We start from the raw sequence: 57306 nt of genomic DNA, 5'->3' as shown, positions 1-57306 counted from the left end.
TACACCTACACCCTCACGTCGCCGGCCAGTTCGTCGCCACAGGCGAACGACGGCCCGAACACCGTGACCGAAACTTTCACCTACCAGGTGCAGGATTCGCTCGGCAATACCACCACCAGCACCCTCGTCATCTCCATCGTCGACGATGTGCCGCAGGCTGGCGCGGACTACACCGGGGTGGCCAAGGGCGACGTGGTGCGCGGCAACGTGATGTACAACGATGTGGTCGGCGCCGACGTGCGCAGCGACGGCAACTACGTGGTCGGCGTGCGCGCCGGCAGTGATACTTCGAGCTCGGCCATCGGCCAGCTGAACACCCAGGTGCAGGGCCAGTACGGCTACCTGACCATAGACGCCCAGGGCAATGCCGAGTACCACTCCAGCCCCAGCATCACGGCACCGCAGGACGCCGTGGACAGTTTCGTCTACACCATCCGCGACGCCGATGGTGACGAAAGCACAACCACCATCAACATCACCGTGCACAACTCGCTGATGGCCTGCCAGGACCGTGACGTCACCGTCTACGAGAAGGCGCTGGACACCCACAAGGACGGCAACGACCTGGCCGCTGGCAGCGCCACCGGCAGCGACCCGGCCTCCACTGCGGAAACGGCGACAGGCACCCTGGCCGATTCGGCCCGGGGCGGTGTCGGCACATTGACCTTCACTCTGGTGAGCGACCCTGTAGGCCAGTTCGGCCAGCTGCACCTGAACGCCGACGGTTCCTACACCTATACGCTTACGTCCCCGGCCACTACCACGCCACACGCCAACGATGGCGCGAACACGGTCACCGAATCCTTTACCTATCAGGTGCAGGACTCCACCGGCAACACCGTTACCAGCACCATTATCGTCAGCATCGTCGACGACGTGCCCCAGGCCAACGCCGACTATGTCAGCGTCGGCAAAGGTGACGTGGTGCGTGGCAACGTGATGTACAACGACGTGGTGGGTGCCGACACCGTCAGCGACGGCCATTACGTGGTTGGCGTGCGCGCCGGCAGCGACACCACCAGCTCGGCCGTCGGCCAGTTGAACACTCAGGTGCAGGGCCAGTACGGCTACCTGACCATCGATGCCCAGGGCAATGCCGAGTACCACGCCAGCCCTGACGTGGTGGCGCCTCGCGATGCGCTCGACAGCTTCGTCTACACCATTCGCGACGGTGATGGAGACGAAAGCACCACGACCATCACCATCAACGTGCACGACCCACGCCTGGAAGCCTGCGAGAGCCGCGAGCTCACCGTGTTCGAGAAGGCCCTGGACCTGCACAGGGATGGCAACGACCTGGCTGCCGGCACCACCACCGGCAGTGACCCCAGCTCGCCTGGCGAGACAGCGTCCGGCACGCTGGTCGGCTCCGTCGTCGGTGGCGTCGGGGCATTGACCTACAGCCTGGTGGGCGATGCCGTCGGGCATTATGGCCAGATCAGCATCAACCCCGATGGCAGCTACACCTATACCTTGACCTCGCCGGCCAACACCCCGGGCGCAGACTCGACCATCGAGTACTTCACCTACCAGGCCACCGACACCCGCGGCAACAGCATCACCAACAGCATCGCCATCACCATCGTCGACGATGCGCCGCAGGCCGTCTGCGCCGAGCGCAGCATCACCCCGGGCCAGGTCGACTCGAACATCCTGCTGGTGATCGATGTCTCCAGCAGCATGGCCTCTGCCTCCGGCGTACCGGGGTTGAGCCGTCTCGAGCTGGCCAAGCAGGCGATCAGCGCGCTGCTCGACAAGTACGACGACATGGGCGACATCCGGGTGCAGATCGTCACCTTCGGCACTGGCGCACAGGTCCAGGCGGCCCAATGGCTGACCATCGACCAGGCCAAAGCCATCGTCAGTGGCCTGCATGCAGGTGGCGTGACCCATTACGACGCCGCGACCACTGCTGCGCAGACGGCCTTCGCCGAGGATGGCAAGCTGGGGGGCGCGCAGAATGTCAGCTACTTCTTCTCCGATGGCGCGCCCACCAATGGCCATGCGATCAGCGGCGCCCGCGAAACCAGCTGGGAATCCTTCCTCGACAGCAACGGGATCAAGTCCTACGCCATCGGCATGGGCAAGGACGTCAACGAGAGCAACCTGAACCCGCTGGCCTACGATGGCACCAGCCACACCGACACCGACTCGGTGGTGGTCACCGACCTCAGCCAACTCAATGGCGTGCTGTCGGGCACCGTGCTCGGCGCTTCGATCACCGGCAGCCTCATGAGTGGCGGCACCTTCGGCGCCGACGGTGGCTTCATCAAGGCCTTGCTGGTGGACGGCACCACCTACACCTTCGACCCGAAAGCCAATGCCGGCCAGGGCGGCTACCTGGCCAGTGGCGGTGCCGACAAGGCCAGCTTCGACACCACTGGCAATACCCTCACCATCAAGACCGGCCTGGGCGGCAGCTTGGTGGTCGACATGGACACCGGCGAGTTCACCTACACCTCGCCCAAGGGCGGCGATGGCACCCAGGTCGAGCGCTTCGGCTTCACCGTCAGCGACAACGACGGTGACACCAGCAGCGCCAGCCTGCTGGTGCGGGTCGGCAGCAACCATGCGCCGGTGGCCGCGGCCGACCACATCATCACCAACATCAGCGGCCCTGCCAGCATCAAGGTGTCGGCCGAAGTGCTGCTGGCCAACGACAGCGACGCCGACCACGATCGCCTGAGCGCCGCGCCGATCACCTTCAACACCAATTTTGCCGACAAGGGCGCCGGCTTCAGCAGTGGCGGCGCGATCCAGAGCATCGCCTTCGATGGCAAGGGCAACTCGTCCGACAACCAGTTCAAGGCGCTGGACCGCAGCGCCTTCACCACCTCGGCCGGCACCATGACCGCCGCGCTGATGGTGCTGGGCTACCTTGGCAATGTCGCCAGCGGCAATGCCAACGCCGAGGACGTGATCACCGTCAGCCTGCGCAAGGGCGAGACGCTGCAGCTGGACCATGATCGCCCCACCGGCAACCTCGGCCTGGAATGGAAGGATGCCAGCGGCAGCTACCAGCCCATCGCCGATGGCGGCAGCTTCACCGCCAGTCATGACGGGGTCTACAGCATCCATGTGATCAACCAGGCCGACCCGATCGGCAACAGCAAGGCTGCCGAGAGCTACAAGCTGAGCCTGGTGGTCGACTACAGCAATGCCGTCAACGAGGTGCACCAGGCCAGTTACTCGCTCAGCGACGGCCATGGCGGCAGCGCGATCGGCGCGGCGGACATCAGTTACCAGTCCGGCTCGACCCTCAACGGCACGACCGGCGACGATGTGCTGATGGCGAACAATGCCGACACCGTCCTCAACGGTGGGGACGGCCATGACGTGCTGGTGGGGGGCGCAGGCAACGACCAGTTGTACGGCGGCAATGGCGATGACCTGTTGATCGGCGGGCCTGGCAACGATCTGCTCGACGGCGGAGCCGGCAATGACACCGCCAGCTATGCCTCGGCCACCGCCGCGGTCAACGTCGACCTCAGCCTTGGCGGGCCGCAGAACACTGGTGGTGCCGGGGTCGACACGCTGACCCGCATCGAGAACCTGATCGGCTCCGACTACAACGACAGCCTGATCGGCAATGCCGGCGACAACCTGCTCGATGGCGGCCTGGGCAACGATGTGCTCAAGGGCGGTGACGGCAACGACATCCTCATCGGCGGCCCGGGCAATGACCTGATGACGGGCGGCAACGGCAACGACACCTTCGTCTGGCACAAAGGCGATGCCGGGCATGACACGGTCACCGACTTCACCCCGGGCAGCGACCACCTCGACCTGTCGCAGCTGTTGCAGGGCGAGAATGCCACGGCGGCCTCGCTGGACGACTACCTGCACTTCAAGGTCAGCGGGGCGGGCAGCAACGTGGTCTCGACCATCGAGGTCAGCAGCGTGGCCGGCGCGGCGCCGACCCAGACCATCGACCTGGCCGGCGTCGACCTGGCCCAGCATTACGGGGTCACGGCGGGGGCGGGTGGGGTGATCGCGGCGGGGCAGGATACCGCCACCATCATCAACGGGATGATCAATGACCATTCGTTGAAGGTGGATACGGTGTAAAGGATTCGCCTTGGGGCGCCTGTGCGGGCCCCTTCGCGGGTAAACCCGCTCCCACAGGGAAAGCGCCAGTCTTGAGACCTGTGCAATCCCTGTGGGAGCGGGTTTACCCGCGAAGAGGCCCGCACAGGCAACAGGTGTCAGCCAGGTCGGCGCAAGGTCTTCTGCTTGAGGATGTAGGCACTCACCAGCACCGCGCTGGTGAGCATGAAGGCCCTGGCCCAGAACAACGGCACCAGGTAGCACGACAGCCCGATGCTCGCCCACATCAGGCCGATGGCGTAGACCTTGCCCTTGAGCGGGATGCCCTCGCCACTGAGGTAGTCACGGATCCACGGCCCCAGCCTGGGGTGGTTGACCAGCCAATGGTGAAAGCGCGGCGAGCTGCGGGCGAAGCAGGCCGCCGCCAGCAGCAGGAACGGGGTGGTGGGCAACACCGGCAGGAAGATCCCCAGCACCCCCAGCGCGACACTGAGCCAGCCGATGGCCAGCAGCAGGTAGCGCACGGCCGACTCAGTGGTGGCGTGGCTTGAGCAGCGCCGGCTTCTCGTCGGGTGCGTGCAGCAGCAGGAACAGCGCGCTCAGTGCTTCCGGGATCTGCACGATCATGTCGTCCTGCAGGTTGGCGTTGCTGGCGATGTCGGCGAACTCGGGCTGCTCGTCGAACAGGCCGGAACCGACCATGATCGGCAGCAGCATCTCGCTGACTTCCTCTTCGGCGTTTTCGAACCAGGCTTCCTCACGCAGGAACACACCCTCCATGAAGCCGATGCACCAGCCGCGCAGGTCGGAATCGTCCGGCTCGTCGGTCAGGTCCAGCTCGCAGGGCAGGTCGAATTCCTCGTCGCTGGCCAGCTGGCGAGCGATGTGGCCCTTGAGTGCCACCAGGGTCGCCTCGATCTCGGTGCGCTGGGCATCGCTGGCGTAATGGGGTTCTTCGGCGAACAGCGCGTCGATCCATTCGCGCTCGGGGACGTCCTCCGAGCAGATCGACAGCGCGGTCAGGTAGCCGTGGGCGGCGACGTAGTCCAGCGCTTCTTCGTGCAGCTCGTCGGCGTCGAGGAAGGCTTGCAGGCGGGTCAGTTGCTCGGCGAAGGACATTACAGGGCTACCTTGGGGGAATAAACGATAGTGAATTCTAGCACCTTGAGGCGCTGGCGGGGGAAGGAGACGTCTGTCACCGGGCATCCTGCCGAGGGCGGCACTGCGGTATACTCCGGCGTTTTTCATCCAGGGGCGGCGATTGCCCGCCTGCTGGCAAAAGCCGCTTACGCTTTAGGCGTGTGCGGAGCGGGTTTTTCGTCCAGCCTGTGTCCAGGATGGTACGGCGATTTTGGAGTTGCACATGCTCGAACAGGCTCAGCGCGTTCTCAAGGATATCTTCGGCTACGACAGTTTCCGTGGGCGCCAGGCTGCGATCATCGAATGCGTGGCCAACGGCGGCGATGCGCTGGTCTTGATGCCCACCGGTGGCGGCAAGTCGCTGTGCTTCCAGGTGCCGGGGTTGCTGCGCCCGGGCCTGACCGTGGTGGTCTCGCCGCTGATCGCGCTGATGGACGACCAGGTCGCCACCCTTGACGAGCTGGGCGTGGCCGCCGCAGCGCTGAACTCCACCCTGACCGCCGAGCAGCAGCGTGACCTGGCCGGGCGCCTGCGCCGGGGCGAGGTGAAGATGCTCTACCTGGCGCCGGAGCGCCTGGTGCAGCCGCGCATGCTGGATTTCCTGCGTGACCTCGACATTTCCCTGTTCGCCATCGACGAAGCCCACTGCGTGTCGCAATGGGGCCACGACTTCCGCCCGGAATACCTGCAGCTGGGCCAGCTCGCCGAGCTGTTCCCCCATGTACCGCGCATCGCCCTGACCGCCACCGCCGACATGCGCACCCGCGAGGAGATCGTCCAGCGCCTGCACCTGCAGGGCGCCGAGCGCTTTCTGTCGAGTTTCGACCGGCCGAACATCTTCTACCGCATCGTGCCCAAGGAGTCGCCGCGCAAGCAACTGATGGCGTTCCTCGGCGAGCGCCGCGGCAACGCCGGCATCGTCTACTGCCTGTCGCGCAAGAAGGTCGACGAAACCGCCGCGTTCCTCTGCGAGCAGGGTTTCCCGGCGCTGCCGTACCACGCCGGCCTGGCCGCCGAGACCCGCGCCGCCAACCAGCACCGCTTCCTCAACGAGGAAGGGCTGATCATGGTCGCCACCATTGCCTTCGGCATGGGCATCGACAAGCCCAACGTGCGCTTCGTCGCCCACCTCGACCTGCCCAAGTCGCTCGAGGCCTATTACCAGGAAACCGGCCGGGCCGGCCGTGATGGCCTGCCCTCGGACGCCTGGATGGCCTACGGCCTGCAGGACATGGTGATGCTCAAGCAGATGCTGCAGAACTCCGAAGGTGACGAGCGTCACAAGCGCATCGAGCAGCACAAGCTCGACGCCATGCTTGCCCTCTGTGAAGAAACCCGCTGCCGCCGCCAGTCGCTGCTGGCCTATTTCGATGAAACCCTCGAACAGCCGTGCGGGCATTGCGACAACTGCGTCGACCAGATCCAGACCTGGGACGCCACCGAGCCGGCCCGTCAGGCCCTGTCGGCGGTGTTCCGCACCGGCCAGCGCTATGGCGTCGGCCACCTGGTCGACGTGCTGCTGGGCAAGGACACCGAGAAGGTGCGCAACTTCGGCCACGAGAAACTCTCGGTGTTCGGCGTCGGCAAGAGCCTGGCCGAGGCCGAGTGGCGCTCGCTGTTCCGCCAGCTGGTCGCGCGCGGCCTGGTCGACATCGACCTCGAAGGCTACGGTGGCCTGCGCCTCTCCGACAGCTGCCGGCCGCTGCTGCGCGGCGAGGTGAACCTGCAGTTGCGCCGTGACCTCAAGCCGCAGACCGTGGCCAAGTCGTCCTCCAGCGGCGGCAGCCCGGCCAGCCAGCTGGTGCGTGCCGAGGAGCGCGAGCTGTGGGAGGCGCTGCGCACCCTGCGGCGCAAGCTGGCCGAAGAGCACAGCGTGCCGCCCTACGTCATCTTCCCCGACTCGACCCTGCTGGAAATGCTGCGCAGCCAGCCGACCAGCCTCAGCGACATGGCCCAGGTCAGCGGTGTCGGCGCACGCAAGCTGGAGCGCTACGGCCAGGCGTTCCTCGAAGTGCTCAACGGCGCGGGTGGCACCGAGGAGGCGCCGAAGGTGGTGCTCGACCTGCGTCACGAGCTGGTCAGCCTGGCCCGCGCCGGCATGACCCCGGCGCAGATCGCCGGCCAGCTGAACTGCAGTGAGAAGAATGTCTACAGCCTGCTGGCCGAGGCCCTTGGGCGTCAGGAGCTGAGCCTGGAGCAGGCGCTGGACCTGCCCGAAGACCTGATGATGGAGGTGCAGGACGCCTTCCTCGATGGCGAGGGCGAGCTACCACCGGTAGCGGCGATCGCCCCGCTGTTCAGCGGGCGAGTGGCGGAGGGCGTGCTGTACTGCGTGCGTGCGGCGCTGGCGGCGGAGTTCGAGCTTTGATGACGGGCCGCGCCCTGATTGGAGACATTTCGGACATCCGCTGAGTGTTGTCATCCTTTTTGACGATTATCAGACGTTTCCGCCCGCCGCAGCCTTGCCTGATGGCCCGGGGCATGGTTAGCTGGCTAATAATTAGTTCTAGTCAATGAGTTGCCTATGCCCCTGACCGACAACCAACACCGCTTTGGCATGCAGCTGGCCCAGATGTCCCGGGGCTGGCGTGCCGAACTGGACCGCCGCCTGGCCGGGCTCAACCTGTCCCAGGCGCGCTGGCTGGTGTTGCTGCACCTGGCCCGTTTCGAGGAGGCGCCGACCCAGCGTGAGCTGGCGCAGAGCGTCGGGGTCGAGGGCCCGACCCTGGCACGCCTGCTCGACAGCCTGGAAAGCCAGGGGCTGGTGCGGCGCCAGGCGGTGCTGGAGGATCGGCGGGCGAAGAAGATTCTGCTGTGCCCGCCGGCCAAGCCGCTGATCGAGCAGATCGAAACCATCGCCAATGCCTTGCGCCTGGAGTTGTTCACCGGGGTGGACGAGGCGGACCTGGAAGTGTGCATGCGCGTGCATGCCAAGATCCTCGCCAACCTCGAAAAATCCTGAGGCGTCGGGGGCTGCTTTGCAGCCCTTTCGCGACGCAAGGCCGCTCCTACAGGGGGCGCGTTCTCTCGGTAGGAGCGGCCTTGCGTCGCGAAAGGGCCGCAAAGCGGCCCCGGCGATCTAGAAGGTATGCCCCAGGTTCAGATACAGCGCATGCTCATGGGCACTGTTGGCGCCATAGCTCAGGTTCAGCGGCCCCAGCGGCGTCTCCAGCCCCAGGAACACGCTGGCCGCATTGATGTAGCCACTGTCGAATTCATTGTCGTTGTTCCACGCCCGCCCACGTTCCAGCGAGCCGCCGATATACAGCGGGAAGTCCAGCGGCAGGTACGCCCGTGGCGTCAGCCTGCGGTAATACACCATCCGCAGCAGGCTGATGTTCTGCCCTGACACCGAGTCCTGGCGGAACCCCGACAGCTCCCGCGCGCCGCCGATGACGAAACTCGAGGTCACCACTTCCGTGGCGTCCAGCGTGCGGCCGTAGCGCCCGCCGAGCACGAAGGTGTTCGGCCCGCTGCTGAGGGCCTTGTCCAGGTTGAGCAGCCACTGGCGGTATGCCTGGTCCGAGTCCAGCGACTTGTCGTACTTGCGCAAGGTCAGGCCGATGTCCTCGCCACGGTGCGGGAAGTACACATTGTCGAAGGTATCGAACGAGTACTTCAGCTCATAGAAGCCCTCGTTGAAACTCACGCCGGGCAAGTCCTGGTCGCCAATGCGCACCTCGGCCTCGCCCCACGCCTTGCCCACCCCCAGGCGCACTTCGCCGGAGGTGCCGATCTGTCGGCCGAGGTTGAGGCCGAAGCCATAGCGTTCCAGGCGGTACTCGGCGACCGGGTCGTTGTCCAGGGTGGCCTCGATGTTCTGCGAGCCGAAGTCCAGGTAGGGCGCGACGAAATAGCGCGAGCCCACGTCCAGCGGCTGATAGAACTCGCTGTACAGCGCCTGCTGGTCGCCGATCTGGGCGCGCGTCAGCCATTCCGCGCCCAGCCGGTTGATGCCGTTGACCCGGTAGCTGGCACCGAGGTTGAAGGCGCTGTCGCCGCGCAGGTCGTCCGACAGGTTCAGGCCCAGGCGCAGGTAGTCGGTGCCGCCGCGCTTGCCGCGGGCGTTGATCACCAGGGTGTTGTCGTCGCCCTTGTGCACCACGCGGTACTGCACCCGGTCGAAGTAGTCCAGGCCATAGAGGGTGCCCATGTCGGTCTGCAGGCGGTCGAGCCGCAACGGCTCGCCGATCGGCTGGCGGATGTAGTAGCGGATCACGTCGTCGCTGACCTTGGAGTCGTTCTCGATCCTGATCGCGGTGATGACCGGGGTGCGCTGGCGCGGCGAACGGGCCACCGCCAGGCTGGCATCGCCCTCGGGCTGGCGCAGCGCCGTCAGGCGCGGGTCGAGCAGCCGGGTGGCGCGGTAGCCGGCGTCGATCATGTCCTGGGCGCGGCCGAAGTCGGTGACGCCAAAGGCAGCCAACTGCGGCTGGACGAGGATATCGTCGCGCCGCAGGCTGGCCAGCTGTTCCTCGGAGTTGCGCCGGGTCATCAGGGTGATCGACTGGTTGAGCACATCCACCACCGTGGCCAGTTGCTTGCGGTCGCGCAGCGGCGTGCCGATGTCGGCCACGATGACCAGGTCGACGCCCATGTCGCGGGCCACGTCGACCGGGATGTTGTCGGTCATGCCGCCGTCCACCAGCAGCCGGCCATCGAGCTCGACCGGGGCGAACACCGCCGGGATCGACATGCTGGCGCGGATCACCTGGGGCAGGTGGCCGCGGCGAAACACCACCTTTTCCCCGCTGGCGATGTCGGTGGCGACGGCGCGGAAGGGGATCGGCAGCTTGTCGAAGTCGCGGGTGTCGGCGGTGTGGGCCAGCTTGCTTTCCAGCAGCAGCGCCAGGTTCTGGCCCTGGATCACGCCCAGCGGCAGGCCGAGGCTGCCGTCGTCGCGAAAGCTCAGCTTCTGCTTGACCAGGAAGTCGCGGTCATCCTGCTTGCGGCGGAACGGCACGTCAGCGCGTGGCGGAGCATCGGACAGCGCCTGCTGCCAATCGAGGGTGGTGGCGAGCGTTTCCAGTTCCTCGATGCTGTAGCCGGAGGCGTACAGCCCGCCGATCACTGCGCCCATGCTGGTGCCGGCGATGGCATCGATGCGCACGCCCTGCTGCTCCAGGGCCTTGAGCACGCCGATGTGGGCCAGGCCACGGGCCGCGCCGCCGGACAGCACCAGGCCGACCTTGGGGCGCGCGGCCTCGGTGGCGGATACGCAGAGGGAAGTGAGCGTCAGCAGGAGGCAGAACAGCAGGCGGCGCATCGTGAGTCTCAAACCAGGGGCTAAAGACCGCTAGTATAAGCGGCCCCTCACCCGGAGATGCCCCGACCATGGCAGACAGCAAACCCGAAATTGTCATCACCTATTGCACCCAGTGCCAATGGCTGCTGCGCGCCGCCTGGCTGGCCCAGGAACTGCTCAGCACCTTCGCCGACGACCTCGGCCGGGTGGCGCTGGAGCCCGGCACCGGCGGCAACTTCCGCATCACCTGCGATGGCGTGCAGATCTGGGAGCGCAAGGCCGACGGCGGCTTCCCCGAGGCCAAGGTGCTCAAGCAGCGGGTGCGCGACCGGATCGACCCGCAACGTGACCTCGGCCACAACGATCGCTGATCAGGCGCCCTCGGCCACGGTCTTGGGCCGGGGCGGCTGTTCGGCGGCCATGCGGCTGGACAGCACGATGGCGAAGATGATCAGCACGCCGCCCAGCAACATGCGCAGGCTTGGCGTTTCGGCGAACACCGCCCAGGCCACGGCGATGCCGTAGATCGGCTCCATGGCGAACACCACGGCGGCGGTGCGGGCCTTGATCACCGCCAGGCTGGCGACGAACAGGCTGTGGGCGACGCCGGTGCAGAAGATGCCGAGCAGGGCGATCCACAGCCAGTCCATGGCGGCCACCTGGCCCAGGCCCGGGGCGGCGAACGGCAACAGGCACAGGCCGACCACCAGGTTCTGCCACAGCGCCGCCTGCACCGCAGGCAGGCGCCCGGAGCCGGCGCGGTTGGTCAGCGACAGCAGCGAGAACAGCAGGCCCGAGAGCAGGGCCCAGAGCAGGCCGCCGGTGGCCTGGCTGGCCAGGTCGAATGCGGGGGTGACCAGGATCAGGCCGATGCTGACCAGCACCACCAGCACGGTTTCGTTGCGGCGGATGCGCTCGCGGAACAGCAGGCCTTCGAGGATCACGGTGAAGGCCGGGAAGCTGGCGAAACCCAGGGTGGCGATGGCCACGCCACCGACCTTCACGGCGATGAAGAAGCTGACCCAGTGGCCGGCCAGGAGCACGCCGCCGAGCAACAGGCGACGCGCGTCCTGGCCGCTCAGGCGGCGCCAGCCGGGGCCGGTGAGGCTGGCGAACAGGGCCAGGGCGATGACCGCGAAGGCGGCGCGGCCGAAGACGATGATGGCCGGGCTGGCGCTGGCGGCGAGTTTGCCGAAGACGCCGGTCAGGCCGAAGAACAGCGCGCCGATGTGCAGGGCGCCGAGGGCGGTGCGGTGGTTCATGGTGGGTCCTTGCTCAAGATCTCTACTGGCTGTGCCGGCCCTTTCGCGGGTAAACCCGCTCCCACAGGTACTGTGCAGCCCCTGAATGCGATGCGATACCTGTGGGAGCGGGTTTACCCGCGAAAGGGCCGGCACAGGCGCAGTGTAAGGCGTCAGGCCAACATGTTCTGTCGCCATCCTGCCGTCAGTTGTCGCCAGACGCGCGCCGCAAGGCCAAGGGCGAGCACCCGAACGCCCGCAGCATCGCCGCCGAAAACGCACTCTGCGAGCCATACCCCACCTGCGCCGCGATCTCCCCCATCGGCAGCAACGTCTGCACCACCAGCCGCCGCGCCTTGAGCAACCGCCGCTGACGAATGTAGTCCATCGGTGTCATCGCGCATTCAGCGCTGAACCGCGCATGCAGCCGTGCCGTGGACAGCCCGGCAATCCGCGCCAGGTCGGCGACTTGCAGCGGATAGGCCGCCTGCCGCTCGATATGTGCATCGAACGCGGCATAGGGCAACCGCTGGCTGGGCGTGACCACGGCCGAGGCCATGGGGTTGAGGCTGGCCAGCAGCAACACCGCGCCTTGCCGGGCAATCAGCGGGTCGCCCATGGGGCTGCTCGCCAGCCAGTCCACCAGTTGCTGCTGGCGCTCATCCAGCGCCCGTGCCCCCGGCTGATCGAGCAGGCGTCGGCTGGCCTCGGCGTGGGCACCCAGTTGCTCGTGAAGCCAAGGCTCACCCGGCACGTCCAGCACCAGGCAGTCGCTGCCGCCATCGCTGCCGCAGGTGTGATGGGCACCGGCGGGCACCACGACCAGGCCTTGGCGGGCAACCCTGGCACCCTGGCCCTGCACCTCGAACTCCAGGCGGCCGCGCAGGCCGAACACCAGTTGCGGGTGTTCGTGGCTGTGGGCGATCAGCTCGTCGCGGTAGTGGCGCAAGGAAAGTATCTGGCCGGCCATGGGGTGTCCTCGTGGGCTGTGCTCCATTGTGCCCCATCGCGCGCACGCCATCACTCGTCACGGCATTGCCACCAACCTGTCATCTGTGCCTGCCAGTCTCCAGCAAACAGCGCCGGAGCCCGCCCATGAGCCATGCCGAACTCTCACGCCCGTCGCGCAAGCAGCGCGTGCGCACCCTGTGGATCTCCGACGTGCACCTGGGCACCCGGGACTGCCAGGCCGAACACCTGTCACAGTTCCTCAAGGGCTACCAGGCCGACCGCATCTACCTGGTCGGCGACATCATCGACGGCTGGAAACTGCGCGGCGGCATCTACTGGCCGCAGGCGCACACCAACGTCATTCGCCGCCTGCTGACCATGAGCAAGCGCGGCACCGAGGTGATCTACGTCACCGGCAACCACGACGAATTCCTGCGCCGCTATTCCAAGCTGATGCTCGGCAACATCCATCTGGTGGACGAGGCCGAACACCTGACCGCCGACGGCCGCCGCTTGCTGGTGATCCATGGCGACCAGTTCGACGTGATCACCCGCTACCACCGCTGGCTGGCTTTCCTCGGTGACCGCGCCTATGAGTTCACCCTGGTGCTCAACCGTTGGCTCAACCACTGGCGGGCCCGTTACGGGTACGGTTACTGGTCGTTGTCGGCGTACCTGAAGCACAAGGTCAAGGGCGCAGTGAACTTCATCAGCGACTTCGAGGACGCCATCGCCCACGAATGCACCCGCCGGGGGTTCCACGGGGTGGTGTGCGGGCATATCCACCATGCCGAAATTCGCCAGGTGGGGGAGGTGGAGTACCTCAACTGCGGCGATTGGGTGGAGTCGTGCACGGCGCTGATCGAGCACTGGGATGGCAGCATCGAGCTGTATCGGCTGGCCGATGCCCAGGCGCGTCAGGCCGAACAGGCGTCTGCCTTGCGCGAGCCGGCCTGAGCCGGCGGTTGCCGCCGGCTACAGGCTGATCCTGCCGAGCAGGATGTCGCGGAACATGGCGAAATCACCGACCAGGCTGTACCAGGGATGGCTGAAGGTGGCCGGTCGGTTCTTCTCGAAGAAGAAATGCCCGACCCAGGCGAAGCCGTACCCGCAGAGCGGCACTGCCAGCAGCAACAGCCACTTGCCACTGCCGATGGTGTAGGCCAGCAAGGCGATCACCAGGCTGGTGCCGACAAAGTGCAAGCGCCGGCAGGTAGGGTTGTTGTGCTCCCCCAGATAATACGGATAGAACTCGGCGAAACTGCGGAACGGGCTAGTGCTGGTCATGGGCAGTGCTCCGGGATTATCACTTTTGGACAGGATACACGGCGTGGAGCCTGAATCGAGTCTAGAGTCATTGGCGGGCCCGGCCAGTGACAATGGGCGCCAATTGAGTATCCTTGGGATTCACCGCACGAAGCGGTCAGTACAAGAAGCCTGTCATGAGTGAAAGAACCACGTCAGCCAGCTGGGCATCAGGGATCGTCAAGGCGCTGGAGCTGGAAGGGCTCGATTGCCCGGCCATGTTCAAGCAGCTCGGCCTGGATTTCGCGGCACTCGACGACCCGGATGCCCGCTTCCCGCAAGACGCCATGACCCGCCTCTGGCAGCTCGCGGTCGAGCTGTCGGGCAATGAGGCGATCGGCCTGAACATGGCGCGGGTGGTGCGCCCGGCGTCGTTCCATGTGGTCGGCTACGCGTTGATGTCCAGCCGCACCCTGGCCGAAGGCTTCGAGCGGCTGGTGCGTTACCAGCGCATCATCGCCGAAAGCTCCGACCTGAGTTTCACCCTCGGCGCCGAGGGTTACTCACTGATCCTTACCGTGCATGGCGATCACCTGCCGCCGACCCGGCACAGTGCCGAAGCGTCGCTGGCCTGCGCCCTGGCGTTGTGCAAGTGGCTCAGCGGCCGCCCGGTGCAGCCACGCCGGGTGCTGGTGCAGGGGCCGCAGCCGAAGGATATCGAACCCTACAAGGTCGCGTTCCATTCACCGTTGGTGTTCGGCGCGCCGCACGATGCGCTGGTGTTCGAGCGGGCCGACATGGAGGCGCCGCTGCCCACCGCCAACGAAGCCATGGCGATCCTGCATGACCGCTTTGCCGGCGAGTACCTGGCGCGCTTCTCGGAAAGCCGCGTGACCCACCGGGTCCGCCAGGTGCTGTGCCGCATCCTGCCGCAAGGCGAGCCCAAGCGCGAAACCCTGGCCCAGGCCCTGCACCTGTCCCAGCGCACCCTGCAGCGTCGCCTGCAGGAAGAGGGCACCAGCTTCCAGACCCTGCTCGACGACACCCGCCGGGAGCTGGCCGAGCAATACCTGGCCCAGCCGGGCATGACCTTGCTGGAAACCGCCTATCTGCTGGGCTTTGCCGACCCGAGCAACTTCTACCGGGCGTTTCGCCGCTGGTTCGACGAGACCCCGAGCGAATACCGCGCCCGCCGCCTGGGCGCCGAGCCGGTCGAGGTCAGTGGCGCCAGAACGCCGGCATGCACAACACCAGCACCGTGATGATTTCCAGGCGGCCGAGCAGCATGCCGGCGGCCAGCACCCACTTGGCGGCATCCGGCAGCGTCGAGTAGTTGCCCGATGGCCCGACCACCTCGCCCAGCCCCGGGCCGACGCCGGAGACGGTGCCGGCGGCACCGGTCAGCGCGGTCATCCAGTCCACGCCGAGCAACGACAGCAGCAGCGCCATGACGCAGATGGTGATGGCGAAGAAGAACGAAAAGGTCAGGATCGAGCGCACGATCTCTTCATCGAGGCGGTGGCCGTTGTATTTCTGCTTGATCACCGCGCGGGGGTGGATCAGCTGGTTGAGGCTGGCCTTGAGCAGGATGTAGGCGACCTGGAAGCGGAAGATCTTGATACCGCCGGCGGTTGAGCCGGAGCAGCCACCGACGAAGCCCAGGTAGAAGAACAGCATCAGCGAGAAGTTGCCCCACAGGCTGTAGTCGCCCAGGGCGAAACCGGTGGTGGTGACCACCGAGGTCACGTTCAGCGCCACGTGGCGCAGGGCGTCGAGCCAGTGCAGGTTGGTGGTGTACCAGTACCAGGTGCCCAGCACGATCCAGGTCACCACCAGCATGCCCAGCAGGCCCTGCACCTGCTGGTCGCGGATCAGCGCCTTGCGGTTGCCGCGCAAGGTCGCCACGTACAGGGTGAACGGCAGGCTGCCGAGGATCATCACCACCACCGCGACCCAGTGCACGGCCGGGATGTCCCACTTGGCCAGGGACTGGTCGGAGGTCGAGAAGCCCCCGGTGGAGATCGCCGACATGGCGTGGTTGATGGCGTCGAACGGGCTCATGCCGGCCCACCAGAAGGCCAGCGCGCCGAAGATCGAGAAGCCCACGTACACACCGACGATCGACTTGGCGACCATGTGCGAGCGCGGCATGACCTTTTCCGAGCGGTCCGACGACTCGGTCTGGAACAGGCGCATGCCACCGATGCGCAGCAGCGGCAGGATCGCCACCGCCATGGCGATGAAGCCGATGCCGCCAAGCCAGTGCAGCATCGAACGCCACATCAGGATGCCCGGCGACATGTTGTCCAGCCCGCTGAGCACCGTGGCGCCGGTGGCGGTGATGCCGGACATGCTCTCGAAGAAGGCGTCGGTGTAGCTGATGTGCTGGGTCAGCAGGAACGGCAGGGCGGCGAAGATGCACACCACCACCCAGCTGCTGACCGTTAGCAGGTACATGTCGCGCGGGCGCAGGTGCACGTGTTCGGGGCGGCCCTGGAGGACCATGGCCAGGCCGGCGACGAAGGTGATCAGGCTGGACCAGAGGAACGAGGGCATGTCGCCGGTGCGCTCGAAGATCACCAGGGTCGCCATGGGCACGGCCATGCCGACGGCGAGGGTGATCAGGAAGATGCCGATGATGAAACCAATGATCCTTAAGGTCGGCAACGCCATGTGATCTGCTCTGACTCGAAACGGAAGGGCGCCATTCTACCTATGGGTCTGGTGATGTAAACGCTAGAATGGCCGCACATTCACCTGCCAGGAGGGTAGCCGATGGAGGCTCTCGACGCATTGCTCAACCGTGTTTCCGTGCCACGCCTGACCGACCCAGCACCCAACGAGGCCCAGCGCGAGGCGCTGTTCCAGGCCGCCTTGCGCGCACCGGACCACGGCCAGCTGCGGCCGTGGCGCTTCCTGACCATCGAGGGTCAGGGCCGCGAGAAGCTGGGTGAGCTGTTCGCCGACGCGCTGCAGCACAAGGGTGACGCCAGCCAGGCCGCGCTGGACAAGGCGCGTGCCATGCCGTTGCGGGCACCGCTGCTGATCGTGGTGGTTGCCAGGTTGCAGGATCACTTCAAGGTGCCCAAGTCCGAGCAGCGCCTGGCGGCGGGCTGCGCGGCCCACGGCATCCTCATCGCGGCGCATGCCCAGGGTATCGGCGCGGTGTGGCGGACCGGGGACATGGCCTTCGATGCCCATGTGCACAAGGGGTTGGGGCTGGCCGAGAACGAGGAGCTGATTGGCTACCTGTATGTCGGTACGCCGCTGAACGAGCCGCGTACGGCGCCGATTCTGGAGACGGCCGAGTACGTCAGCGTCTGGGGCGAATAACGCGCTGGATTCTTCGCGGGTGAACCCGCTCCCACAGGTACCGTGCAGGCGTCAAGCCTAAGTGATCCCTGTAGGAGCGGGTTTACCCGCGAAAGGGCCGGCGAACCCAACATCACTTCAACTGCCGGTCACCACCGTCAATGGCAACTCCAGTCGGGCGACGAACCCGCCCTGTGGGTGATTCTCCAGCACCAGCGAGCCGCCATGGCGCTCCGCCGCCTTGCGCGCAATCGCCAGCCCCAGCCCATGCCCCGCCGCGTCCTGCCCCGGCGCCCGGAAGAACGGCTCGCCCAACTGCGCCAAGTGCTCCGCCGCCGCGCCCGGCCCATGGTCGCGTACACTCAGCACGATGTTCTCCTGCTCACGCGTCGCGCTGATTTCGATCGGCTGCCCCACCGGGTTGAAGCGCAGGGCATTGCGCAGCAGGTTGTCCACGGCCCGCTCGATCAGCGTCGGCCAACCCTGCAGCGTCAGGCCCGGCTGCGCCTCCAGCTTCACTTCCTGGTCCGGCGCGCTGAGCTGGGCATCCTTGCGCACGCTGCCGAGCAGCGCGTTGAGGTCGACCGGCTCGGCATGGGCCTGCTCGGCATCGACCCGGGCCAGGGTCAGGATCTCGCTGATCAGGTCTTCGAGGCGGTCGCATTCGCGGGTCAGGCGCGGCCACAGGGCCTGGCGCTGCTCGGTCTCGGCGCGTTCGGCCAGGGCCAGGGCGATGCGCAGCCGGGCCAGCGGCGAACGCAGCTCGTGTGAGACGTCGCGCAACAACTGGCGCTGGCTGCCGATCAGGCTCTGCAGGCGTGCGCCCATCTTGTTGAAGTCCTTGGCCAGCACGCCGAACTCGTCGCGCCGGGCCGCCAGGCGGGCCAGGCTGTTCTGCTGGTAGCTGGCCTGCCCCAGGTCGTGCACCGCACCGCGCAAGCGGCTCAGCGGGCGGGTGATGGACAGGGTCACCAGCAGGCTGAACAAGGTCAGCACCACCAGCGCGATACCCAGCGCGCTCAGCGGCCAGAGCAGGCTGCCACGGTGCCAGGCGTCCAGTTCAGGGTGCGGGATGCGGTAGATCAGCAGGTAGGTTTCGCCGCTGTCGGGGCTGGTGTACTCCTCGGTCAGGCGGCGCCAGGGCAGACGGCGTTCGTCGTTGTGCTGGCGCGCCTCGAAGGCGGCGGCGCGGCGCGGGAAGGTGCCCGGGACCAGGGCTTCGCCGCTGTCGTCGAGCACCTGCACGTCGATCTTGAAGCGCTCTTTGCGCCGCTCCAGGAACGCCTGGGACGCTTCCAGGCCTTCCTGTTCGTAGTGTTTTGCCCAATGGCTGGCCAGGGTCTTGAGACCGGGATGGCGGCTGAGGATCCAGGCGTCCTGGTTGAGCATGTGGCCCAGCAGGATCGACAGGCCGGCGACCAGGGTGATGGCCAGCCAGAAGCTCGCCAGGATGCGCCAGAACAGAGAACGCAAGAGCACCTCCTGTAAACGGGAAAAGCCCGGCCCGCTGGAGGGCGGGCCGGGCATTGGGCAGGCAGCTTACTGGGCCTTGGCGGCTTTTGCAGCTTTCCAGGCCTGGAACTCTTTCCATTCAGCCTTGCGGGCTTCGCGTTGCTTCTGCATTTCGTCGAACTTCTTCTGCTGCTCAGGCTTGAGCAGCGCGCGGACCTGGGCGTCGGTCTTGTCGTGGCTGGCCTTGAGCTCGTCCTTCATGGCCTTCTGGTCGGCTGCCGGCAGCTTGTCCAGGTAATGCTCGGTGATGTCGCGGCGCTGCTTCATCTGCTCGCCCATCAGGTGGCCGATCTGCTGGCGCTGGTCGCGGCTCAGGTCGAGCTGGGCGAAAGGCGCGTCACCGCGGTGATGCGGGCCGTCATGACGCGGGCCGCCTTCAGGCATGGCCATGGCCACGGTCGGCAGGGCGGCGGCGAACATCAGGGCGATAAGGGTCTTGCGCATGGTGTCTCTCCTGTCATGGGCCGGTGTTTACCGGATGAGCTCAGTCTAGGGAGATGGAGGTCAAGCGCAGTCAGCGGAGGGTAAAGGCAGGGTAAAGATGATCGGTGGGAGCCTGTAGGAGCGGCCTCGTGTCGCGAAAGGGCTGCTGTAGGAGCGGCCTTGTGTCGCGAAAGGGCTGCAAAGCAGCCCCAGCATTCCCAACCCAGTCACAGGCTGTAGTAATACCCGCGGCTGCGCAGCGCGACGATCCGTGCCCGGCCATCGGCGTGCGGGCCGATCTTCTTGCGCAGGTTGCTGACGTGCATGTCCAGGCTGCGGTCGTAAAGGGTCAGCTTGCGGCCCAGGCCGATCTGCGCCAGTTCCTGCTTGTCCAGCGGCTCGCCCGGCTGGCGCAGCAGCGCTTCGAGGATGCGGCTTTCCGAAAGGGTCAGGCTCATTTCGCGGCCATCGATGCTGACCACGCCGCGCACCGGGCTGAAGGCGAGGTCGCCGATCTCCAGCTGGGTGGCGGTGGCGGTGGGGTGGCTGCGGCGCAGCACGGCGCGCAGGCGCGCGGTGAGCTCGCGGGGGTCGCAGGGCTTGGCCAGGTAGTCGTCGGCACCCAGCTCCAGGCCGAGGATACGGTCCAGCGGCTCGCCGCGGGCCGACAGCATCAGCACCGGCAGCTCGGCATGTTCGCTGCGCAGCTGCTTCAGCAGCTCCAGGCCGCTGCCGTCGGGCAGCATCACATCCAGCACCACGGCCGCCGGCGCCTGTTCGGCCAGGGCCTGGCGCGCGCTCTGGCCATCGTGGCAGGCGCGCACCACAAAACCTTCCTGGGTCAGCCAGCTGCCGAGCAGCTCGCAGAGTTCCTGGTCATCATCAATCAGTAACAGCTCGCTCATGACTCACTCAATTCAACCATTGACGGCGTCTTCTGTGTCCGCCGCTGGCAAAGATACCGCAGTCTGAGGGAGTCCGTGCAATTTGAGCAGGGGCACCGCGTCGCGCCCTTCGCGGGCAACCCGGTTGCGGGTCAGGGCAGGACTTGCTTGAAGGGCTTGACGATGACCTTGTCGTACACGCCGGCGGCGATGTACGGGTCGGCGTCGGCCCAGGCCTGGGCGGCGGCCAGGGAGTCGAACTCGGCGACGATCAGGCTGCCGCTGAAGCCGGCTTCACCCGGGTCGTTGCTGTCGATGGCCGGGTGCGGCCCGGCCAGTACCACGCGGCCTTCGGCCTTGAGCTGCTGCAGGCGCTCGATGTGCGCCGGGCGCGCGGCCAGGCGTTTTTCCAGGGAATTCGCGACGTCGCTGGCGATGATGGCGTAAAGCATGTCAATCCTTGGTCTTGGTGGTGGAAGGGTCGTCGTGCAGGTGGCGCGACAGGTACACACCCTGCGCCACCAGGAAGATCACGGTCATGCCCAGGCTGCCGAACACCTTGAAGTCGACCCAGAAGCTCTGGAAGGTGAAGGCGACGAACAGGTTGGCCGCGCCGCAGAAGATGAAGAAGGCGATCCAGGCCAGGTTCAGGCGGGTCCACACGGCATCGGGCAGGCTCAGGGCGTGGCCCATGATGCGCTTGATCAGCACCCGGTCACCGATGAAGTGGCTGCCGGCGAAGCCCAGGGCGAACAGCCAGTTGACCACCGGCGCCTTCCACTTGAGGAAGGTCTCGCTGTGGAAGGTCAGGGTCAGCCCGCCGAACACCAGGCAGGCGACCAGGGTCAGCCACTGGCCCTTCTCCAGCTTGCGCTGGCGCAGGAACAGCGCGCCGTAGACCACCAGCGAGCTGACGATGAGCATGGCCGTGGCGCTGTAGATGCCGCCGAATTCGAAGCTGTGGCCGGCGACTTCCATGGGGCGCGGGTCGAGCTTGTAGACGATGAAGAACAGCAGCAGCGGGATGAAATCGATGAATTGTTTCACAATGGCAGCCAGAATCGGGATGTGACGGCATAATAACAAACATCGAATCCAGCGAAAGCGCTCCTCCATGAATGTTGATCTGCACTGTCACAGCACGGCCTCCGACGGCGCCCTGGCGCCCACGGACCTGGTCGCCCGGGCCCACGAGCACGGGGTGCAAACGCTGGCCCTGACCGACCACGACACCCTCGAAGGCCTGCCCGAGGCGCGCCAGGCCTGCCTTGAGCGCGGCATGCGCTGGGTCAGCGGGGTGGAGCTGTCGTGCACCTGGGGCGGCGCCACCATCCACGTGCTGGGCTACGACTTCCCGCTCGACGCGCCGCCGCTGCTCGCCGCCGTCGAGGCCCTGCACCGCGGTCGCTGGCTGCGCGCCGAGGAAATCGACAAACGGTTGGCGGCCAAGGGCATGCCCGGCGCCCTCGATGGCGCCCGCGCCGTGCAGCAGGCGCTGGGCGACAGCGGCAACGCCCCGGCACGGCCGCATTTCGCCGAGTTCATGGTGCAGGCCGGCTACGTCAAGGACCGCGGCGAAGCCTTCCGCAAGTGGCTGGGGGCCGGCAAGCTTGGCGACGTCAAGCTGCACTGGCCGACCCTTGACGAAACTGTCGCCACCCTGCGCCAGTCCAACGCCTGGGTGAGCCTGGCGCATCCGATGCACTACGACCTGACCCGCAGCAAGCGCAGACGGCTGATTGCCGACTATATTCAGGCAGGCGGGCAGGCACTTGAAGTGGTCAACGGGATGATGCCGGCCGAGCAGGTGGGCACGATGTCCATCCTTACCCGTGAGTTCGGCCTGCTGGCAAGCGCTGGCAGCGATTTCCACGGCCCCGGCACCTGGGGCGAGATCGGTGCCTACCGGCCATTGCCCGAGGACTTGCCACCTCTGTGGCGTCGATTCCGACATGAACAGCCTATGGCGCTATGAACAGGACGACTTCGTGAGCCAATTTTTCCAGATTCATCCGGAGAACCCACAGCCGCGCCTGATACGCCAGGCCGTGGAGATCATCCGCAAGGGTGGCGTGGTGGTCTATCCGACCGATTCGTCCTACGCATTGGGTTGCCAGATCGGCGACAAGGCGGCGATCGAACGGGTGCGCCGCCTGCGCGGGCTGGACAAGACCCACAACTTCACCCTGATGTGCTGCGACATGTCGCAACTGGGGCTGTACGCCAAGGTCGACACCGGCACCTTCCGCCTGCTCAAGGCCCATGTGCCCGGCCCCTACACCTTCATCCTCAACGGCACCCGCGAAGTGCCGCGCCTGCTGCTGCACGAGAAGCGCCGCACCATCGGCCTGCGCGTGCCGGACCATGCCATCACCCTGGCGCTGCTGGCCGAACTGGGCGAGCCGCTGATGAGCGTGAGCCTGATCCTGCCGGGCGACGACGAGCCGATGACCGACCCCTATGAAATCCGCGAGCGCCTGGAGCACCATGTCGACCTGGTGATCGACGGCGGCTTCGGCGACCTCAAGGCCTCGACCATCATCGACCTGTCCGGCGACGAGCCTGAACTGATCCGCGAAGGCTGCGGCGACCCCACGCCATTCATGGCCAGCGCGTGAGCCAGGTGGAAATGCTCGAGGCGCCGGCCGACGAGGTCGTTTCGCCGCAGCAGTTGCAGCTTGCGCTGGTCTACGGCGAAGCCCTGACCGAGATGCCGGTGGACCTGTACATCCCGCCGGACGCCCTGGAAGTCATCCTCGAAGCCTTCGAGGGCCCGCTGGACCTGCTGCTGTACCTGATCCGCAAGCAGAACATCGACATCCTCGACATCCCGGTGGCGGAAATCACCCGCCAGTACATGGGTTATGTCGAACTGATGAAGAGCGTGCGCCTGGAGCTGGCCGCCGAGTACCTGGTGATGGCCGCCATGCTCGCCGAAATCAAGTCGCGCATGCTGCTGCCGCGTTCGGCCGAGGTCGAGGAAGAGGAGGGCGACCCGCGCGCCGAACTGATCCGTCGGCTGCAGGAGTACGAACGCTTCAAGGCCGCCGCCGAGGGCATCGACGCCCTGCCGCGGGTTGGCCGCGAGACTGTCGTGCCGCGCCTGGAGGCGCCACAGGCCAAGGTGCGCAAGCTGCTGCCCGAGGTCAGCCTGGAAGAACTGCTGGTGTCCATGGCCGAGGTCATGCGTCGCAACGACCTGTTCGAGAGCCACCAGATCACCCGCGAGACGTTGTCGACCCGCGAGCGCATGGGCGATGTGCTGGAGCGCCTCAAGGGCGGCGCCTTCGTGCCGTTCGTCGAATTGTTCACGGCCGAGGAGGGCAAGCTCGGCGTGGTGGTGACCTTCATGGCGATTCTCGAGCTGGTGAAGGAATCGCTGGTCGAACTGGTGCAGAATGAGCCCTTTGCGCCGATCCACGTGCGGCTGCGCCCCGAGTCTGCTGAAGAACCCGATGAATCTGAATGAACCCCGCGACCTGGCGTCGCTGATCGAAGCCTTTCTGCTCGCTTCGGGCAAGCCGCAGTCCCTCGAGCGCCTGTACGAGCTGTTCGAGGAGGCCGAGCGCCCGGAGCCGAAGGTGTTCAAGAAGGCCCTGGAGGTGCTCGGCAAGTCCTGCGCAGGCCGCGCCTTCGAGCTCAAGGAGGTCGCCAGCGGCTACCGCCTGCAGATCCGCGAAACCTACGCGCCCTGGGTCGGCCGGCTGTGGGAGGAACGCCCCCAGCGCTATTCCCGTGCGTTGCTGGAAACCATGGCGCTGATCGCCTACCGCCAGCCGATCACCCGCGGTGAGATCGAGGACGTGCGGGGCGTGGCGGTCAACAGCAACATCATCAAGACCTTGATGGAGCGCGAGTGGATCCGTGTGGTCGGCTACCGCGAAGTACCTGGGCGGCCGGCGATGTTCGCCACCACCAAGGCGTTTCTCGACCACTTCAACCTCAAGAGCCTGGACGAGCTGCCGGCCTTGGCCGAATTGCGCGAGATGGAGCCGGAGCCAGTGCTCGACCCTGATGACGCGCCGGTGCCGGCGCACCTGCAGGCGCTGGCCGATGCCAGCCTGGGGGAAGAAGAGGCAGTGGCCGAGCCGAAGGAAGAGACCAGCTTCCGCAGCCTGCTGGTGGAACTGGACCAGATGGAAGAAGGCTTGAAGACGGATTTCGATGACCTTCGCGAGGAAGAGCCTGAGGTTTCGCTGGAGGAAGAGGGCAAGTTGGAGCCCTGAATCTTCTGCTGTCTGTTCCGGCCCTTTCGCGGGTAAACACGCTCCCACAGGGTTATCACCTGTCCCTGTGGGAGCGGGTTTACCCGCGAAAGGGCCGGCACTGCCCACACATCACCATTAGGCAGAATTCATCCCAAAAGCCCACAAAACCCTCTACCCTCCAGTGCGTTCCCCCACCGAACCGCGTATGATGCGCGGCCTTTTGGCGCGCTCGTCGCCAGAAACCTGTTTTCATTCCTACACCGGGAGGTGCCCAGATGAGTGAGCAAGACCTGCAAGAAACCGAATACACCCCTCCATCCGGCGAAAAGCTGCAGAAAGTGCTGGCACGCATCGGCGTGGGCTCGCGCCGTGACGTCGAGGCCTGGATCAGCCAGGGCCGCATCAAGGTCAACGGCGTCGCCGCCACCCTCGGCGTGCGCGTCGACCTGCACGACGCCATCACCGTCGACGGCAAGCTGATCAAGCGCGAGGAGGCCGCCGAGGCCACCCGCCGGGTGATCATGTACAACAAGCCCGACGGCGAAATCTGCACCCGTGACGACCCGGAAGGCCGCCCGACCGTGTTCGACCGCCTGCCGCGGCCGAAGGAAGGCCGCTGGATCAACATCGGCCGCCTGGACATCAACACCACCGGCCTGCTGCTGTTCACCACCGACGGCGAACTGGCCAACCGCCTGATGCACCCCTCCTACGAGATGGACCGCGAGTACGCCGTGCGTGTGCGCGGTGAAGTCGACGACGAGATGATCGACCGCCTCAAGCAGGGCGTGATGCTCGAAGACGGCCCGGCGAAGTTCACCGACATCCAGAAGGCCCCGGGCGGCGAAGGCTTCAACCACTGGTACCACTGCGTGGTGATGGAGGGCCGCAACCGCGAAGTGCGTCGCCTGTGGGAGTCCCAGGGCATGGTGGTCAGCCGCCTGAAGCGCGTGCGCTTCGGCCCGGTGTTCCTCAACTCCGACCTGCCGATGGGCCGCTGGCGTGAAATGACCCAGGGCGAGATCGACATCCTGGCCGCGGAAGTGGGCCTGCAGCCGGTGGCGCTGCCGACCCTGAACCTCAAGGCCAAGGACAAGATGGAGCGCCTGCAGCGCAAGTCGAGCCGGCCGATGGGCCGCAACGAGCGCGTACGCAGCCTGCGCCCGGCCCACGACGGCGCGGCTGCCGCTGCCCCTGCCGAGCGCCCGGCACGCCAGCCGCGTCAGCCGCGCGAAGAAGCCCCGCGCAAGGGCGGCCGCGGCAGCGCCGTGGCCGAGCGTCCGAGCGAGATGCGCAAGCGCACCGGCAAGCCTGATGGCGACAAGCCGGCAGGCCGTGGTCGCGGCAAGCCACGCGGCTGATCGAGTCTGCGCGGTGAGTGAGAGCCAGCCTTCGGGCTGGCTTTTTTTTGGCCAAGATATTGAAGGCAAAGAAATTTTCGGACGACTGGCAAGTTCTCGAACCGCTCTGTAAAGAAATTTGTACAAATCCGCCAGCAATGGGCCCGTGTTTGGGATTTTTCCTACCGCTGTAAACAGAACTTGCCGCACCCGGCGCCCCCGCATCCTCGCTCCCAGCCCGCCCACCCTTGCCCAAAGCCCCGTACCACGGTGATATAGCGCTCATTGCCCTGTGCAACAGCCGTCCGCAGAGTCGCGCTGACAAAACAACAAATGGAGGCGCCATGTACGCCGATCACTCCGCCTTTTCAGGCTCCTACCACAGGATCGCTGCGTTTTTTCCCGAGGAAACGACGCAACGCGTTGACGCCTGCGCGTTTGCAGGGGTATACAGTGCGCCGCGTTTTACCTGTGACCCCCTTGCGTACCGCGCACTCTTGCCACTCCCCGGTTGATTCGCCCTGGCGGCACCCGTCGGCAAGAACCCAAGGTAACCACCTTGCCCATTCCGCTGCGCCACGAGCGCGGTGGGTCCGATTCCGTCACAGATAAAAACAATGCAGGTGACTTCGTTCATGAGTGGACAAAACATGCCTACAGGCGAACTCCAGCGCGGTCTGAAGAACCGCCATATCCAGTTGATCGCCCTGGGTGGCGCGATTGGTACCGGCCTGTTCCTCGGCTCGGCAGGGGTGATGAAATCCGCCGGCCCGTCGATGATCCTCGGCTACGCCATCTGCGGCTTCATCGCCTTCCTGATCATGCGCCAGCTCGGCGAGATGATCGTCGAAGAGCCGGTGGCCGGCTCGTTCAGCCACTTCGCGCACAAGTACTGGGGTGGTTTCGCCGGCTTCCTGTCGGGCTGGAACTGCTGGGTGCTGTACATCCTGGTGGGCATGTCGGAACTGTCGGCGGTGGGCAAGTACGTGCACTACTGGTGGCCTGAGATCCCGACCTGGGTCACGGCGGCGGCGTTCTTCCTGCTGATCAATGCCATCAACCTGATGAACGTGAAGTTCTTCGGCGAGGCCGAGTTCTGGTTCGCCATCATCAAGGTCGCGGCGGTGGTGGGCATGATCGGCCTGGGCGCCTACCTGCTGACCAGCGGCAACGGTGGCCCTGATGCGTCGATCAGCAACCTGTGGAGCCATGGCGGTTTCTTCCCGCATGGTGTCAGCGGGCTGGTGATGGCCCTGGCGTTCATCATGTTCTCCTTCGGCGGCCTGGAAATGCTCGGCTTTACCGCTGCCGAGGCCGACAAGCCGAAGACCGTGATCCCCAAGGCGATCAACCAGGTCATCTACCGCATCCTGATCTTCTATGTCGGCGCCCTGGTGGTGCTGCTGTCGCTGACCCCATGGGACAGCCTGGTGGCCAGCATCGATGCCTCCGGCGGCAGCTACGGCAGCAGCCCGTTCGTCCAGGTGTTCTCGCTGCTGGGCAGCGACGTGGCGGCCAACCTGCTGAACTTCGTGGTCCTGACCGCGGCGCTGTCGGTGTACAACAGCGGCACCTACTGCAACGCCCGCATGCTGCTGGGCATGGCCGAGCAGGGTGATGCCCCGGCGGCGCTGGCCAAGGTCGATCGCCGCGGTGTGCCGGTGCGTTCGATCCTGGTGTCGGCGGCGGTGACCCTGATCGCGGTGCTGCTCAACTACCTGATGCCGGCCAACGCCCTGGAGCTGCTGATGTCGCTGGTGGTCGCGACCCTGGTGATCAACTGGGCGATGATCAGCTACTCGCACCTGAAGTTCCGCCAGCACCTCGACCGCAGCGGGCAGAAGCCGCTGTTCCGGGCGCTGCTGTACCCGTACGGCAACTACCTGGTGCTGGCTTTCGTGGTGCTGATCCTCGGCATCATGCTGATGATTCCGGGCATCCAGGTGTCGGTGTATGCGATGCCGGTGTGGCTGGTGGTGATGCTGCTGGCGTACATGCTCAAGGGGCGTAGCCGTCCGCAGGCCAATGGGGCTGCCGGTAGCGTTGCCAAGTAAGTCTTGAGTGGATTGAAGAAACCCGATGGCAGGTGACTGGCATCGGGTTTTTCTTTGTCTGTTCGGGCCTCTTCGCGGGCAAGCCCGCTCCCACAGGTACTGCGTATCTCTCAAGAATGATGAGCCCCCTGTGGGAGCGGGTTTACCCGCGAAGAGGCCGGGTCAGGTTTCAGATCTGTTCCAGCAACCAGCTGCGAAAGGCCCGCAACGAAGGCAATGCCTCATTGCGCGGTGGGTAGATCAGGTAGTAACTGCGTTGGCTGGCAAAGGCTGCCCCCGGGCTGAACAGCTCACCCTTGGCCAGTTCCTCCTCCACCAGGATCCGCGGCACCAGCCCGATGCCGATCCCGGCCCGTACCGCCTGGATCAGGTGCGACGTCAGCTCGAAGCTCGGCCCCAGGCGCATCGCCCGGTGCGGCAGGCCATGGTGCGAGAACCACTCGCCCCAGGCATGCGGGTTGTTGGCCACGTTCAGCAACACCTCTTCGCTGATGCGCGCCGGTGCCCAGCCCTGGGCATCGCCACCGGCCTGCGGCGGCAGGATCACCACCAGTTCCTCGGCATGCAGGCGATGGCAGATCAGCCCCGGCAGGTCGTGGCTGGCGACGCCGATGGCGGCGTCGATCTCGCTGGTATCGAAGTTGATCGCTTCGATCCGCGAATGGATGTGCACCAGCATCCCCGGGTGGGCGCTGTAGAACGCATGCAGGCGCGGCAGCAGCCATTTCGAGCCGAAGGTGGGCAGGGTGGCCAGGCGCAGGGTGCCGACCCCGGACTGGTAGGACAGGGCCTGCAAGGTGGCGCTGCGAATGCGCCCCAGGGCCTCGCTGAGCTCGCGCTGGTACAGCCGGCCGACATCGGTCAGCTGCACCTGACGGCCCTCGCGGCGGAACAGGGTCAGGCCCAGTTGCTGCTCCAGCGCCTGCACCTGGCGGCTGACCGCGCTCTGGGTCAGCGACAGTTCGACGGCGGCGCGGGTGTAGCTTTCATGCCGGGCAGCAGCCTCGAAGGCCAGCAGCAGCGACATCGATGGGGTCAGGTGGCGGTAATTCATTCATAAAAGTCATTGATAGCGGCAGGATTATCCGTTTGCCCCTGGCGTGAAACTACAGGAACATTGGCCCATACGTCATCCCCGCATGGGCCCATGCATGCCGGGGTGACAGGATTTCCGTGAATTAGCCCATATCAAGAGGCCATCCTTCGATGATCGCCCAGCTGTCGACCGTTGCGCCGAGCGCCAACTATCCCGAATTCCTCGAAGCCCTGCGCGCCAGTGGCTTCCGCGGCCAGGTCAGCGCCGACTACGGCACCCGCACGGTGCTGGCCACCGACAACTCGATCTACCAGCGCCTGCCCCAGGCGGCGGTGTTCCCGCTGGACGCCGACGACGTGGCGCGGGTCGCCACGCTGATGGGCGAGCCGCGCTTCAAGGAGGTCAAGCTGACCCCGCGCGGCGGCGGCACCGGCACCAACGGCCAGTCGCTGACCGACGGCATCGTCGTCGACCTGTCGCGGCACATGAACCAGATCCTCGAGATCAACGTCGAGGAGCGCTGGGTGCGGGTCCAGGCCGGTACCGTCAAGGACCAGCTCAACGCCGCGCTCAAGCCCCACGGGCTGTTCTTCGCCCCCGAGCTGTCCACCTCCAACCGCGCCACTGTCGGCGGCATGATCAACACCGACGCCAGTGGCCAGGGCAGCTGCACCTACGGCAAGACCCGCGACCACGTGCTGGAACTGCACAGCGTGCTGCTCGGTGGTCAACGTCTGCACAGCCTGCCGCTCGACGACGCCGCGCTGGAGCAGGCCTGCGCCGCGCCCGGCCGGGCCGGCGAGGTGTACCGCATGGCCCGGGAGATCCAGGAAACCCAGGCCGAGCTGATCGAAAGCACCTTCCCCAAGCTCAACCGCTGCCTGACCGGCTACGACCTGGCGCACCTGCGCGACGAGCAGGGCCGCTTCAACCTCAACAGCGTGCTGTGCGGCGCCGAGGGGTCGCTGGGCTACGTGGTCGAGGCCAAGCTCAATGTGCTGCCGATCCCGAAATACGCCGTGCTGGTCAACGTGCGCTACACCAGCTTCATGGATGCCCTGCGCGATGCCAATGCACTGATGGCGCTCAAGCCGCTGTCGATCGAGACGGTGGATTCCAAGGTATTGATGCTGGCGATGAAGGACATCGTCTGGCACAGCGTCGCCGAATACTTCCCGGCCGACCCCGAGCGCCCGACCCTGGGCATCAACCTGGTGGAGTTCTGCGGCGATGAGCCGGCCGAGGTCAATGCCCGGGTGCAGGGGTTCATCGACCACCTGCAGAACGACACCAGCGTCGAGCGCCTGGGCCACACCCTGGCCGAAGGCGCCGAGGCGGTGACCCGCGTCTACACCATGCGCAAGCGCTCGGTGGGCCTGCTCGGCAACGTCGAGGGCGAAGTGCGCCCGCAGCCGTTCGTCGAAGACACCGCCGTACCGCCTGAGCAACTGGCCGACTACATCGCCGACTTCCGCGCGCTGCTCGACGGCTACGGCCTGGCCTACGGCATGTTCGGCCACGTCGATGCCGGGGTGCTGCACGTGCGCCCGGCGCTGGACATGAAGGACCCGGCACAAGCCGCGCTGGTCAAGCCGATTTCCGATGCCGTGGCGGCGCTGACCAAGCGCTATGGCGGCCTGCTCTGGGGCGAGCACGGCAAGGGCCTGCGCTCGGAGTACGTGCCGGAGTACTTCGGCGAGCTGTACCCGGCGCTGCAGCGCCTGAAGGGCGCCTTCGACCCGCACAACCAGCTCAACCCGGGCAAGATCTGCACCCCGCCGGACAGTGCCGAAGGCCTGACCCCCGTGGATGGCGTAACCCTGCGCGGCGACCTCGACCGTACCATCGACGAGCGCGTGTGGCAGGACTTCCCCAGTGCCGTGCACTGCAACGGCAACGGCGCCTGCTACAACTACGACCCCAACGATGCCATGTGCCCGTCGTGGAAGGCCACCCGCGAGCGCCAGCACTCGCCCAAGGGCCGCGCCTCGCTGATGCGCGAATGGCTGCGCCTGCAGGGCGAGGCCAACATCGACGTGCTGGCGGCGGCCCGCAACAAGGTGTCGTGGCTCAAGGGCCTGCCGGCGCGGCTGCGCAACAACCGCGCGCGCAGCCAGGGCCAGGAAGACTTTTCCCACGAGGTGTACGACGCCATGGCCGGCTGCCTGGCGTGCAAGTCGTGCGCCGGGCAGTGCCCGATCAAGGTCAACGTGCCGGACTTCCGCTCGCGCTTCCTCGAGCTGTACCACGGCCGCTACCAGCGCCCCCTGCGTGACTACCTGATCGGGTCGCTGGAATTCACCATCCCGTACCTGGCCCATGCGCCGGGGCTGTACAACGCAGTGATGGGCTCGAAGTGGGTCGGCAAGCTGCTGGCGGACAAGGTCGGCATGGTCGACAGCCCGCTGATCAGTCGTTTCAACTTCCAGTCGACCCTGACCCGCTGCCGCGTCGGCGTGGCCAGCGTGCCGGCCCTGCGCGAGCTGACCCCGGCCCAGCGCGAGCGCAGCATCGTGCTGGTGCAGGACGCCTTCACCCGCTACTTCGAGACGCCGCTGCTGGCCGCGTTCATCGAACTGGCGCACCGCCTCGGCCACCGGGTGTTCCTGGCGCCGTACAGCGCCAACGGCAAGCCGCTGCACGTGCAGGGCTTCCTCGGTGCCTTCGCCAAGGCGGCGATCCGCAACGCCACCCAGCTCAAGGCCCTGGCCGATTGCGGCGTGCCGCTGGTGGGCCTGGACCCGGCGATGACCCTGGTCTACCGCCAGGAGTACCAGAAGGTGCCGGGCCTGGAAGGCTGCCCGCAGGTGCAACTGCCCCAGGAGTGGCTGATGAACGTGCTGCCGGAGCAGGCGCCGACCGCGCCGGGCACCTTCCGCCTGATGGCGCACTGCACCGAGAAGACCAACGTGCCGGCCAGTACCAAACAGTGGGAGCAGGTGTTCGCGCGCTTGGGGCTGAAGCTTGTGACCGAGGCGACCGGTTGCTGTGGCATGTCCGGGACCTACGGGCACGAGGCGCGTAATCAGGAAACCTCGCGAACCATCTTCGAACAGTCGTGGGCGACCAAGCTGGATAAGGAGGGCGAGGCGCTGGCGACAGGCTATTCGTGCCGCAGCCAGGTCAAGCGCATGACCGAGCGGCAGATGCGCCATCCGCTGGAAGTGGTGTTGCAATACGCCAAGCGCTGACCGTCAAGGCCCCGGGGCTGCTACGCAGCCCATTCGCGGGTAAACCCGCTCCCACAGGGATATCACAAGGCCAGAGGGCAATGCTCCCTGTGGCTCCCACAGGGATATCACAAGGCCAGAGGGCAATGGTCCCTGTGGCTCCCACAGGGATATCACAAGGCCAGAGGGCAATGGTATCCCTGTGGGAGCGGGTTTACCCGCGAAGAGGCCGTTACAGGCGCCGCGGATCTCAGGCTTCCCGGCGCTGGTGAGCCTGTCTGTACAGATACAGGCTCAACACCAGCCCACAACAGGCCGCCGCCGCCGCAAACAGAAACATCGAAGCAAAGCCGAACCCCGACGCCACCGCACCCACCAGCGGCCCGGTGATCCCCAGCGACAAGTCGATGAACAGCGAATACGCCCCCACCGCCGCCCCGCGGTTGGCCGCCGACACCTGGTTCACCGCCTCCACGCCCAGTGCCGGGAACACCAGCGAGAAGCCGAACCCGCTCAGCGCAGCCCCCGCCAATGCCAGCTCGGCATTCGGCGCCAGCCACAGCATCAGCAGCCCCAGCGTCTCCACCGACAGGCAGGCAATCGCCACACGGAAGCCGCCGATCCGGTTGATCAGGTTGCCGAACAGCAGGCGCGCGCAGATGAAGCTGGCGCCGAACAGGCTCAGGGTCAGCGCCGCATTGGCCCAGCCGCGGCTGGCGTAGTACAGGGTGATGAAGGTGGCGATGGTGCCAAAACCGATCGAGCCCAGGGCCAGCCCCGAGCCGTGCGGGAACACCTTGCCCAGCACCTGCATGAACGGCAGGCGCTTGCCGCTGACCACTGGCGCAGCGCGTTTCGGCCAGGCCAGCAGCAGGCCGAGACCGCACAGCAGGAGGATGCTCACGCCCATGCTCCACAGCCCCAAGGCCTTGACCATCAGCACGCCCAGCGGCGCACCGATGGCCAGCGCGCCATAGCTGGCGATGCCGTTCCAGGAAATGACCTTGGCCGTGTGCTCGGCGCCGACCCGGCCGATGCCCCAGCCGATCGAGCCCGAGCCCACCAGGCTCTCGGCGCTGCCCAGCACCAGGCGGCCGACCAGCAGGCAGGCCAGGCTGACCCAGGGCAGCTCGGTGAGGAAGGCGCAGGCAAGCATGAACACGCCACTCAGGCCGCAGCCGGCGAGGCCGTACATGACTGCCTTCTTGCTGCCGTGGTTGTCGATGATGCGGCTGGCGGTGGGGCGGCTGAGCAGGGTGGCGAGGTACTGCACGCTGATCACCAGGCCGGCGATCACGGCGCTGAAGCCCAGGTCGTTGTGCACGTAGCCGGGCAAGACGGCAAGGGGGATGCCGATGTTCAGGTAGCCGATGAAGGTGAACAGGACGATGGAAACGACTTGCAGGGTGACCGCAAGAGGGCGCGGTGAATCGGGCATGGGGGTCTTCGTGGCAGAGGTTCGGGACGGTGTGAAAACGTGATGACGGGGGTTGCCCGCAGGTCAGCCGTTTTCACACAGCCGCAGGGGTGCGCGGTTTATTCCTGATCGGCGCTGGATTGATCGTCGCCATCCTGATCGACGGCAGGCGTCGGCTCGGCGTGGACGGTAACGGTTGGCTCTTCGGGGTTCAGGCTTGGGAAGGGAAGATTCGGGATTTCATGCATCTCGTCGTTCCTCGCAAGTGTGAGTGAAAAGTCTGCGCCAGGCGCGTTCGGAGCTTCGGAAAGCTGGGGCAGGATACACAAGTCTGGATGACAGTTTGTAAATTTTCCCGGTCGCTTGTCGGTTTTGCGGGCGGATACCGGACATTCACCTGATGGAATCGGGCCCCTGCGGGAGCGGGTGAACCCGCTCCCGCAGGGATCGATTTACCCGATCATTTGCGGCCTTCAGCCGTCTCGGCAACCTTGTCGGTGCGTGCGCACATGATGAAATCATTGCGGTGCAGGCCTTTGATCGAGTGGCTCCACCAGGTCACGGTGACCTTGCCCCACTCGGTCAGCAGGCCCGGGTGGTGGCCTTCGGCTTCGGCGATTTCGCCCACGGCATTGGTGAATGCCAGGGCGTGCTTGAAGTTCTTGAACAGGAACACGCGCTCCAGTTCCATGTGGCCGTCGCGCACTTCGATGTTCCAGTCCGGGATCTCGCGGATCAGTTCGGCCAGTTCTTCGTCGGTGACCTTCGGGGCGTCGGCGCGGCAGGCTTCGCAGTGGGCTTGATTCAAGGCATTCATGGTGGGTTTCCCGTTCGAGTTGTTATCGGCAAGGCGCTCAGGCGGCGACCTTGGGTGGAAATTTCGGTGCGTGCAGCCCCAGTTGCATGGCCTGCTGGACCATGGCCATGATGTCTTCGTGGGCCAGGTCGAACAGGCGCTTCATGTTCGGCAGCACGAAGTACAGGGGTTGCAGGATGTCGATGCGGTACGGCGTGCGCATGGCCTCGACCGGGTCGAAGGCCTGGTGTTGCGGCTCACCCGACAGACTGTAGACGGTCTCCTTGGGCGAGGAGAGGATGCCGCCGCCATAGATCTTGCGGCCCTGGGCGGTTTCCATCAGGCCGAACTCGATGGTCATCCAGTACAGGCGCGCCAAGTACACCCGCTGTTCCTTGGTCGCGGCCAGGCCGAGCTTGCCGTAGGTGTGGGTGAATTCGGCGAAGAACGGGTTGGTCAGCAGCGGGCAGTGGCCGAAGATCTCGTGGAAGATATCCGGTTCCTGCAGGTAGTCGAGCTCTTCCGGGGTGCGGATGAAGGTGGCCACCGGGAAGCGCTTGCTGGCCAGCAGTTCGAAGAAGGTCTGGAAGGGGATCAGCGCCGGCACCCGGGCAACCTGCCAGCCGGTGGTGGCGGCCAGTACCTTGTTGACCTCGCCCAGTTGCGGGATGCGCTCATGGGGCAGCTTGAGCTGGTCGATGCCGTCCAGGTACTCCTGGCACGCACGGCCTTCGATGACCTTCAGCTGGCGGGTGATCAGCGTGTTCCACACTGCATGCTCTTGCTGCGGGTAGTCGATAAAACCCTGCGCATCGGGCTCGCGTGCCACGTATTGCGTTTGTTTCATGTGGCTCTCCTGGAGAGGGATTTCTTGTTATGTCCACGACATGACTTAGAAATATCCCTTCATTCGCAGCTTTGCACGGGGGTGCGGGGCGATCGGAGGGGCCTTTGCAGCCCTAGTTCGTAACGATAATTTTACAAAATGGCCGCCATGCCGGAAAATCCGGGCCATGCAGCTGGCGAATTGTCTGTTTTTGTCAGCTTATCTTTACGAATTTTCCGTGCGTGGTTGAAAAGCCTCGCCGCCTCGAGAGCTTCCATGCGCATCAAAGTGCACTGCCAGAACCGCATCGGCATCCTTCGCGACATCCTCAACCTGCTGGTGGAATACGGCATCAACGTGCTGCGCGGCGAGGTGGGCGGCGATCACGGCAATGCCATCTACCTGCACTGCCCGAACCTGATCAACCTGCAGTTCCAGGCACTGCGGCCGAAGTTCGAGGCGATTGCCGGGGTGTTCGGGGTCAAGCGGGTCGGGTTGATGCCCAGCGAGCGGCGGCACATGGAACTCAATGCCTTGCTCGGCGCCCTGGATTTCCCGGTGCTGTCGGTCGACATGGGCGGCAGCATCGTCGCCGCCAACCGCAGCGCCGCCCAGTTGCTCGGGGTGCGCGTCGACGAGGTGCCGGGCATGCCGCTGGCGCGCTATGTGGAGGACTTCGACCTGCCGGAGCTGGTGCGGGCCAACAAGTCGCGGATCAATGGCCTGCGCATCAAGGTCAAGGGTGACGTGTTCCTGGCCGACATCGCGCCGCTGCAATCGGAGCACGACGACAGCGAGGCACTGGCCGGCGCCGTACTGACCCTGCATCGCGCCGACCGCATCGGCGAGCGCATCTACAACGTGCGCAAGCAGGAGCTGCGTGGCTTCGACAGTATCTTCCAGAGCTCCCGGGTGATGGCGGCGGTGGTGCGCGAGGCGCGGCGCATGGCGCCCTTGGATGCGCCGTTGCTGATCGAGGGTGAAACCGGCACCGGCAAGGAACTGCTGGCCCGCGCCTGCCACCTGGCCAGCCCGCGGGGCCAGTCGCCGCTGATGGCGCTCAACTGCGCCGGCTTGCCGGAGTCGATGGCCGAGACCGAACTGTTCGGCTACGGCCCGGGGGCCTTCGAGGGGGCGCGCGCCGAGGGCAAGCTGGGCCTGCTGGAGCTGACTGCCGGCGGCACGCTGTTCCTTGACGGGGTGGGCGAGATGAGCCCGCGCCTGCAGGTGAAACTGCTGCGCTTCCTGCAGGACGGCTGCTTCCGTCGGGTCGGCAGCGACGAGGAGGTGTACCTGGATGTGCGGGTGATCTGCGCCACCCAGGTGGATCTCTCGGAGCTATGCGCCCGTGGCGAGTTCCGCCAGGACCTGTATCACCGGCTCAACGTGCTGTCGCTGCACATCCCGCCGCTGCGCGAATGCATGGACGGGCTGGAGGGCCTGGTGCAGCATTTTCTCGACCAGGCCAGCCGGCAGATCGGCTGCGCCATGCCGCGCCTGGCGCCGGCGGCGATGGAAAAGCTCAGTCAATATCACTGGCCGGGCAACGTGCGGCAGCTGGAGAACGTATTGTTCCAGGCGGTTTCCTTGTGCGACGGCGGGGTAGTCAAGAGCGAACATATCCGTTTGCCGGATTATGGCGTGCGCCAACCGTTGGGTGAGTTTTCCCTGGAAGGTGATCTTGCACAGATTGTCGGGCGTTTTGAAAAGGCTGTGTTGGAAAGTTTGACAAGTGAATTTCCAAGTAGCCGGGCGCTGGGTAAACGATTGGGTGTTTCCCATACGACGATTGCCAACAAGTTGCGCGAACATGCCCTGGGCAAGTCGTCGGAATAACAAAGTCGTTATTTGACGGTCGTTCAAGCAGCTGAAAACCTGCTTGCCGCCCAGATACGCGAAGGGCCCCGGAGGGGCCCCAATCTCAAGGATCAGCCGTTGGAGCAGCCGTTCCCCATCACGCGGTATTCGAGAATGTGCTTCTGACCCTTGGAGTCCTCGTAGGTCATGCGCGCGGGCACTACTTCGCAGACGTTCGGCACTTCGCTCATGGAGATGACGCGGGCGATGTCCAGGTGCTGCGAGTAGCTGTACTGTTCAACCGGAATCTGCTCGACATCGTTTGCCTCGGCAGCCATTGCCGCGTTGCAAAGACCGCCAAGTACCAATACCAGTAACGCTTTCATTTTCTATTTACCTGTCTAAGGTCGTGAGGGGGCACGCGGCACTTGTGGCGCCGCGAGTACAGCCTGAGTTTCAACTATCGGGATTAGAGGGGGATTAACATCTTGCCTTCGTGGGGGCTGTTTCCAGTAGTTAATCGCCTTGCCGTTGCTGGCGAGGTAAATCTTATGCCTCGGCAACTAAGGGAAACAGATGGTGTTTTGATAAAGTTTTTTCGTCTTTTGACAGAATCTGTAACAATCCCTCGGCAAGATACCCCGCGCTTTCAGCTCGCCGGGCCGCGATCTGCGGCCTAGAGCCATCGCCGCCGGTGATGTGAAGATTTGCCCTGTGCGCTACTACCATCGTCGAATGGCTTTTCCCGCTCTGGTACAGTTACAAACGGTTTCATACAAAAACAACTATTACACCGAGGTAACACAGATGAGTGCGGCTCCACTGTATCCCGTTCGTCCCGAGGTTGCGGCCACCACCCTGACCGACGAGGCCACCTACAAGGCCATGTACCAGCAGTCGGTGATCAACCCGGACGGCTTCTGGCGCGAGCAGGCCCAGCGCATCGACTGGATCAAGCCGTTCACCAAGGTCAAGCAGACCTCCTTCGACGACCACCATGTCGACATCAAGTGGTTCGCCGACGGCACCCTCAACGTGTCCTCCAACTGCCTGGACCGCCACCTCGAAGAACGCGGCGACCAGCTGGCCATCATCTGGGAAGGCGACGACCCTTCCGAACACCGCAACATCACCTACCGCGAGCTGCACGAGCAGGTCTGCAAGTTCGCCAACGCCCTGCGTGGCCAGGACGTGCACCGCGGCGACGTGGTGACCATCTACATGCCGATGATCCCCGAGGCCGTGGTGGCCATGCTGGCCTGTGCCCGCATCGGCGCAATCCATTCCGTGGTGTTCGGCGGCTTTTCGCCGGAAGCCCTGGCCGGGCGCATCATCGACTGCAAGTCCAAGGTGGTGATCACTGCCGACGAGGGCCTGCGCGGTGGCCGTCGTACCCCGCTCAAGGCCAACGTCGACCTGGCGCTGACCAACCCGGAAACCAACAGCGTGCAGAAGATCATCGTGTGCAAGCGCACCGGTGGCGATATCGCCTGGCACCAGCACCGCGACATCTGGTACGAAGACCTGATGAAGGTCGCCTCCAGCCACTGCGCGCCGAAAGAAATGGGCGCCGAGGAAGCGCTGTTCATCCTCTATACCTCCGGCTCCACGGGCAAGCCAAAGGGCGTGCTGCACACCACCGGCGGCTACCTGGTGTATGCCGCGCTGACCCATGAGCGGGTGTTCGACTACCGCCCGGGCGAGGTCTACTGGTGCACCGCCGACGTCGGCTGGGTCACCGGCCACAGCTACATCGTCTATGGCCCGCTGGCCAACGGCGCGACCACCCTGCTGTTCGAAGGCGTACCGAACTACCCGGACATCACCCGCGTGTCGAAGATCGTCGACAAGCACAAGGTCAACGTCCTCTACACCGCGCCGACCGCCATCCGCGCCATGATGGCCGAGGGCCAGGCCGCGGTCGCGGGCGCCGACGGCTCCAGCCTGCGCCTGCTGGGCTCGGTCGGCGAGCCGATCAACCCCGAAGCCTGGAACTGGTACTACAAGACCGTGGGCAAGGAGCGTTGCCCGATCGTCGACACCTGGTGGCAGACCGAGACCGGCGGCATCCTCATCAGCCCGCTGCCGGGCGCCACCGGCCTCAAGCCGGGTTCGGCGACCCGCCCGTTCTTCGGCGTGGTGCCGGCACTGGTGGACAACCTGGGCAACCTGATCGACGGCGCCGCCGAGGGCAACCTGGTGATCCTCGACTCCTGGCCGGGCCAGTCGCGTTCGCTGTACGGCGACCACGACCGCTTCGTCGACACCTACTTCAAGACCTTCCGTGGCATGTACTTCACCGGTGACGGCGCGCGCCGCGACGAGGACGGCTACTACTGGATCACCGGCCGCGTCGACGACGTGCTCAACGTCTCCGGGCACCGCATGGGCACCGCCGAGATCGAGAGCGCCATGGTCGCCCACGCCAAGGTCGCGGAAGCGGCGGTGGTCGGCGTGCCGCACGACATCAAGGGGCAGGGCATCTATGTCTACGTCACCCTCAATGCCGGCATCGAGCCGAGCGAGCAGTTGCGCCTGGAGCTGAAGAACTGGGTGCGCAAGGAGATCGGCCCGATCGCCTCGCCGGACGTGATCCAGTGGGCGCCGGGGCTGCCCAAGACCCGCTCGGGCAAGATCATGCGGCGGATCCTGCGCAAGATCGCCACGGCCGAGTACGATGCCCTGGGTGATATCTCGACCCTGGCCGACCCTGGGGTGGTGCAGCACCTGATCGATACCCACAAGGCGATGAACCTGGCATCGGCCTGATATCCGGCTGGACGCCGACCGCTGTAGGAGCGGCCTTGCGTCGCGAAAGGGCCGCAGAGCGGCCCCAGCAATGCAGGCTGCGAAGCTGAAACCCTGGGGCCGCTTCGCAGCCCTTTCGCGACGCAAGGCCGCTCCTACATAGGCTGCGCGCTCGGCATCAAACCCCGCCCGAGCAATCGGCGGGGTTTTTGCTTTACTGTTACCCGACATTCATCGGTAACTCTTCTGTCACCGATTTCGCACAAGATCGGGGCGCACGGAAACAGTCCTGTGCCGTTCTGGTGCATTCGCGCAGGCATTTGCCGCATGACGACACGCTGGGCTTGCCGGATTACAAGGCTTTGCCAATAATAGGCCCGCTAATTGCTAGGTCTATGGGTTATTTTCCTCGAGCTCTTGCATGTTTTGCAAAAGCTGTCAACATCGCCCGCCGCGATTTCAAGCGCTTCTGTAAGTAGTTGTCGCTTTGAAGAAATATCGACTACCGGGCTGTCGTTAAAATGCCACTCACTCGCTCGTGGTCTGCGACCTAGGTCGAACCCTGCGCGGCTCGCGTTGTACCCATTCGCATAGCGGGCAGCTGTTACCCCTGCCTCGTATTGCCCCGTACCGATGGAGTTACCTGATGAAGAAGCTCGCACTGCTTGGCGCCCTGGCGCTTTCCGTGTTTTCCCTGGTATCGCAGGCCGATGAAAAACCGTTGAAGATCGGCATCGAAGCCGCCTACCCACCGTTCGCCTTCAAGCAGCCTGACGGCAGCATCGCCGGTTTCGACTACGACATCGGCAACGCCCTGTGTGAAGAAATGAAGGCCAAGTGCACCTGGGTCGAGCAAGAGTTCGACGGTCTGATCCCGGCGCTGAAAGTGCGCAAGATCGACGCCATCCTGTCGTCCATGTCGATCACCGACGACCGCAAGAAATCGGTCGACTTCACCAAGCGCTACTACCTCACCCCGGCACGCCTGGTGATGAAGCAGGGCAGCACCGTCAGCGACAGCCTCGACGAGCTCAAGGGCAAGAAGATCGGTGTGCAGCGTGGCTCCATCCACGACCGCTTCGCCAAGGAAGTGCTGGCGCCGAAGGGCGCCACCGTGGTGCCGTACGGCACCCAGAACGAAATCTACCTGGATGTCGCCGCCGGCCGCCTGGACGGCACCGTGGCCGACGCCACCCTGCTCGAAGACGGCTTCCTGAAGACCGACGCCGGCAAGGGCTTCGCTTTCGTCGGCCCATCGTTCACCGACGTGAAGTACTTCGGTGACGGCGTCGGCATCGCCGTGCGCAAGGGCGACAAGGCCAACGCCGACCGCATCAATGCGGCCATCGACGCCATTCGCGCCAACGGCAAGTACAAAGAAATCGAGAAGAAGTACTTCAACTTCGACATCTACGGTCCAGACTCGAACTAAGACGTCGAGTTTCACCTTGCAATGGTGCAAACAGCAGAGGCTCTGAGGTTTGCACCATTTTTCATTCCCAAGCCCTGAGGAATCCGAATCATGTTGAAAGGCTATGGGGCAGTCATCCTCGACGGGGCGTGGCTGACGCTGCAGCTCGCCCTGTCGTCGATGGCCCTGGCCATTGTCCTCGGCCTGATCGGCGTGGCACTGCGACTGTCGCCGGTGCGCTGGCTGGCCTGGCTGGGGGATCTGTATTCCACGGTGATCCGTGGCATCCCCGACCTGGTCCTGATCCTGCTGATCTTCTACGGCGGCCAGGACATCATCAACCGGGTGGCACCGCTGCTCGGCTACGACGACTACATCGACCTGAACCCGCTGGTGGCCGGTATCGGCACGCTGGGCTTCATTTTTGGCGCGTACCTGTCGGAAACCTTCCGTGGTGCGTTCCTCGGTATCCCCAAGGGCCAGGCCGAAGCCGGCATGGCCTATGGCATGAGTGCGCGCCAGGTGTTCTTCCGCATCCAGGTGCCGCAGATGATCCGCCTGGCCATCCCGGGCTTCACCAACAACTGGCTGGTGCTGACCAAGGCCACGGCGCTGATTTCGGTGGTCGGCCTGCAGGACATGATGTTCAAGGCCAAGCAGGCCGCCGACGCCACCCGCGAACCCTTCACCTTCTTCCTGGCGGTGGCCGCGCTGTACCTGGTGATCACCAGTATTTCGCTGCTGGCGCTGAAGTATCTCGAGCGCCGCTACTCGGTGGGCGTCAAGGTGGCTGAACTATGATCTTCGACTACAACGTCGTCTGGGAAGCCATGCCGCTGTACCTCGGCGGCCTGCTGACCACCCTCAAGCTGCTGGCGCTGTCGCTGCTGTTCGGCCTGCTGGCGGCGATCCCGCTGGGCCTGATGCGGGTGTCCAAGCGGCCGCTGGTGAACATGAGCGCCTGGCTGTACACCTACGTCATCCGCGGCACGCCGATGCTGGTGCAGCTGTTCCTGATCTACTACGGGCTGGCCCAGTTCGAGGCGGTGCGCGAGAGCATCTTCTGGCCGTGGCTGTCCAGTGCGACCTTCTGCGCCTGCCTGGCCTTCGCCGTCAACACCAGCGCCTACACCGCGGAAATCATCGCCGGCAGCCTCAAGGCCACGCCCCATGGCGAGATCGAGGCGGCCAAGGCCATGGGCATGTCGCGCATGAAGATGTATCGCCGCATCCTGCTGCCCTCGGCCCTGCGCCGGGCATTGCCGCAGTACAGCAACGAAGTGATCATGATGCTGCAGACCACCAGCCTGGCGTCGATCGTCACCCTGATCGACATCACCGGTGCCGCACGCACGGTCAACGCCCAGTACTACCTGCCTTTCGAGGCCTACATCACGGCGGGCGTGTTCTACCTGTGCCTGACCTTCATCCTCGTGCGCCTGTTCAAGATGGCCGAACGCCGCTGGCTCGGCTACCTGGCGCCGCGCAAGCACTGAACGCTCTGTGAGAACCGACAGCATGTACAAACTCGAAATCCAAGACCTGCACAAGCGCTATGGCAGCCATGAAGTGCTCAAGGGCGTGTCCCTGGCGGCCAAGGCAGGCGATGTGATCAGCATCATCGGCTCCAGCGGTTCGGGCAAGTCGACCTTCCTGCGCTGCATCAACCTGCTCGAGCAGCCCCACGCGGGCAAGATCCTGCTCAACAACGAAGAGCTCAAGCTGGTGCCTGGCAAGGACGGCGCGCTCAAGGCCAGCGACCCGCGCCAGTTGCAGCGCATGCGCTCGCGGCTGTCGATGGTGTTCCAGCATTTCAACCTGTGGTCGCACATGACCGCGCTGGAAAACATCATCGAAGCGCCGGTTCACGTGCTGGGCGTGAACAAGAAGGAAGCCCTGGAAAAGGCCGAGCACTACCTGGCCAAGGTCGGTGTGGCGCACCGCAAGGACGCCTTCCCGGGGCACATGTCCGGCGGCGAGCAACAACGTGTGGCAATTGCCCGGGCCCTGGCCATGGAGCCGGAGGTCATGCTGTTCGACGAACCGACCTCGGCGCTCGACCCGGAACTGGTGGGCGACGTGCTCAAGGTCATGCAGGCCCTGGCCCAGGAAGGCCGCACCATGGTCGTGGTGACCCACGAAATGGGCTTTGCCCGTGAAGTGTCGAACCAGCTGGTGTTCCTGCACAAAGGCCTGGTCGAAGAAACCGGCTGCCCTCGCGAAGTGCTGGCCAACCCGAAATCGGAGCGGCTCCAACAGTTCCTTTCCGGCAGCCTGAAGTAAAAGGCTGCCTCTTTGCACCAAAGTAGGGCATGCTGCGCAGCGAGCACAGCATGCCCTGGCGCCACAGACTCGAACGATCCCAAGGTTTCGGACCGCACCCTATGACCACCCAGCGAATCGGTTTTCTCATCTGGCCAAGCACCAAGCCTTTGACCCTGGCGCTGGCGGAGGAAGTGTTGCAGGTGGCCCAGCGCGTGCACCCGGAGGTGGCCTACGAACTGGCTTTCCTTCAGGCCGAACCTGCCGAGGAGGGCGCCTGGCGCCTGCCGGGCGAGCCGTGGAACGGTCGCCTGGAAGGCTGCCACAAGCTGTTTCTGCTGGCCGACGAGCCGCCCCAGGCGGTGGGTTCGTCGTTGTCGGCGGCGCTCAAGCAGCTGGCGCGCAGTGGCTGCATGATCGGCGGCCTGTCCGCCGGCGTGTACCCGTTGGCCATGCTTGGTCTGCTCGATGGCTACCGCGCCGCGGTGCACTGGCGCTGGCAGGATGACTTCGGCGAGCGCTTCCCCAAGGTCATCGCCACCAGCCATCTGTTCGATTGGGACCGTGACCGCCTGACCGCCTGCGGCGGCATGGCGGTGACCGACCTGTTGCTGGCGGTGCTGGCCCGTGATCACGGGGCGGAACTGGCGGGGGCGGTGTCCGAGGAGCTGGTGGTCGAGCGCATTCGCGAAGGCGGCGAGCGCCAGCGCATTCCGCTGCAGAACAGGTTGGGCTCGAGCCATCCGAAGTTGACCCAGGCGGTGCTGCTGATGGAGGCCAATATCGAGGAGCCGCTGACCACCGACGAGATCGCCCAGCATGTGTGCGTGTCGCGCCGGCAGCTGGAACGGATCTTCAAGCAGTACCTGAACCGCGTGCCGAGCCAGTATTACCTGGAGCTGCGGCTGAACAAGGCGCGGCAGATGCTGATGCAGACCAGCAAGTCGATCATCCAGATCGGCTTGTCCTGCGGGTTCTCCTCGGGGCCGCATTTTTCCAGTGCGTATCGCAATTTCTTTGGTGCCACGCCACGCGAAGACCGCAACCTGCGACGCAGCAGCAGCCCGTTCGAGTTGAGCTCGGCCCCGGCCGAAAAAGGCTGATTCTGCTATCGCCCGTACTGGCCTCTTCGCGGGTAAACCCGCTGCCACAGGGACCGCACGGGTTTCGAATATTGTGGAGATCCTGTGGGAGCGGGTTTACCCGCGAAGAGGCCGGCACAGGAAGCCTCCTTTCTTGATGTGCACACCCGTTCACCCAGCTCCCTCTCTCCCGTACACTGCGCGATTGCGACAGTGTTTGTCGCATTGCCGAAAGCCTTGGTAAAACTGGGTTTTGCGCTGTAACAAGTTGTCGCTTGGCCGCAAGGACAGGCGCGGATCAGTCCTTACAATCCCCCCATCGCTCGCCACATCCAGGCCAGCGTTCCTCTTCAGGAGACTCAGATGTCCGTTGAGCAAGCCCCGGTGCAACGTGCCGATTTCGACCAGGTCATGGTCCCCAACTATTCTCCGGCGGCCTTCATTCCTGTGCGAGGCGAGGGTTCCCGCGTCTGGGACCAGTCCGGTCGCGAGCTCATCGACTTTGCCGGCGGCATTGCGGTGAACGCCCTGGGCCACTGCCACCCGGCACTGGTCAAGGCCCTGACCGAGCAGGCCAACACCCTCTGGCACGTGTCCAACGTCTTCACCAACGAGCCGGCCCTGCGCCTGGCCCGCAAGCTGGTCGACGCCACCTTTGCCGACCGTGCGTTCTTCTGCAACTCCGGCGCCGAGTCCAACGAGGCCGCGTTCAAGCTGGCCCGTCGCGTCGCCCACGACCGCTTCGGCCCTGAAAAGCACGAAATCATCGCCACCGTGAACAGCTTCCACGGCCGCACCCTGTTCACCGTCAGCGTCGGTGGCCAGCCGAAGTACTCCGACGGCTTCGGCCCGAAGATCACCGGCATCAGCCACGTGCCGTACAACGACCTGGAAGCGCTCAAGGCACAGATCTCCGACAAGACCTGCGCCGTGGTGATCGAGCCGATCCAGGGCGAGAGCGGCGTGGTGCCGGCCGACAAGGCCTACCTGGAAGGCGCGCGCAAGCTGTGTGACGAGCACAACGCCCTGCTGATCTTCGACGAAGTGCAGACCGGCGTCGGCCGCACCGGCTCGCTGTACGCCTACCAGCACTACGGCGTGACCCCGGACATCCTGACCAGCGCCAAGAGCCTGGGTGGCGGCTTCCCGATCGGCGCCATGCTGACCACCGCGGAGCTGGCCAAGCACCTGGCAGTCGGCACCCACGGCACCACCTACGGCGGCAATCCGCTGGGCTGCGCCGTCGCCTGCGCCGTGCTGGACGTGGTCAATACCCCGCAAACCCTGGCTGGCATCAAGGCCAAGCACGAGCGCTTCAAGACTCGCCTGGAACAGATCGGCCAGCAGTACGGCCTGTTCAGCCAGGTGCGCGGCGTCGGCCTGCTGATCGGCTGCGTGCTGACCGAAGCCTGGCAGGGCAAGGCCAAGGACGTGCTCAACGCCGCTGAAAAAGAAGGCGTGATGGTGCTGCAGGCCGGCCCGGATGTGGTCCGTTTCGCCCCGAGCCTGGTGGTCGAGGATGCCGACATCGACGAAGGCCTGAACCGCTTCGAACGCGCCGTGGCGCAACTGACCCAGGGCTGACCGGCCTGCGGTCCTTTCACCGCCCCGGCTGCCCAAGGCAGCCGGGGCGGTGAACCCCGAATTCCAGAGCGGGCGCCCAGGCGGCCGCTGTTTTTCCGTGCCGTGCCGAACGGCCCGTATTCCAAAGGAGTGACACCATGCTGGTGATGCGCCCCGCGCAAATGGCTGATCTGAACGAAGTGCAGCGCATGGCTGCCGACAGCCCCGTTGGTGTCACCTCGCTGCCGGACGATAGCGCCCGCCTGGGCGACAAGATCGCCGCGTCGGAAACCTCCTTCGCCGCCGAAGTCAGTTTCAACGGCGAGGAGAGCTACTTCTTCGTGCTCGAGGACAGCGAGACCGGCCAGCTCGCCGGCTGCTCGGCCATCGTCGCCTCGGCCGGCTATTCCGAGCCGTTCTACAGCTTCCGCAACGAAACCTTCGTGCATGCCTCGCGCGAGCTGAAGATCCACAACAAGATCCACGTCCTGTCGCTGTGCCACGACCTCACCGGCAACAGCCTGCTGACCAGCTTCTATGTGCTGCCCGAGCTGGTGAACAGCGGCTGGGCCGAGCTCAATTCCCGCGGCCGCCTGCTGTTCATGGCCGCGCATCCGGAGCGCTTCGCCGATTCGGTGGTCACCGAAATCGTCGGCTACAGCGACGAGCAGGGCGAGTCGCCGTTCTGGGACGCGATCGGGCGCAATTTCTTCGACCTCAACTACGCCGATGCCGAGCGCTTGTGCGGGCTGAAGAGCCGCACCTTCCTCGCCGAGCTGATGCCGCACTACCCGATCTACGTGCCGCTGCTGCCCGACCAGGCCCAGGAAGCCATGGGCCAGGTGCACCCGCGGGCGCAGATCACCTTCGACATCCTCATGCGCGAAGGCTTCGAGACCGAGCACTACATCGACATCTTCGACGGCGGGCCGACCCTGCATGCGCGGGCCTCGGGCATCCGCTCGATCGCCCAGAGCCGGGTGGTGCCGGTGAAGGTGGACGACACCCCGGTCAAGGGCGGGCGCCCGTACCTGGTGTGCAACGGCCAGTTGCAGGACTACCGCGCGGTGTTGCTGGAGCTGGACTGGGTGCCGGGCAAGCCGGTCACCCTGAACAGCCAGGCGGCCGAGGCCCTGGGCGTCGGCGAGGGCGCCAGCGTGCGCCTGGTCGCCGCCTGAGCGCCGGGCCTGCAGGCGCGTAAAGAGATTCTTGCGGCAGGCACTGGCCGCCGCACAAGGAGAGAGCATGATCGTCCGTCCCGTACGCAGCAGCGATTTACCCGCGCTGATCGAATTGGCACGCAGCACCGGTACCACCGGGCTGACCACCTTGCCGGCCAATGAAGAGCGCCTCGGCCACCGGGTCGGCTGGGCCGAGAAGACCTTCCGTGGCGAGGCCGAGCGCGGCGACACCGACTACCTGTTCGTGCTGGAGAACGATGAAGGCCTGGTGGTCGGCATCAGTGCCATCGCCGGCGCCGTCGGCCTGCGCGAGCCCTGGTACAACTACCGGGTCGGCCTGACCGTCAGCGCCTCGCAGGAGCTGAATATCTACCGCGAAATCCCCACCCTGTTCCTGGCCAACGACCTGACCGGCAACTCCGAGCTGTGCTCGCTGTTCCTGCGCGGCGACTACCGTTCCGGGCTCAACGGGCGGCTGCTGTCGCGGGCGCGCATGCTGTTCATCGCCGAGTTCCCCGAGCTGTTCGGCAACAAGATCATCGCCGAGATGCGCGGCATGTCCGACGAGCATGGCCGTTCGCCGTTCTGGGAGTGCCTGGGGCGGCACTTCTTCAAGATGGAATTCAGCCAGGCCGACTACCTCACCGGCGTGGGCAACAAGTCGTTCATCGCCGAGCTGATGCCCAAGTTCCCGCTGTACACCTGCTTCCTCTCCGAGGATGCGCGCAACGTCATCGGCCGCGTGCACACCGACACCGAGCCGGCCCTGGCGATGCTCAAGCAGGAAGGCTTCAACTACCAGGGCTACGTCGACATCTTCGATGCCGGCCCGGCCATCGAGTGCGAAACCTCGAAGATCCGCGCCGTGCGTGACAGCCAGACCCTGGTGCTGGCCGTGGGCACGCCGGGCGACGACGCCACCCCTTACATCATCCACAACCGCAAGCGCGACGACTGCCGCATCACCGCCGCGCCCGCACGCCTGGCCGCCGGTACCCTGGTGGTCGACCCGCTGACTGCCAAGCGCCTGCGCATGGGGGCCGGCGACAATGTTCGCGCCGTGCCGCTGTCGGCAAGCCGGGAGGCCCAGTAAATGACCACCCATTACATCGCTGGCAACTGGCAGCCTGGCAAAGGCCAGGCCCTGCAATCGCTCAACCCGGTGACCCAGGCCATTGTCTGGCAAGGGCAGGGCGCCGATGCCGGCCAGGTCGACGCCGCCATCGAGGCCGCGCGCCAGGCGTTCCCGGCCTGGGCGCAACTGAGCCTGGACGTGCGCATCGGCGTGCTGGAGAAATTCGCCGAGCAACTCAAGCAGCATGCCGAGGCGCTGGCCCATTGCATCGGTGAGGAAACCGGCAAGCCGCTGTGGGAATCGGCCACGGAAGTGACCAGCATGGTCAACAAGGTGGCGATCTCGGTACAGAGCTACCGCGAGCGCACCGGCGAGAAGAGCGGCCCGCTGGCCGATGCCACTGCCGTGCTGCGGCACAAGCCCCATGGCGTGGTGGCGGTGTTCGGCCCGTACAACTTCCCCGGGCACCTGCCCAACGGGCATATCGTGCCGGCGCTGCTGGCGGGCAACTGCGTGGTGTTCAAGCCCAGCGAGCTGACCCCCAAGGTCGCCGAGCTGACCGTCAACTGCTGGATCGCCGCCGGCCTGCCTGCAGGCGTGCTGAACCTGGTGCAGGGCGCCCGCGAAACCGGCGTGGCACTGGCTGCCAACCCGGGCATCGATGGCCTGTTCTTCACCGGTTCCAGTCGCACCGGCAACCTGCTGCACCAGCAGTTCGCCGGGCGCCCGGACAAGATCCTCGCCCTGGAAATGGGCGGCAACAACCCGCTGGTGGTAGATGAGGTCAAGGACCTCGATGCGGCGGTGTACACCATCATCCAGTCGGCGTTCATCTCCGCCGGCCAGCGCTGCACCTGCGCGCGCCGCTTGCTGGTGCCGCAGGGCGCCTGGGGTGATTCGCTGATCGCACGCCTGGTCGAGGTGTGCAAAACCATCACGGTGGGCGCGTTCGATGCGCAACCGGCACCGTTCATGGGGGCGGTGATTTCGCTGCAAGCGGCGCAGGCCCTGATCGCGGCCCAGGCCGAGCTGTCGGCCAGGGGCGCGGTGAAGCTGCTGGAAATGACCCAGCCGCAAGCCGACGCCGCGTTGCTGACCCCGGGCATCCTGGATGTGACCGTCGTGGTCGGGCGCCCGGACGAAGAGTACTTCGGCCCGCTGCTGCAAGTGATCCGCTACGCCGATTTCGATGCCGCCATCGAAGAGGCCAACAATACCCAGTACGGCCTGGCTGCCGGCCTGCTGTCAGACTCCCGCGCGCGCTACCAGCATTTCTGGCTGCGCAGCCGCGCCGGCATCGTCAACTGGAACAAGCAACTGACCGGCGCCGCCAGCAGCGCGCCGTTCGGTGGAGTGGGCGGCAGCGGCAACCACCGCGCCAGCGCCTACTATGCGGCCGATTATTGCGCTTACCCCGTGGCTTCGCTGGAGACCGCCAGCCTTGCCTTGCCGGCGACCCTGACGCCGGGCGTCACTCTATAACAACAGGTCACGGAGCCTAGCCGATGAAATCCTATGAAGTGAATTTTGATGGCCTGGTGGGGCCTACCCACAATTACGGCGGCCTGTCCTACGGCAACGTGGCTTCGCAGAGCAACAGCCAGCAAGGCTCGAATCCGCGCGAAGCCGCGCGCCAGGGCCTGGCCAAGATGAAAGCGCTGGCCGACATGGGCTTCAAGCAGGGCGTGCTGGCGCCGCAGGAGCGCCCCGACGTGGCTGCGTTGCGCCGCCTGGGCTTCGGCGGCAGCGACGCCGAGGTGATCCAGCGCGCCGCCAGGGAGGCCATGCCGTTGCTGGTCGCCAGTTGCTCGGCGTCGAGCATGTGGGTGGCCAACGCCGCCACCGTCAGCCCCAGCGCCGACACCGCCGACGGCCGCGTGCATTTCACCGCCGCCAACCTCAACTGCAAGTACCATCGCAGCATCGAGCACCCGACCACCAGCCGCGTGCTGGCGGCGATGTTCAACGACGACAAACACTTTGCCCACCACCAGGCGCTGCCCGCCGTGGCGCAGTTCGGCGACGAGGGCGCGGCCAACCACACGCGCTTCTGTCGCGACTATGGCGAGGCCGGGGTGGAGTTCTTCGTCTATGGCCGCAGCGCCTTCGACAGCCGCTACCCGGCGCCGCAGAAGTACCCGGCGCGCCAGACCCTCGAGGCCTCGCAGGCCGTGGCCCGGCTGCACGGGCTGAGCGAGGGCGGGGTGGTCTACGCTCAACAGAACCCGGCGGTGATCGACCAGGGCGTGTTCCACAACGATGTGATCTCGGTGGGCAACGGCGAGGTGCTGTTCTACCACGAGGATGCCTTCCTCGAGACCGATGCGGTGCTTGGCCAACTGCAGGCTAAACTGGCCAGCAAGGGCGGCAACTTCCAGGCCATTCGCGTGCCGCGTGCGGCGGTCACGGTAGAGGATGCGGTGCGTTCCTACCTGTTCAACAGCCAGCTGCTCAGCCGCGATGACGGCTCGATGCTGCTGGTGGTGCCGGAAGAGTGTCGCAACAACGAGCGGGTCTGGGCTTATCTGAGCCAGCTGACCGCCCAGGGTGGCGCGGTGAAGGAGGTCAAGGTGTTCGACCTCAAGCAGAGCATGCAGAACGGCGGTGGCCCGGCCTGCCTGCGTTTGCGCGTGGCCCTGAACGAAACGGAGCTGGCAGCGGTGAACCCAGGCGTTATCATGACCGCCCCGTTGTACGACACCCTGGTCCAGTGGGTCGACAGGCATTACCGCGATCGCCTCGGCGAAGCCGACCTTGCCGACCCGCAGTTGCTGGTGGAGAGCCGTACGGCACTGGATGAGTTGACCCAGATCCTGAAGTTGGGTTCGGTCTATCCGTTCCAACGCCAACCTTGAAGAGAGTATGTGTAATGACCGACGCCCTGCGCCTGATCCTCGAAGATGAAGACGGCACCCAGCTGGAAACCTCCTGCACCCGCTTTGCCGTCGTCTGGCAAGGCAAGGAAGTGTGGATTCAGCAGGATGGCCGTGGCCAGCTGCTGATCGGCGTGGATGTCGAGGAAGGCGACGCCGAGTACGCCAACCTGCTGCTGCGCCCGATGGCCACCAACCTGGTCAGCCTGCAGCTGGAAATGGAGCCGGCCGAAGTCGGCGAAGATGACGACCACGTCCATGGCCCCGACTGCGGCCACCACCACTAAGGAAGCGCCTATGCTCGCCCTTGGCAAATTGCTTGAGCTGACCCTCACCGATCACGAACCGGCCGAGAAGACCCAAGTGACACCCAAGGGCGCGCGCTTGCGCTGGCTGGGGGAGGGGGCCCTTGAAGTGCGCCCTCCCGAAGCCGAGGACTGCGGGCTCGACCTGTTGTTGTCGGCGGGTATTCACGGCAATGAAACGGCGCCGATCGAACTGCTCGAGCGGCTGCTGCACGGCGTGGCCAACGGCAAGATCAAGCCCCGCGCGCGGGTGCTGTTCCTGTTCGGCAATCCACCGGCGATCCGCAAGGGCGAGCGCTTCATCGAGCAGGACATCAACCGCCTGTTCAATGGCCGCCACGAGCTCTCCAGCGGCTTCGAGGCCTTGCGTGCCGCCGAACTGGAACAATTTGCCCGGGTGTTCTTCAGCAAGCCCGAGCGCACCCGCCTGCATTACGACCTGCACACCGCCATCCGCGGTTCGAAGATCGAGCAGTTCGCCTTGTATCCCTATAAAGAGGGGCGCAAGCATTCCCGTCGCGAGCTGGCACGCCTGGCGGCAGCGGGCATGGAGGCGGTGCTGCTGCAAAGCAAGTCGTCGATCACCTTCAGTGCGTTCACCTACGAGCAGCTCGATGCCGAAGCCTTTACCCTGGAGCTGGGCAAGGCACGGCCGTTCGGTCAGAACGAGCAGGTCAACCTCGACCGCCTCGAAGAGCGGCTGATCCAGATCATCGAGGGCACCGAGCCCGAGCCCGAGGTTTCGCTCGATGGCCTGAAGCTGTTCAGCGTCGCCCGAGAAATCATCAAGCACAGCGACAGCTTCCACCTGCACCTGCCGGCGGATATCGAGAACTTCTCCGAGCTGAGCAAGGGCTACCTGTTGGCCGAGGACCTGGCGGAGATGCGCTGGGTGGTCGAGGAGGAGGGCGCGCGGATCATCTTCCCCAACCCCAAGGTCAAGAACGGCTTGCGGGCCGGGATCCTCATCGTGCCCGACTCGGGCCAGCGCCTGGGCTGAGGTCGGCGTCGCCTGCTTCACAGGGACGGTGCAATGCCTGAGCGCGCCGCGGTACCTGTGGGAGCGGGTTTACCCGCGAAGAGGGCGACTCGATCGAGGGCTGATCGTCGATGAAAACCTTTTAATTCACCGTCTGTTCCATTTTCCCTTCCCTTGGGCGGTAATGGGCTTGCCAGTGGCGAAAGTCTGCAATTAGCATCCGCCCATGTCATTTTCGTTTGCAAGCGCCTCAAAAGCCGTCCAAACGACGTTTTCTATCGCATAAACACACTGCACCTTGCCTGCAGGACCGATATAATGCGGCCCTTTGCCGTCGTTTCGTCGACGTGTTTGCCCCCAGGGGCCGCCGTTTCCGTGGAAGAACCTATGAAAAGCGCAGAAATCCGTGAAGCCTTCCTTCGCTTCTTCGAAGAGCAGGGACATACCCGAGTCGCCTCCAGTTCGCTGATCCCGAACAACGACCCGACCCTGCTGTTCACCAACGCAGGCATGAACCAGTTCAAGGACTGCTTCCTGGGTGCCGAGAAGCGTGCCTACACCCGCGCCGTCAGCAGCCAGAAGTGCGTGCGCGCCGGTGGCAAGCACAACGACCTGGAAAACGTCGGCTACACCGCGCGTCACCATACCTTCTTCGAAATGCTGGGCAACTTCAGCTTCGGCGACTATTTCAAGCGCGACGCGATCACCTTCGCCTGGACCTTCCTGACCTCCGACAAGTGGCTGAACCTGCCCAAGGAAAAGCTCTGGGTCACGGTTTACGCCAGCGACGACGAAGCCTACGACATCTGGACCAAGGAAGTCGGCGTGCCGGCCGAGCGCATGGTGCGCATCGGTGACAACAAAGGCGCCCCGTACGCCTCCGACAACTTCTGGACCATGGGCGACACCGGCCCGTGCGGCCCGTGCACCGAGATCTTCTATGACCACGGCGCCGACATCTGGGGCGGCCCACCCGGCTCGCCGGAAGAAGACGGCGATCGCTACATCGAGATCTGGAACAACGTCTTCATGCAGTTCAACCGCACCGCTGACGGCGTGCTGCACCCGCTGCCAGCGCCGTCGGTGGACACCGGCATGGGCCTGGAGCGCATCAGTGCGGTCATGCAGCACGTGCACTCGAACTACGAGATCGACCTGTTCCAGAACCTGCTCGGCGCCGCGGCCAAGGCCATCGGCTGCAGCAATGATGGCCAGGCATCGCTGAAAGTGGTTGCCGACCACATCCGTTCCTGCGGCTTCCTGATCGCCGACGGCGTGCTGCCGTCCAACGAAGGCCGCGGCTACGTGCTGCGCCGCATCATTCGCCGCGCGTGCCGTCACGGCAACAAGCTGGGCGCCAAGGGCAGCTTCTTCCACCAGATCGTCGCGGCCCTGGCTGGCGAAATGGGCGAGGCCTTCCCTGAGCTGAAAAACCAGCAGGCCCACATCGAGCGCGTGCTCAAGGCCGAAGAAGAACAGTTCGCCAAGACCCTGGAGCAGGGCCTGCGCATCCTCGAGCAGGACCTGGCCCAGCTCAAGGGCGACGTGGTGCCGGGCGACGTGGTGTTCAAGCTGTACGACACCTACGGCTTCCCGATGGACCTGACCGCCGACATCGCCCGCGAGCGCGAGCTGACCATCGACGAAGCCGGCTTCGAGCGTGAAATGGAGGCCCAGCGCGAGCGTGCCCGTTCCGCCAGCGCCTTCGGCATGGACTACAACAGCCTGGTCAAGGTCGACAGCGCCACCGAGTTCCTCGGCTACGACGCCACCGAAGGCCAGGGCAAGATCATCGCCCTGTACAAGGACGGCCAGTCCGTCGACCAGCTGGGCGAAGGCGAGCAGGGCGTGGTCGTGCTCGATCGCACGCCGTTCTACGCCGAGTCCGGTGGCCAGATCGGCGACACCGGCTTCATCCAGGCCGGTGCCGCGCGTTTCGACGTGCGTGACACCACCAAGACCGGCGGTGCCTTCCTGCACCACGGTGTGGTCGCCAGCGGCGCGCTGCTCATCGGCTCGCCGGTCGAGGCCAAGGTCGATGCCGACGTGCAGCACGCCACCTCGCTGAACCACTCCGCCACCCACCTGTTGCACGAAGCGCTGCGCCAGGTGCTGGGCGAGCACGTGCAACAGAAGGGCTCGCTGGTCGACAGCCAGCGCCTGCGTTTCGACTTCAGCCACTTCGAGGCGGTCAAGCCGGAGCAGATCAAGGCCCTGGAAGACATCGTCAACCGCGAGGTGCGCAAGAACACCCCGGTCGAAACCGAACTGACCGACATCGAAACCGCCAAGGCCAAGGGTGCCATGGCGCTGTTCGGCGAGAAGTACGGTGATACCGTGCGTGTGCTGAGCATGGGCGGCGATTTTTCCGTCGAGCTGTGCGGCGGTATTCACGCCAAGCGCACCGGCGATATCAGCCTGTTCAAGATCATCAGCGAAGGCGGCGTGGCCTCGGGGGTTCGCCGTATCGAGGCGGTCACCGGCGCTGCTGCCCTGGCCTACCTGAACGCTGCCGAAGAGCAGGTCAAGGAAGCCGCGCAGCTGGTCAAGGGTAACCGTGACAACCTGATCGACAAGCTGTCGGCTGTGCTCGAGCGCAACCGCCAGCTGGAAAAGCAGCTCGAGCAGCTGCAGGCCAAGGCCGCCAGCGCCGCAGGGGACGATCTCTCCAGTGCGGCCGTTGAGGTCAAGGGTGCCAAGGTGCTTGCCGCCCGCCTGGACGGGCAGGATGGCAAGGCCCTGCTGGCCCTGGTCGATCAGTTGAAGAACAAGCTCGGCCACGCAGTGATCCTGCTGGGCAGCGAGCATGAGGGCAAGGTCGTGCTGGTAGCCGGCGTGACCAAGGACCTCTCCAGCCAACTCAAGGCTGGTGACCTGATGAAACAAGCCGCTGCGGCAGTGGGCGGCAAGGGCGGTGGCCGTCCGGACATGGCCCAGGGTGGTGGCGTCGACGTCGCCGCGCTGGACCAGGCCCTGGCACTGGCCGTACCGTTCGCAGAGCAGGGACTTTGAGATGAAGGGGCGGGTGGTCTAGTCACCCGTCCCTTCATGTTGGATGGTTTTTTTGGGGCCCTGTATGGGCTGAGGCACCATTGAAATGGCGTTGATCGTACAGAAATTTGGCGGCACCTCTGTCGGTTCCATCGAGCGGATCGAGCAGGTTGCCGAAAAGGTCAAGAAACACCGCGAGGCAGGCGACGACCTGGTGATTGTGCTGTCGGCCATGAGCGGTGAAACCAATCGCCTGATCGACCTGGCCAAACAGATTACCGACCAGCCGGTTCCACGCGAACTGGATGTGATCGTGTCGACCGGGGAGCAGGTCACCATTGCCTTGCTGACCATGGCCTTGATCAAGCGTGGCGTGCCTGCGGTGTCCTACACCGGCAACCAGGTGCGCATCCTCACCGACAGCGCGCACAACAAGGCGCGCATCCTGCAAATCGACGACCAGAAGATCCGTGCCGACCTCAAGGAAGGCCGCGTGGTGGTGGTTGCCGGTTTCCAGGGCGTCGACGAGCACGGCAGCATCACCACCCTTGGCCGTGGCGGTTCCGACACCACTGGCGTGGCCCTGGCGGCCGCGCTGAAGGCTGACGAGTGCCAGATCTACACCGACGTCGATGGCGTCTACACCACCGATCCGCGCGTCGTGCCGCAGGCCCGTCGCCTGGAAAAGATCACCTTCGAAGAGATGCTGGAAATGGCCAGCCTCGGTTCCAAGGTGCTGCAGATCCGTTCGGTGGAGTTCGCCGGCAAGTACAACGTACCGCTGCGCGTGCTGCACAGCTTCAAGGAGGGTCCGGGTACCCTCATTACCATTGATGAAGAGGAATCCATGGAACAGCCGATCATTTCCGGTATCGCCTTCAACCGTGATGAGGCCAAGCTGACCATTCGCGGCGTGCCGGACACCCCGGGCGTCGCCTTCAAGATCCTCGGCCCGATCAGCGCTTCGAACATCGAAGTGGACATGATCGTGCAGAACGTCGCGCACGATAACACCACCGACTTCACCTTCACCGTACACCGCAACGAGTACGAGAAGGCCTACGCCGTGCTGGAAAACACCGCGCGCGAAATCGGTGCCCGTGAAGTCAGCGGCGACACCAAGATCGCCAAGGTCTCGATCGTAGGCGTCGGCATGCGCTCCCACGCGGGTGTTGCCAGCCGCATGTTCGAAGCCCTGGCCAAGGAGAGCATCAACATCCAGATGATCTCCACCTCCGAGATCAAGGTCTCGGTCGTGATCGAAGAGAAGTACCTCGAGCTGGCCGTTCGCGCGCTGCACACCGCGTTCGAACTCGACGCCCCTGCCCGACAGGGCGAGTAAGGCGTTGCCTGGAAGGGCGCGGCTTGGCCGCGCCCTTCGCGTTTCTGGCCGCTGCACAGGCCCTGTCCTGCCAGTGCGGCGACCAAGCAGGCCCGGTACCGTCGTTCGCGACCCGTGCCTGTCATCCCAAGACTGTTACCCCTGAATGTTTTGCGTAAGGAGAAAGCTATGTTGATTCTGACTCGTCGGTGCGCCGAGAGCCTGATCATTGGAGACGGCGAGATCACCGTGACGGTGCTTGGCGTGAAAGGAAACCAGGTGCGTATTGGCGTCAGCGCCCCGAAAGAAGTGGCTGTACACCGCGAGGAAATCTACCTGCGGATCAAGAAGGAGAAGGATGAAGAGCCAAGCCTTTAATTTTTTTGAAGTTTTTTTCAAAAAAAGGGTTGCAAAGGTGAAAGAGGTTCTTTAATATTCGCCTCGTGTTGCGGTGAGGTGGCCGAGTGGCCGAAGGCGCTCCCCTGCTAAGGGAGTATACCTCATAAGGGTATCGGGGGTTCGAATCCCCCCTTCACCGCCATTATTCGTGTAGGGCGCTGTAACGGGTAGGAACGCTAAGTCGTTGAAGTTAAACGAAAAAGTTCTTGCAAAAATGTTTCAGCGACCTATCATACGCGGCAAGACACGGACTCATAGCTCAGCTGGATAGAGTACTCGGCTACGAACCGAGCGGTCGCAGGTTCGAATCCTGCTGAGTCCGCCACTTTTGAAGTGGCTTTGCTTACAAAGTCGCTTCAAACCACCAGTGGTAATCTGGTCTAAAACTACCAACCACGGACTCATAGCTCAGCTGGATAGAGTACTCGGCTACGAACCGAGCGGTCGCAGGTTCGAATCCTGCTGAGTCCGC

The 57306-nt window shown here is 65.1% G+C and carries 49 protein-coding genes and 3 tRNA genes (1 of these 52 running past the window's edge); 34 read left to right on the top strand and 18 right to left on the bottom strand.

Annotated elements, in window-relative coordinates; genetic code table 11:
* Nucleotides 1-4068, top strand: partial view of a retention module-containing protein gene (locus ACIP21_RS15365; protein WP_400688888.1) — the 3' portion only. Its footprint begins 3042 nt before the window's first position; 4068 of the gene's 7110 nt are visible here — the last part of the coding sequence; its start codon lies off the left edge, out of view; the stop codon is at nucleotides 4066-4068.
* Between the two features lie 137 nt (nucleotides 4069-4205).
* On the opposite strand, the gene ACIP21_RS15360 is transcribed toward ACIP21_RS15365, so the two are convergent.
* Both ACIP21_RS15360 and ACIP21_RS15355 read right to left on the bottom strand, forming a co-directional pair.
* The gene (locus ACIP21_RS15360; RefSeq protein WP_400688885.1) at nucleotides 4206-4571 is read right to left on the bottom strand and encodes a YbaN family protein; all 366 of its coding nucleotides are present in this window, start codon (nucleotides 4569-4571) and stop codon (nucleotides 4206-4208) included.
* Between the two features lie 7 nt (nucleotides 4572-4578).
* Nucleotides 4579-5166 (bottom strand): YecA family protein, encoded by a 588-nt coding sequence (locus ACIP21_RS15355; RefSeq protein WP_039602166.1) that lies wholly within the window; start codon nucleotides 5164-5166, stop codon nucleotides 4579-4581.
* Nucleotides 5167-5410: 244 nt separating this feature from the next.
* Here ACIP21_RS15355 and recQ point away from each other — a divergent pair, with 244 nt between their 5' ends.
* Complete coding sequence (recQ, locus tag ACIP21_RS15350; RefSeq protein WP_400688882.1) at nucleotides 5411-7555, top strand: DNA helicase RecQ; 2145 nt, start codon at nucleotides 5411-5413, stop codon at nucleotides 7553-7555.
* A 156-nt stretch (nucleotides 7556-7711) separates the two neighbouring features.
* The gene (locus tag ACIP21_RS15345; protein ID WP_027921057.1) at nucleotides 7712-8149 is read left to right on the top strand and encodes a MarR family transcriptional regulator; all 438 of its coding nucleotides are present in this window, start codon (nucleotides 7712-7714) and stop codon (nucleotides 8147-8149) included.
* A gap of 117 nt (nucleotides 8150-8266) precedes the next feature.
* Here the strand turns inward: ACIP21_RS15345 and ACIP21_RS15340 are convergent, their stop codons facing one another.
* Entirely contained in the window at nucleotides 8267-10453 is a 2187-nt protein-coding gene (locus tag ACIP21_RS15340) for a patatin-like phospholipase family protein (RefSeq protein WP_400688880.1), read from the bottom strand.
* Between the two features lie 68 nt (nucleotides 10454-10521).
* Between ACIP21_RS15340 and ACIP21_RS15335 the strand changes: the two genes are divergently transcribed.
* Nucleotides 10522-10803, top strand: coding sequence for a SelT/SelW/SelH family protein (locus ACIP21_RS15335; RefSeq protein ID WP_400688878.1), 282 nt, complete (start codon nucleotides 10522-10524; stop codon nucleotides 10801-10803).
* Here ACIP21_RS15335 and ACIP21_RS15330 read toward each other — a convergent pair whose 3' ends face one another.
* Nucleotides 10804-11694, bottom strand: a complete 891-nt coding sequence (locus ACIP21_RS15330) for a DMT family transporter (RefSeq protein ID WP_400688875.1) — start codon at nucleotides 11692-11694, stop codon at nucleotides 10804-10806. It lies immediately after the preceding gene.
* A gap of 184 nt (nucleotides 11695-11878) precedes the next feature.
* Complete coding sequence (locus ACIP21_RS15325; protein WP_400688873.1) at nucleotides 11879-12643, bottom strand: AraC family transcriptional regulator; 765 nt, start codon at nucleotides 12641-12643, stop codon at nucleotides 11879-11881.
* 125 nt (nucleotides 12644-12768) lie between these two features.
* Here ACIP21_RS15325 and ACIP21_RS15320 point away from each other — a divergent pair, with 125 nt between their 5' ends.
* A complete protein-coding gene (locus ACIP21_RS15320) occupies nucleotides 12769-13581 on the top strand; it encodes a UDP-2,3-diacylglucosamine diphosphatase (protein WP_400688870.1) in 813 nt (270 codons plus the stop codon).
* Nucleotides 13582-13599: 18 nt separating this feature from the next.
* On the opposite strand, the gene ACIP21_RS15315 is transcribed toward ACIP21_RS15320, so the two are convergent.
* Nucleotides 13600-13911: an Mpo1-like protein gene (locus ACIP21_RS15315; protein WP_400688868.1), complete on the bottom strand. Its 312-nt coding sequence runs from the start codon at nucleotides 13909-13911 to the stop codon at nucleotides 13600-13602.
* Nucleotides 13912-14066: 155 nt separating this feature from the next.
* Here ACIP21_RS15315 and ACIP21_RS15310 point away from each other — a divergent pair, with 155 nt between their 5' ends.
* The gene (locus ACIP21_RS15310) at nucleotides 14067-15131 is read left to right on the top strand and encodes an AraC family transcriptional regulator (protein ID WP_400688865.1); all 1065 of its coding nucleotides are present in this window, start codon (nucleotides 14067-14069) and stop codon (nucleotides 15129-15131) included.
* Here ACIP21_RS15310 and ACIP21_RS15305 read toward each other — a convergent pair.
* Nucleotides 15088-16542 carry a TrkH family potassium uptake protein gene (locus ACIP21_RS15305; RefSeq protein ID WP_400688862.1) on the bottom strand — a complete coding sequence of 485 codons (1455 nt, stop codon included), beginning with the start codon at nucleotides 16540-16542 and terminating at the stop codon, nucleotides 15088-15090. The two genes, ACIP21_RS15310 and ACIP21_RS15305, sit on opposite strands and share 44 nt — an antisense overlap.
* A gap of 102 nt (nucleotides 16543-16644) precedes the next feature.
* Between ACIP21_RS15305 and ACIP21_RS15300 the strand changes: the two genes are divergently transcribed.
* Nucleotides 16645-17202 (top strand): nitroreductase family protein, encoded by a 558-nt coding sequence (locus tag ACIP21_RS15300; protein ID WP_400688859.1) that lies wholly within the window; start codon nucleotides 16645-16647, stop codon nucleotides 17200-17202.
* 117 nt (nucleotides 17203-17319) lie between these two features.
* On the opposite strand, the gene ACIP21_RS15295 is transcribed toward ACIP21_RS15300, so the two are convergent.
* The 5 genes from ACIP21_RS15295 to ACIP21_RS15275 form a co-directional block, all read right to left on the bottom strand.
* Nucleotides 17320-18660: a sensor histidine kinase gene (locus tag ACIP21_RS15295; RefSeq protein ID WP_400688857.1), complete on the bottom strand. Its 1341-nt coding sequence runs from the start codon at nucleotides 18658-18660 to the stop codon at nucleotides 17320-17322.
* Nucleotides 18661-18720: 60 nt separating this feature from the next.
* On the bottom strand, nucleotides 18721-19137 hold the full coding sequence (locus ACIP21_RS15290; RefSeq protein ID WP_400688854.1) for a Spy/CpxP family protein refolding chaperone: 417 nt from the start codon (nucleotides 19135-19137) through the stop codon (nucleotides 18721-18723).
* 206 nt (nucleotides 19138-19343) lie between these two features.
* Nucleotides 19344-20021 (bottom strand): response regulator transcription factor, encoded by a 678-nt coding sequence (locus ACIP21_RS15285; protein WP_400688852.1) that lies wholly within the window; start codon nucleotides 20019-20021, stop codon nucleotides 19344-19346.
* A 131-nt stretch (nucleotides 20022-20152) separates the two neighbouring features.
* Nucleotides 20153-20452, bottom strand: coding sequence for a YciI family protein (locus ACIP21_RS15280; protein WP_008091826.1), 300 nt, complete (start codon nucleotides 20450-20452; stop codon nucleotides 20153-20155).
* 1 nt (nucleotide 20453) lies between these two features.
* The gene (locus ACIP21_RS15275; RefSeq protein WP_400688849.1) at nucleotides 20454-21047 is read right to left on the bottom strand and encodes a septation protein A; all 594 of its coding nucleotides are present in this window, start codon (nucleotides 21045-21047) and stop codon (nucleotides 20454-20456) included.
* 67 nt (nucleotides 21048-21114) lie between these two features.
* On the opposite strand from ACIP21_RS15275, the gene ACIP21_RS15270 reads away from it, so the two are divergent.
* From ACIP21_RS15270 to ACIP21_RS15245, 6 genes are all read left to right on the top strand, one after another.
* Nucleotides 21115-21975, top strand: a complete 861-nt coding sequence (locus ACIP21_RS15270) for a PHP domain-containing protein (protein ID WP_400688846.1) — start codon at nucleotides 21115-21117, stop codon at nucleotides 21973-21975.
* 13 nt (nucleotides 21976-21988) lie between these two features.
* Nucleotides 21989-22618 (top strand): L-threonylcarbamoyladenylate synthase, encoded by a 630-nt coding sequence (locus ACIP21_RS15265; protein ID WP_400689487.1) that lies wholly within the window; start codon nucleotides 21989-21991, stop codon nucleotides 22616-22618.
* Nucleotides 22619-22743: 125 nt separating this feature from the next.
* On the top strand, nucleotides 22744-23469 hold the full coding sequence (locus ACIP21_RS15260) for a segregation and condensation protein A (protein WP_400689484.1): 726 nt from the start codon (nucleotides 22744-22746) through the stop codon (nucleotides 23467-23469).
* Entirely contained in the window at nucleotides 23456-24226 is a 771-nt protein-coding gene (gene scpB, locus ACIP21_RS15255; protein WP_400688843.1) for an SMC-Scp complex subunit ScpB, read from the top strand. Before ACIP21_RS15260 ends, scpB begins: the two co-directional genes overlap by 14 nt.
* Nucleotides 24227-24483: 257 nt before the next feature.
* On the top strand, nucleotides 24484-25569 hold the full coding sequence (rluB, locus tag ACIP21_RS15250; RefSeq protein ID WP_400688841.1) for a 23S rRNA pseudouridine(2605) synthase RluB: 1086 nt from the start codon (nucleotides 24484-24486) through the stop codon (nucleotides 25567-25569).
* 614 nt (nucleotides 25570-26183) lie between these two features.
* Nucleotides 26184-27602, top strand: a complete 1419-nt coding sequence (locus ACIP21_RS15245; protein WP_400688838.1) for an amino acid permease — start codon at nucleotides 26184-26186, stop codon at nucleotides 27600-27602.
* 169 nt (nucleotides 27603-27771) lie between these two features.
* Here the strand turns inward: ACIP21_RS15245 and ACIP21_RS15240 are convergent, their stop codons facing one another.
* A complete protein-coding gene (locus ACIP21_RS15240) occupies nucleotides 27772-28656 on the bottom strand; it encodes a LysR substrate-binding domain-containing protein (protein ID WP_400688835.1) in 885 nt (294 codons plus the stop codon).
* Nucleotides 28657-28808: 152 nt separating this feature from the next.
* On the opposite strand from ACIP21_RS15240, the gene ACIP21_RS15235 reads away from it, so the two are divergent.
* Nucleotides 28809-31829, top strand: coding sequence for an FAD-binding and (Fe-S)-binding domain-containing protein (locus ACIP21_RS15235; protein WP_400688833.1), 3021 nt, complete (start codon nucleotides 28809-28811; stop codon nucleotides 31827-31829).
* 229 nt (nucleotides 31830-32058) lie between these two features.
* Here ACIP21_RS15235 and ACIP21_RS15230 read toward each other — a convergent pair whose 3' ends face one another.
* From ACIP21_RS15230 to phhA, 4 genes are all read right to left on the bottom strand, one after another.
* Nucleotides 32059-33246, bottom strand: coding sequence for an MFS transporter (locus ACIP21_RS15230; protein ID WP_400688830.1), 1188 nt, complete (start codon nucleotides 33244-33246; stop codon nucleotides 32059-32061).
* A gap of 98 nt (nucleotides 33247-33344) precedes the next feature.
* Nucleotides 33345-33473 carry a hypothetical protein gene (locus ACIP21_RS15225; RefSeq protein WP_256208154.1) on the bottom strand — a complete coding sequence of 43 codons (129 nt, stop codon included), beginning with the start codon at nucleotides 33471-33473 and terminating at the stop codon, nucleotides 33345-33347.
* 212 nt (nucleotides 33474-33685) lie between these two features.
* The gene (locus tag ACIP21_RS15220; RefSeq protein ID WP_003254532.1) at nucleotides 33686-34042 is read right to left on the bottom strand and encodes a 4a-hydroxytetrahydrobiopterin dehydratase; all 357 of its coding nucleotides are present in this window, start codon (nucleotides 34040-34042) and stop codon (nucleotides 33686-33688) included.
* A gap of 37 nt (nucleotides 34043-34079) precedes the next feature.
* The gene (gene phhA / locus ACIP21_RS15215) at nucleotides 34080-34868 is read right to left on the bottom strand and encodes a phenylalanine 4-monooxygenase (RefSeq protein ID WP_400688826.1); all 789 of its coding nucleotides are present in this window, start codon (nucleotides 34866-34868) and stop codon (nucleotides 34080-34082) included.
* Nucleotides 34869-35123: 255 nt separating this feature from the next.
* Here phhA and ACIP21_RS15210 point away from each other — a divergent pair, with 255 nt between their 5' ends.
* Entirely contained in the window at nucleotides 35124-36683 is a 1560-nt protein-coding gene (locus ACIP21_RS15210) for a sigma-54-dependent transcriptional regulator (RefSeq protein ID WP_400688824.1), read from the top strand.
* Nucleotides 36684-36775: 92 nt separating this feature from the next.
* Here the strand turns inward: ACIP21_RS15210 and ACIP21_RS15205 are convergent, their stop codons facing one another.
* Complete coding sequence (locus ACIP21_RS15205; protein ID WP_400688821.1) at nucleotides 36776-37030, bottom strand: DUF2790 domain-containing protein; 255 nt, start codon at nucleotides 37028-37030, stop codon at nucleotides 36776-36778.
* A gap of 421 nt (nucleotides 37031-37451) precedes the next feature.
* Between ACIP21_RS15205 and acs the strand changes: the two genes are divergently transcribed.
* The 19 genes from acs (at nucleotide 37452) to ACIP21_RS15110 (ending at nucleotide 57305) form a co-directional block, all read left to right on the top strand.
* Nucleotides 37452-39413 (top strand): acetate--CoA ligase, encoded by a 1962-nt coding sequence (gene acs / locus ACIP21_RS15200; RefSeq protein WP_400688819.1) that lies wholly within the window; start codon nucleotides 37452-37454, stop codon nucleotides 39411-39413.
* A 625-nt stretch (nucleotides 39414-40038) separates the two neighbouring features.
* A complete protein-coding gene (locus ACIP21_RS15195) occupies nucleotides 40039-40824 on the top strand; it encodes an ABC transporter substrate-binding protein (protein WP_400688816.1) in 786 nt (261 codons plus the stop codon).
* 90 nt (nucleotides 40825-40914) lie between these two features.
* Nucleotides 40915-41604: an ABC transporter permease gene (locus ACIP21_RS15190; protein ID WP_400688814.1), complete on the top strand. Its 690-nt coding sequence runs from the start codon at nucleotides 40915-40917 to the stop codon at nucleotides 41602-41604.
* Complete coding sequence (locus ACIP21_RS15185; protein WP_400688811.1) at nucleotides 41601-42299, top strand: ABC transporter permease; 699 nt, start codon at nucleotides 41601-41603, stop codon at nucleotides 42297-42299. Before ACIP21_RS15190 ends, ACIP21_RS15185 begins: the two co-directional genes overlap by 4 nt.
* 22 nt (nucleotides 42300-42321) lie before the next feature.
* Nucleotides 42322-43086: an ABC transporter ATP-binding protein gene (locus ACIP21_RS15180; RefSeq protein ID WP_400688808.1), complete on the top strand. Its 765-nt coding sequence runs from the start codon at nucleotides 42322-42324 to the stop codon at nucleotides 43084-43086.
* 101 nt (nucleotides 43087-43187) lie between these two features.
* Nucleotides 43188-44168, top strand: coding sequence for a transcriptional regulator ArgR (argR, locus tag ACIP21_RS15175; protein WP_400688805.1), 981 nt, complete (start codon nucleotides 43188-43190; stop codon nucleotides 44166-44168).
* A 342-nt stretch (nucleotides 44169-44510) separates the two neighbouring features.
* Entirely contained in the window at nucleotides 44511-45731 is a 1221-nt protein-coding gene (locus ACIP21_RS15170) for an aspartate aminotransferase family protein (RefSeq protein WP_400688803.1), read from the top strand.
* A 137-nt stretch (nucleotides 45732-45868) separates the two neighbouring features.
* Nucleotides 45869-46888 carry an arginine/ornithine succinyltransferase subunit alpha gene (gene aruF / locus ACIP21_RS15165; protein WP_400688800.1) on the top strand — a complete coding sequence of 340 codons (1020 nt, stop codon included), beginning with the start codon at nucleotides 45869-45871 and terminating at the stop codon, nucleotides 46886-46888.
* A gap of 67 nt (nucleotides 46889-46955) precedes the next feature.
* The gene (gene astA, locus ACIP21_RS15160; RefSeq protein ID WP_400688798.1) at nucleotides 46956-47984 is read left to right on the top strand and encodes an arginine N-succinyltransferase; all 1029 of its coding nucleotides are present in this window, start codon (nucleotides 46956-46958) and stop codon (nucleotides 47982-47984) included.
* Nucleotides 47985-49448, top strand: coding sequence for a succinylglutamate-semialdehyde dehydrogenase (gene astD, locus ACIP21_RS15155; RefSeq protein WP_400688796.1), 1464 nt, complete (start codon nucleotides 47985-47987; stop codon nucleotides 49446-49448).
* 23 nt (nucleotides 49449-49471) lie between these two features.
* Nucleotides 49472-50821 carry an N-succinylarginine dihydrolase gene (astB, locus tag ACIP21_RS15150; RefSeq protein WP_400688793.1) on the top strand — a complete coding sequence of 450 codons (1350 nt, stop codon included), beginning with the start codon at nucleotides 49472-49474 and terminating at the stop codon, nucleotides 50819-50821.
* A 14-nt stretch (nucleotides 50822-50835) separates the two neighbouring features.
* Nucleotides 50836-51126 carry a topoisomerase II gene (locus ACIP21_RS15145; RefSeq protein WP_400688790.1) on the top strand — a complete coding sequence of 97 codons (291 nt, stop codon included), beginning with the start codon at nucleotides 50836-50838 and terminating at the stop codon, nucleotides 51124-51126.
* 10 nt (nucleotides 51127-51136) lie between these two features.
* Nucleotides 51137-52144, top strand: coding sequence for a succinylglutamate desuccinylase (gene astE / locus ACIP21_RS15140; RefSeq protein ID WP_400688787.1), 1008 nt, complete (start codon nucleotides 51137-51139; stop codon nucleotides 52142-52144).
* A 366-nt stretch (nucleotides 52145-52510) separates the two neighbouring features.
* Nucleotides 52511-55135, top strand: a complete 2625-nt coding sequence (alaS, locus tag ACIP21_RS15135) for an alanine--tRNA ligase (RefSeq protein WP_400688785.1) — start codon at nucleotides 52511-52513, stop codon at nucleotides 55133-55135.
* An 85-nt stretch (nucleotides 55136-55220) separates the two neighbouring features.
* Nucleotides 55221-56456 (top strand): aspartate kinase, encoded by a 1236-nt coding sequence (locus ACIP21_RS15130; protein ID WP_400688782.1) that lies wholly within the window; start codon nucleotides 55221-55223, stop codon nucleotides 56454-56456.
* Between the two features lie 168 nt (nucleotides 56457-56624).
* On the top strand, nucleotides 56625-56813 hold the full coding sequence (gene csrA / locus ACIP21_RS15125) for a carbon storage regulator CsrA (RefSeq protein ID WP_003254503.1): 189 nt from the start codon (nucleotides 56625-56627) through the stop codon (nucleotides 56811-56813).
* A gap of 72 nt (nucleotides 56814-56885) precedes the next feature.
* A tRNA-Ser gene (locus tag ACIP21_RS15120) sits at nucleotides 56886-56976 on the top strand.
* 106 nt (nucleotides 56977-57082) lie between these two features.
* Nucleotides 57083-57159, top strand: a tRNA-Arg gene (locus ACIP21_RS15115).
* 72 nt (nucleotides 57160-57231) lie between these two features.
* Nucleotides 57232-57305 (top strand) — tRNA-Arg (locus ACIP21_RS15110).
* The last annotated feature ends 1 nt before the right edge of the window (nucleotide 57306 follow it).

Origin of the sequence: Pseudomonas sp. NPDC089401, assembly GCF_044749485.1 — a bacterium.
GTDB lineage: Bacteria > Pseudomonadota > Gammaproteobacteria > Pseudomonadales > Pseudomonadaceae > Aquipseudomonas.
This window is presented reverse-complemented; position numbering and strand designations above follow the sequence as displayed.

Coding starts and splice junctions, on each gene's coding strand:
- ACIP21_RS15355 (WP_039602166.1), bottom strand. CDS start 5,166: ATGTCCTTCGCCGAGCAACTGACCCGCCTGCAAGCCTTCCTCGACGCC.
- recQ (WP_400688882.1), top strand. CDS start 5,411: ATGCTCGAACAGGCTCAGCGCGTTCTCAAGGATATCTTCGGCTACGAC.
- ACIP21_RS15345 (WP_027921057.1), top strand. CDS start 7,712: ATGCCCCTGACCGACAACCAACACCGCTTTGGCATGCAGCTGGCCCAG.
- ACIP21_RS15340 (WP_400688880.1), bottom strand. CDS start 10,453: ATGCGCCGCCTGCTGTTCTGCCTCCTGCTGACGCTCACTTCCCTCTGC.
- ACIP21_RS15335 (WP_400688878.1), top strand. CDS start 10,522: ATGGCAGACAGCAAACCCGAAATTGTCATCACCTATTGCACCCAGTGC.
- ACIP21_RS15330 (WP_400688875.1), bottom strand. CDS start 11,694: ATGAACCACCGCACCGCCCTCGGCGCCCTGCACATCGGCGCGCTGTTC.
- ACIP21_RS15325 (WP_400688873.1), bottom strand. CDS start 12,643: ATGGCCGGCCAGATACTTTCCTTGCGCCACTACCGCGACGAGCTGATC.
- ACIP21_RS15320 (WP_400688870.1), top strand. CDS start 12,769: ATGAGCCATGCCGAACTCTCACGCCCGTCGCGCAAGCAGCGCGTGCGC.
- ACIP21_RS15315 (WP_400688868.1), bottom strand. CDS start 13,911: ATGACCAGCACTAGCCCGTTCCGCAGTTTCGCCGAGTTCTATCCGTAT.
- ACIP21_RS15310 (WP_400688865.1), top strand. CDS start 14,067: ATGAGTGAAAGAACCACGTCAGCCAGCTGGGCATCAGGGATCGTCAAG.
- ACIP21_RS15305 (WP_400688862.1), bottom strand. CDS start 16,542: ATGGCGTTGCCGACCTTAAGGATCATTGGTTTCATCATCGGCATCTTC.
- ACIP21_RS15300 (WP_400688859.1), top strand. CDS start 16,645: ATGGAGGCTCTCGACGCATTGCTCAACCGTGTTTCCGTGCCACGCCTG.
- ACIP21_RS15290 (WP_400688854.1), bottom strand. CDS start 19,137: ATGCGCAAGACCCTTATCGCCCTGATGTTCGCCGCCGCCCTGCCGACC.
- ACIP21_RS15285 (WP_400688852.1), bottom strand. CDS start 20,021: ATGAGCGAGCTGTTACTGATTGATGATGACCAGGAACTCTGCGAGCTG.
- ACIP21_RS15280 (WP_008091826.1), bottom strand. CDS start 20,452: ATGCTTTACGCCATCATCGCCAGCGACGTCGCGAATTCCCTGGAAAAA.
- ACIP21_RS15270 (WP_400688846.1), top strand. CDS start 21,115: ATGAATGTTGATCTGCACTGTCACAGCACGGCCTCCGACGGCGCCCTG.
- scpB (WP_400688843.1), top strand. CDS start 23,456: ATGAATCTGAATGAACCCCGCGACCTGGCGTCGCTGATCGAAGCCTTT.
- rluB (WP_400688841.1), top strand. CDS start 24,484: ATGAGTGAGCAAGACCTGCAAGAAACCGAATACACCCCTCCATCCGGC.
- ACIP21_RS15245 (WP_400688838.1), top strand. CDS start 26,184: ATGAGTGGACAAAACATGCCTACAGGCGAACTCCAGCGCGGTCTGAAG.
- ACIP21_RS15240 (WP_400688835.1), bottom strand. CDS start 28,656: ATGAATTACCGCCACCTGACCCCATCGATGTCGCTGCTGCTGGCCTTC.
- ACIP21_RS15235 (WP_400688833.1), top strand. CDS start 28,809: ATGATCGCCCAGCTGTCGACCGTTGCGCCGAGCGCCAACTATCCCGAA.
- ACIP21_RS15230 (WP_400688830.1), bottom strand. CDS start 33,246: ATGCCCGATTCACCGCGCCCTCTTGCGGTCACCCTGCAAGTCGTTTCC.
- ACIP21_RS15225 (WP_256208154.1), bottom strand. CDS start 33,473: ATGCATGAAATCCCGAATCTTCCCTTCCCAAGCCTGAACCCCGAAGAG.
- ACIP21_RS15220 (WP_003254532.1), bottom strand. CDS start 34,042: ATGAATGCCTTGAATCAAGCCCACTGCGAAGCCTGCCGCGCCGACGCC.
- phhA (WP_400688826.1), bottom strand. CDS start 34,868: ATGAAACAAACGCAATACGTGGCACGCGAGCCCGATGCGCAGGGTTTT.
- ACIP21_RS15210 (WP_400688824.1), top strand. CDS start 35,124: ATGCGCATCAAAGTGCACTGCCAGAACCGCATCGGCATCCTTCGCGAC.
- ACIP21_RS15205 (WP_400688821.1), bottom strand. CDS start 37,030: ATGAAAGCGTTACTGGTATTGGTACTTGGCGGTCTTTGCAACGCGGCA.
- acs (WP_400688819.1), top strand. CDS start 37,452: ATGAGTGCGGCTCCACTGTATCCCGTTCGTCCCGAGGTTGCGGCCACC.
- ACIP21_RS15195 (WP_400688816.1), top strand. CDS start 40,039: ATGAAGAAGCTCGCACTGCTTGGCGCCCTGGCGCTTTCCGTGTTTTCC.
- ACIP21_RS15190 (WP_400688814.1), top strand. CDS start 40,915: ATGTTGAAAGGCTATGGGGCAGTCATCCTCGACGGGGCGTGGCTGACG.
- ACIP21_RS15185 (WP_400688811.1), top strand. CDS start 41,601: ATGATCTTCGACTACAACGTCGTCTGGGAAGCCATGCCGCTGTACCTC.
- ACIP21_RS15180 (WP_400688808.1), top strand. CDS start 42,322: ATGTACAAACTCGAAATCCAAGACCTGCACAAGCGCTATGGCAGCCAT.
- argR (WP_400688805.1), top strand. CDS start 43,188: ATGACCACCCAGCGAATCGGTTTTCTCATCTGGCCAAGCACCAAGCCT.
- ACIP21_RS15170 (WP_400688803.1), top strand. CDS start 44,511: ATGTCCGTTGAGCAAGCCCCGGTGCAACGTGCCGATTTCGACCAGGTC.
- aruF (WP_400688800.1), top strand. CDS start 45,869: ATGCTGGTGATGCGCCCCGCGCAAATGGCTGATCTGAACGAAGTGCAG.
- astA (WP_400688798.1), top strand. CDS start 46,956: ATGATCGTCCGTCCCGTACGCAGCAGCGATTTACCCGCGCTGATCGAA.
- astD (WP_400688796.1), top strand. CDS start 47,985: ATGACCACCCATTACATCGCTGGCAACTGGCAGCCTGGCAAAGGCCAG.
- astB (WP_400688793.1), top strand. CDS start 49,472: ATGAAATCCTATGAAGTGAATTTTGATGGCCTGGTGGGGCCTACCCAC.
- ACIP21_RS15145 (WP_400688790.1), top strand. CDS start 50,836: ATGACCGACGCCCTGCGCCTGATCCTCGAAGATGAAGACGGCACCCAG.
- astE (WP_400688787.1), top strand. CDS start 51,137: ATGCTCGCCCTTGGCAAATTGCTTGAGCTGACCCTCACCGATCACGAA.
- alaS (WP_400688785.1), top strand. CDS start 52,511: ATGAAAAGCGCAGAAATCCGTGAAGCCTTCCTTCGCTTCTTCGAAGAG.
- ACIP21_RS15130 (WP_400688782.1), top strand. CDS start 55,221: ATGGCGTTGATCGTACAGAAATTTGGCGGCACCTCTGTCGGTTCCATC.
- csrA (WP_003254503.1), top strand. CDS start 56,625: ATGTTGATTCTGACTCGTCGGTGCGCCGAGAGCCTGATCATTGGAGAC.